Annotated in this window: 66 protein-coding genes, 2 tRNA genes and 1 pseudogene (2 of these 69 cut by a window edge); 16 read left to right on the top strand and 53 right to left on the bottom strand. The window is 54.5% G+C overall.

Annotated elements, in window-relative coordinates; translation table 11 throughout:
• Positions 1-510, top strand: partial view of a carbonic anhydrase gene (locus IPZ49_RS05370; protein WP_022647889.1) — the 3' portion only. The gene continues 126 nt to the left of window position 1, outside the view; only the last 510 of its 636 coding nucleotides appear in the window; its start codon lies off the left edge, out of view; the stop codon is at positions 508-510.
• A gap of 28 nt (positions 511-538) precedes the next feature.
• Here IPZ49_RS05370 and IPZ49_RS05365 read toward each other — a convergent pair whose 3' ends face one another.
• The 4 genes from IPZ49_RS05365 to mdtK form a co-directional block, all read right to left on the bottom strand.
• The gene (locus IPZ49_RS05365; protein ID WP_063137527.1) at positions 539-2,134 is read right to left on the bottom strand and encodes an FAD-NAD(P)-binding protein; all 1,596 of its coding nucleotides are present in this window, start codon (positions 2,132-2,134) and stop codon (positions 539-541) included.
• Positions 2,135-2,256: 122 nt separating this feature from the next.
• A tRNA-Val gene (locus tag IPZ49_RS05360) sits at positions 2,257-2,333 on the bottom strand.
• Positions 2,334-2,337: 4 nt separating this feature from the next.
• A tRNA-Val gene (locus IPZ49_RS05355) sits at positions 2,338-2,414 on the bottom strand.
• A gap of 153 nt (positions 2,415-2,567) precedes the next feature.
• Positions 2,568-3,941 carry an MdtK family multidrug efflux MATE transporter gene (gene mdtK / locus IPZ49_RS05350; protein ID WP_063146046.1) on the bottom strand — a complete coding sequence of 458 codons (1,374 nt, stop codon included), beginning with the start codon at positions 3,939-3,941 and terminating at the stop codon, positions 2,568-2,570.
• A gap of 225 nt (positions 3,942-4,166) precedes the next feature.
• Between mdtK and IPZ49_RS05345 the strand changes: the two genes are divergently transcribed.
• A complete protein-coding gene (locus IPZ49_RS05345; RefSeq protein WP_022647892.1) occupies positions 4,167-4,808 on the top strand; it encodes a riboflavin synthase in 642 nt (213 codons plus the stop codon).
• Positions 4,809-4,838: 30 nt separating this feature from the next.
• On the opposite strand, the gene cfa is transcribed toward IPZ49_RS05345, so the two are convergent.
• A complete protein-coding gene (gene cfa / locus IPZ49_RS05340; protein ID WP_022647893.1) occupies positions 4,839-5,987 on the bottom strand; it encodes a cyclopropane fatty acyl phospholipid synthase in 1,149 nt (382 codons plus the stop codon).
• A gap of 298 nt (positions 5,988-6,285) precedes the next feature.
• Positions 6,286-7,485, bottom strand: a complete 1,200-nt coding sequence (gene punC, locus IPZ49_RS05335) for a purine nucleoside transporter PunC (protein WP_063146045.1) — start codon at positions 7,483-7,485, stop codon at positions 6,286-6,288.
• A gap of 112 nt (positions 7,486-7,597) precedes the next feature.
• Between punC and punR the strand changes: the two genes are divergently transcribed.
• Positions 7,598-8,509 carry a DNA-binding transcriptional activator PunR gene (gene punR, locus IPZ49_RS05330; RefSeq protein WP_022647895.1) on the top strand — a complete coding sequence of 304 codons (912 nt, stop codon included), beginning with the start codon at positions 7,598-7,600 and terminating at the stop codon, positions 8,507-8,509.
• A 17-nt stretch (positions 8,510-8,526) separates the two neighbouring features.
• On the opposite strand, the gene purR is transcribed toward punR, so the two are convergent.
• Positions 8,527-9,552 (bottom strand): HTH-type transcriptional repressor PurR, encoded by a 1,026-nt coding sequence (purR, locus tag IPZ49_RS05325; protein WP_063146044.1) that lies wholly within the window; start codon positions 9,550-9,552, stop codon positions 8,527-8,529.
• 297 nt (positions 9,553-9,849) lie between these two features.
• Between purR and IPZ49_RS05320 the strand changes: the two genes are divergently transcribed.
• Both IPZ49_RS05320 and IPZ49_RS05315 read left to right on the top strand, forming a co-directional pair.
• On the top strand, positions 9,850-9,939 hold the full coding sequence (locus tag IPZ49_RS05320) for a YnhF family membrane protein (protein ID WP_003857632.1): 90 nt from the start codon (positions 9,850-9,852) through the stop codon (positions 9,937-9,939).
• A 160-nt stretch (positions 9,940-10,099) separates the two neighbouring features.
• Entirely contained in the window at positions 10,100-11,266 is a 1,167-nt protein-coding gene (locus IPZ49_RS05315) for an MFS transporter (RefSeq protein ID WP_045622824.1), read from the top strand.
• 37 nt (positions 11,267-11,303) lie between these two features.
• Here the strand turns inward: IPZ49_RS05315 and sodB are convergent, their stop codons facing one another.
• Together sodB and IPZ49_RS05305 are read right to left on the bottom strand one after the other, a co-directional pair.
• Positions 11,304-11,885, bottom strand: a complete 582-nt coding sequence (gene sodB, locus IPZ49_RS05310; protein ID WP_063146043.1) for a superoxide dismutase [Fe] — start codon at positions 11,883-11,885, stop codon at positions 11,304-11,306.
• A gap of 122 nt (positions 11,886-12,007) precedes the next feature.
• Positions 12,008-12,766: a C40 family peptidase gene (locus IPZ49_RS05305; protein WP_023299947.1), complete on the bottom strand. Its 759-nt coding sequence runs from the start codon at positions 12,764-12,766 to the stop codon at positions 12,008-12,010.
• Between the two features lie 338 nt (positions 12,767-13,104).
• Here IPZ49_RS05305 and grxD point away from each other — a divergent pair, with 338 nt between their 5' ends.
• Positions 13,105-13,452: a monothiol glutaredoxin 4 gene (grxD, locus tag IPZ49_RS05300; RefSeq protein WP_003832760.1), complete on the top strand. Its 348-nt coding sequence runs from the start codon at positions 13,105-13,107 to the stop codon at positions 13,450-13,452.
• 77 nt (positions 13,453-13,529) lie between these two features.
• Here grxD and rnt read toward each other — a convergent pair whose 3' ends face one another.
• The 5 genes from rnt to eptA all read right to left on the bottom strand — a co-directional run bounded on the left by rnt (position 13,530) and on the right by eptA (position 18,210).
• A complete protein-coding gene (gene rnt / locus IPZ49_RS05295) occupies positions 13,530-14,189 on the bottom strand; it encodes a ribonuclease T (protein ID WP_003857625.1) in 660 nt (219 codons plus the stop codon).
• Between the two features lie 96 nt (positions 14,190-14,285).
• Positions 14,286-14,693, bottom strand: a complete 408-nt coding sequence (gene gloA, locus IPZ49_RS05290; protein WP_022647898.1) for a lactoylglutathione lyase — start codon at positions 14,691-14,693, stop codon at positions 14,286-14,288.
• A 99-nt stretch (positions 14,694-14,792) separates the two neighbouring features.
• The gene (locus IPZ49_RS05285; protein ID WP_063146042.1) at positions 14,793-15,890 is read right to left on the bottom strand and encodes an alkene reductase; all 1,098 of its coding nucleotides are present in this window, start codon (positions 15,888-15,890) and stop codon (positions 14,793-14,795) included.
• Between the two features lie 53 nt (positions 15,891-15,943).
• Positions 15,944-16,543 carry a TetR/AcrR family transcriptional regulator gene (locus tag IPZ49_RS05280; RefSeq protein ID WP_022647900.1) on the bottom strand — a complete coding sequence of 200 codons (600 nt, stop codon included), beginning with the start codon at positions 16,541-16,543 and terminating at the stop codon, positions 15,944-15,946.
• Positions 16,544-16,584: 41 nt separating this feature from the next.
• Positions 16,585-18,210: a phosphoethanolamine transferase EptA gene (gene eptA / locus IPZ49_RS05275; RefSeq protein ID WP_063146041.1), complete on the bottom strand. Its 1,626-nt coding sequence runs from the start codon at positions 18,208-18,210 to the stop codon at positions 16,585-16,587.
• A gap of 148 nt (positions 18,211-18,358) precedes the next feature.
• Between eptA and IPZ49_RS05270 the strand changes: the two genes are divergently transcribed.
• The 3 genes from IPZ49_RS05270 (at position 18,359) to sodC (ending at position 20,142) form a co-directional block, all read left to right on the top strand.
• On the top strand, positions 18,359-18,598 hold the full coding sequence (locus IPZ49_RS05270) for a DUF1289 domain-containing protein (RefSeq protein ID WP_023299951.1): 240 nt from the start codon (positions 18,359-18,361) through the stop codon (positions 18,596-18,598).
• Positions 18,599-18,646: 48 nt separating this feature from the next.
• The gene (locus IPZ49_RS05265; protein ID WP_063146040.1) at positions 18,647-19,543 is read left to right on the top strand and encodes an aldo/keto reductase family oxidoreductase; all 897 of its coding nucleotides are present in this window, start codon (positions 18,647-18,649) and stop codon (positions 19,541-19,543) included.
• Positions 19,544-19,623: 80 nt separating this feature from the next.
• Positions 19,624-20,142: a superoxide dismutase [Cu-Zn] SodC gene (gene sodC / locus IPZ49_RS05260; protein WP_063146039.1), complete on the top strand. Its 519-nt coding sequence runs from the start codon at positions 19,624-19,626 to the stop codon at positions 20,140-20,142.
• Here the strand turns inward: sodC and IPZ49_RS05255 are convergent.
• The 3 genes from IPZ49_RS05255 to IPZ49_RS05245 are packed head-to-tail and all read right to left on the bottom strand — an operon-like array spanning position 20,121 to position 23,253.
• Positions 20,121-22,154 (bottom strand): FUSC family protein, encoded by a 2,034-nt coding sequence (locus IPZ49_RS05255; protein WP_063146208.1) that lies wholly within the window; start codon positions 22,152-22,154, stop codon positions 20,121-20,123. The two genes, sodC and IPZ49_RS05255, sit on opposite strands and share 22 nt — an antisense overlap.
• Positions 22,154-23,014: an HlyD family secretion protein gene (locus IPZ49_RS05250; RefSeq protein WP_046620168.1), complete on the bottom strand. Its 861-nt coding sequence runs from the start codon at positions 23,012-23,014 to the stop codon at positions 22,154-22,156. The genes IPZ49_RS05255 and IPZ49_RS05250 overlap by 1 nt, the downstream gene beginning before the upstream one ends.
• Positions 23,015-23,016: 2 nt before the next feature.
• Positions 23,017-23,253, bottom strand: coding sequence for a DUF1656 domain-containing protein (locus tag IPZ49_RS05245; RefSeq protein ID WP_022647907.1), 237 nt, complete (start codon positions 23,251-23,253; stop codon positions 23,017-23,019).
• Positions 23,254-23,440: 187 nt separating this feature from the next.
• Here IPZ49_RS05245 and slyA point away from each other — a divergent pair, with 187 nt between their 5' ends.
• Entirely contained in the window at positions 23,441-23,881 is a 441-nt protein-coding gene (slyA, locus tag IPZ49_RS05240; protein ID WP_032623345.1) for a transcriptional regulator SlyA, read from the top strand.
• 38 nt (positions 23,882-23,919) lie between these two features.
• On the opposite strand, the gene IPZ49_RS05235 is transcribed toward slyA, so the two are convergent.
• Both IPZ49_RS05235 and slyB read right to left on the bottom strand, forming a co-directional pair.
• Positions 23,920-25,281, bottom strand: coding sequence for a GGDEF domain-containing protein (locus IPZ49_RS05235; protein ID WP_063929030.1), 1,362 nt, complete (start codon positions 25,279-25,281; stop codon positions 23,920-23,922).
• Positions 25,282-25,477: 196 nt separating this feature from the next.
• Positions 25,478-25,945: an outer membrane lipoprotein SlyB gene (gene slyB / locus IPZ49_RS05230; protein ID WP_022647910.1), complete on the bottom strand. Its 468-nt coding sequence runs from the start codon at positions 25,943-25,945 to the stop codon at positions 25,478-25,480.
• 255 nt (positions 25,946-26,200) lie between these two features.
• On the opposite strand from slyB, the gene anmK reads away from it, so the two are divergent.
• The 5 genes from anmK to pdxY all read left to right on the top strand — a co-directional run bounded on the left by anmK (position 26,201) and on the right by pdxY (position 30,782).
• A complete protein-coding gene (anmK, locus tag IPZ49_RS05225) occupies positions 26,201-27,325 on the top strand; it encodes an anhydro-N-acetylmuramic acid kinase (RefSeq protein WP_063146037.1) in 1,125 nt (374 codons plus the stop codon).
• Positions 27,326-27,411: 86 nt separating this feature from the next.
• Positions 27,412-27,741, top strand: a complete 330-nt coding sequence (gene mliC, locus IPZ49_RS05220; RefSeq protein ID WP_113788023.1) for a C-type lysozyme inhibitor — start codon at positions 27,412-27,414, stop codon at positions 27,739-27,741.
• A 57-nt stretch (positions 27,742-27,798) separates the two neighbouring features.
• Positions 27,799-28,455, top strand: coding sequence for a pyridoxamine 5'-phosphate oxidase (gene pdxH, locus IPZ49_RS05215; RefSeq protein ID WP_003857601.1), 657 nt, complete (start codon positions 27,799-27,801; stop codon positions 28,453-28,455).
• A 125-nt stretch (positions 28,456-28,580) separates the two neighbouring features.
• Positions 28,581-29,855 (top strand): tyrosine--tRNA ligase, encoded by a 1,275-nt coding sequence (gene tyrS, locus IPZ49_RS05210; RefSeq protein WP_063146035.1) that lies wholly within the window; start codon positions 28,581-28,583, stop codon positions 29,853-29,855.
• A gap of 66 nt (positions 29,856-29,921) precedes the next feature.
• On the top strand, positions 29,922-30,782 hold the full coding sequence (gene pdxY, locus IPZ49_RS05205) for a pyridoxal kinase PdxY (RefSeq protein WP_063146034.1): 861 nt from the start codon (positions 29,922-29,924) through the stop codon (positions 30,780-30,782).
• A 60-nt stretch (positions 30,783-30,842) separates the two neighbouring features.
• Here the strand turns inward: pdxY and gstA are convergent, their stop codons facing one another.
• From gstA to blr, 12 genes are all read right to left on the bottom strand, one after another.
• On the bottom strand, positions 30,843-31,448 hold the full coding sequence (gene gstA, locus IPZ49_RS05200; protein ID WP_023299960.1) for a glutathione transferase GstA: 606 nt from the start codon (positions 31,446-31,448) through the stop codon (positions 30,843-30,845).
• A 105-nt stretch (positions 31,449-31,553) separates the two neighbouring features.
• The gene (gene dtpA, locus IPZ49_RS05195; RefSeq protein WP_022647916.1) at positions 31,554-33,062 is read right to left on the bottom strand and encodes a dipeptide/tripeptide permease DtpA; all 1,509 of its coding nucleotides are present in this window, start codon (positions 33,060-33,062) and stop codon (positions 31,554-31,556) included.
• Between the two features lie 608 nt (positions 33,063-33,670).
• A complete protein-coding gene (gene nth, locus IPZ49_RS05190; protein WP_063146033.1) occupies positions 33,671-34,306 on the bottom strand; it encodes an endonuclease III in 636 nt (211 codons plus the stop codon).
• Positions 34,303-34,989, bottom strand: coding sequence for an electron transport complex subunit E (locus IPZ49_RS05185; protein WP_003857592.1), 687 nt, complete (start codon positions 34,987-34,989; stop codon positions 34,303-34,305). Before IPZ49_RS05185 ends, nth begins: the two co-directional genes overlap by 4 nt.
• Before the next feature lie 2 nt (positions 34,990-34,991).
• Positions 34,992-35,612: an electron transport complex subunit RsxG gene (gene rsxG / locus IPZ49_RS05180; RefSeq protein ID WP_038415952.1), complete on the bottom strand. Its 621-nt coding sequence runs from the start codon at positions 35,610-35,612 to the stop codon at positions 34,992-34,994.
• A gap of 10 nt (positions 35,613-35,622) precedes the next feature.
• Positions 35,623-36,675 carry an electron transport complex subunit RsxD gene (gene rsxD, locus IPZ49_RS05175; RefSeq protein ID WP_046620111.1) on the bottom strand — a complete coding sequence of 351 codons (1,053 nt, stop codon included), beginning with the start codon at positions 36,673-36,675 and terminating at the stop codon, positions 35,623-35,625.
• Positions 36,676-38,697 (bottom strand): electron transport complex subunit RsxC, encoded by a 2,022-nt coding sequence (gene rsxC / locus IPZ49_RS05170; RefSeq protein WP_063146032.1) that lies wholly within the window; start codon positions 38,695-38,697, stop codon positions 36,676-36,678.
• Positions 38,690-39,268: an electron transport complex subunit RsxB gene (rsxB, locus tag IPZ49_RS05165; protein WP_015570664.1), complete on the bottom strand. Its 579-nt coding sequence runs from the start codon at positions 39,266-39,268 to the stop codon at positions 38,690-38,692. The genes rsxC and rsxB overlap by 8 nt, the downstream gene beginning before the upstream one ends.
• A complete protein-coding gene (gene rsxA, locus IPZ49_RS05160) occupies positions 39,268-39,849 on the bottom strand; it encodes an electron transport complex subunit RsxA (protein WP_022647920.1) in 582 nt (193 codons plus the stop codon). The genes rsxB and rsxA overlap by 1 nt, the downstream gene beginning before the upstream one ends.
• Before the next feature lie 76 nt (positions 39,850-39,925).
• Positions 39,926-40,366, bottom strand: coding sequence for a DUF2569 domain-containing protein (locus IPZ49_RS05155; protein WP_015570663.1), 441 nt, complete (start codon positions 40,364-40,366; stop codon positions 39,926-39,928).
• 85 nt (positions 40,367-40,451) lie between these two features.
• Positions 40,452-40,667, bottom strand: coding sequence for a transcription modulator YdgT (ydgT, locus tag IPZ49_RS05150; RefSeq protein WP_000217941.1), 216 nt, complete (start codon positions 40,665-40,667; stop codon positions 40,452-40,454).
• A 229-nt stretch (positions 40,668-40,896) separates the two neighbouring features.
• Complete coding sequence (gene blr / locus IPZ49_RS05145; protein ID WP_151884424.1) at positions 40,897-41,022, bottom strand: division septum protein Blr; 126 nt, start codon at positions 41,020-41,022, stop codon at positions 40,897-40,899.
• A 239-nt stretch (positions 41,023-41,261) separates the two neighbouring features.
• Between blr and IPZ49_RS05140 the strand changes: the two genes are divergently transcribed.
• Positions 41,262-42,302: an oxidoreductase gene (locus IPZ49_RS05140; protein WP_032624357.1), complete on the top strand. Its 1,041-nt coding sequence runs from the start codon at positions 41,262-41,264 to the stop codon at positions 42,300-42,302.
• A gap of 56 nt (positions 42,303-42,358) precedes the next feature.
• On the opposite strand, the gene add is transcribed toward IPZ49_RS05140, so the two are convergent.
• The 22 genes and pseudogenes from add to IPZ49_RS05030 form a co-directional block, all read right to left on the bottom strand.
• Positions 42,359-43,357 carry an adenosine deaminase gene (add, locus tag IPZ49_RS05135; protein ID WP_022647922.1) on the bottom strand — a complete coding sequence of 333 codons (999 nt, stop codon included), beginning with the start codon at positions 43,355-43,357 and terminating at the stop codon, positions 42,359-42,361.
• Positions 43,358-43,453: 96 nt separating this feature from the next.
• Complete coding sequence (locus tag IPZ49_RS05130; protein ID WP_063146031.1) at positions 43,454-44,626, bottom strand: MalY/PatB family protein; 1,173 nt, start codon at positions 44,624-44,626, stop codon at positions 43,454-43,456.
• Positions 44,627-44,675: 49 nt separating this feature from the next.
• Positions 44,676-46,082 (bottom strand): annotated as a pseudogene (gene malX, locus IPZ49_RS05125) (maltose/glucose-specific PTS transporter subunit IIBC); the annotation flags it as partial.
• A 44-nt stretch (positions 46,083-46,126) separates the two neighbouring features.
• On the bottom strand, positions 46,127-47,407 hold the full coding sequence (locus tag IPZ49_RS05120) for a site-specific integrase (RefSeq protein WP_022650950.1): 1,281 nt from the start codon (positions 47,405-47,407) through the stop codon (positions 46,127-46,129).
• 32 nt (positions 47,408-47,439) lie between these two features.
• The gene (locus IPZ49_RS05115; RefSeq protein ID WP_022650951.1) at positions 47,440-47,688 is read right to left on the bottom strand and encodes an excisionase family protein; all 249 of its coding nucleotides are present in this window, start codon (positions 47,686-47,688) and stop codon (positions 47,440-47,442) included.
• 103 nt (positions 47,689-47,791) lie between these two features.
• Entirely contained in the window at positions 47,792-47,977 is a 186-nt protein-coding gene (locus IPZ49_RS05110) for a hypothetical protein (protein ID WP_063932803.1), read from the bottom strand.
• Between the two features lie 9 nt (positions 47,978-47,986).
• On the bottom strand, positions 47,987-48,226 hold the full coding sequence (locus IPZ49_RS05105) for a DUF4222 domain-containing protein (RefSeq protein WP_063932802.1): 240 nt from the start codon (positions 48,224-48,226) through the stop codon (positions 47,987-47,989).
• A gap of 195 nt (positions 48,227-48,421) precedes the next feature.
• Positions 48,422-48,643: a TraR/DksA family transcriptional regulator gene (locus IPZ49_RS05100; RefSeq protein WP_063932801.1), complete on the bottom strand. Its 222-nt coding sequence runs from the start codon at positions 48,641-48,643 to the stop codon at positions 48,422-48,424.
• Between the two features lies 1 nt (position 48,644).
• Entirely contained in the window at positions 48,645-49,055 is a 411-nt protein-coding gene (locus IPZ49_RS05095; protein ID WP_063932800.1) for a hypothetical protein, read from the bottom strand.
• A gap of 91 nt (positions 49,056-49,146) precedes the next feature.
• On the bottom strand, positions 49,147-49,338 hold the full coding sequence (locus IPZ49_RS05090) for a DUF1382 family protein (protein WP_063932799.1): 192 nt from the start codon (positions 49,336-49,338) through the stop codon (positions 49,147-49,149).
• A complete protein-coding gene (locus tag IPZ49_RS05085; RefSeq protein WP_063932798.1) occupies positions 49,335-50,201 on the bottom strand; it encodes an MmcB family DNA repair protein in 867 nt (288 codons plus the stop codon). The genes IPZ49_RS05090 and IPZ49_RS05085 overlap by 4 nt, the downstream gene beginning before the upstream one ends.
• A complete protein-coding gene (locus tag IPZ49_RS05080; RefSeq protein WP_063932797.1) occupies positions 50,198-50,422 on the bottom strand; it encodes a hypothetical protein in 225 nt (74 codons plus the stop codon). The genes IPZ49_RS05085 and IPZ49_RS05080 overlap by 4 nt, the downstream gene beginning before the upstream one ends.
• On the bottom strand, positions 50,422-51,087 hold the full coding sequence (locus IPZ49_RS05075; protein ID WP_063146025.1) for an MT-A70 family methyltransferase: 666 nt from the start codon (positions 51,085-51,087) through the stop codon (positions 50,422-50,424). The genes IPZ49_RS05080 and IPZ49_RS05075 overlap by 1 nt, the downstream gene beginning before the upstream one ends.
• On the bottom strand, positions 51,084-51,236 hold the full coding sequence (locus tag IPZ49_RS05070; protein ID WP_000148437.1) for a DUF1317 family protein: 153 nt from the start codon (positions 51,234-51,236) through the stop codon (positions 51,084-51,086). Before IPZ49_RS05070 ends, IPZ49_RS05075 begins: the two co-directional genes overlap by 4 nt.
• Complete coding sequence (locus tag IPZ49_RS05065; RefSeq protein ID WP_048339497.1) at positions 51,236-51,457, bottom strand: hypothetical protein; 222 nt, start codon at positions 51,455-51,457, stop codon at positions 51,236-51,238. Before IPZ49_RS05065 ends, IPZ49_RS05070 begins: the two co-directional genes overlap by 1 nt.
• Positions 51,458-51,482: 25 nt before the next feature.
• Entirely contained in the window at positions 51,483-51,926 is a 444-nt protein-coding gene (gene ssb, locus IPZ49_RS05060; protein ID WP_063146024.1) for a single-stranded DNA-binding protein, read from the bottom strand.
• Complete coding sequence (locus IPZ49_RS05055; protein ID WP_045281528.1) at positions 51,927-52,553, bottom strand: ERF family protein; 627 nt, start codon at positions 52,551-52,553, stop codon at positions 51,927-51,929. It lies immediately after the preceding gene.
• Entirely contained in the window at positions 52,550-52,708 is a 159-nt protein-coding gene (locus IPZ49_RS05050; protein ID WP_159426872.1) for a hypothetical protein, read from the bottom strand. Before IPZ49_RS05050 ends, IPZ49_RS05055 begins: the two co-directional genes overlap by 4 nt.
• Positions 52,705-52,902: a hypothetical protein gene (locus tag IPZ49_RS05045; protein WP_001303341.1), complete on the bottom strand. Its 198-nt coding sequence runs from the start codon at positions 52,900-52,902 to the stop codon at positions 52,705-52,707. Before IPZ49_RS05045 ends, IPZ49_RS05050 begins: the two co-directional genes overlap by 4 nt.
• A gap of 8 nt (positions 52,903-52,910) precedes the next feature.
• Positions 52,911-53,882 (bottom strand): hypothetical protein, encoded by a 972-nt coding sequence (locus IPZ49_RS05040; RefSeq protein WP_063146023.1) that lies wholly within the window; start codon positions 53,880-53,882, stop codon positions 52,911-52,913.
• Between the two features lie 70 nt (positions 53,883-53,952).
• The gene (locus tag IPZ49_RS05035) at positions 53,953-54,162 is read right to left on the bottom strand and encodes a cell division protein FtsZ (RefSeq protein ID WP_000607101.1); all 210 of its coding nucleotides are present in this window, start codon (positions 54,160-54,162) and stop codon (positions 53,953-53,955) included.
• Positions 54,159-54,233: the 3' end of a hypothetical protein gene (locus IPZ49_RS05030; protein WP_023330205.1), read on the bottom strand. Its footprint extends 84 nt past the window's final position; only the last 75 of its 159 coding nucleotides appear in the window; its start codon lies off the right edge, out of view; its stop codon occupies positions 54,159-54,161. The genes IPZ49_RS05035 and IPZ49_RS05030 overlap by 4 nt, the downstream gene beginning before the upstream one ends.

The following is a 54,233-nucleotide window of genomic DNA, read 5'->3' as shown; positions in this document are numbered from 1 at the left end:
CGTCTGGTTCCGGAACTGGTCACGCAGCAGGAGCCAGGACAGCTCTTTGTCATTCGAAACGCGGGCAACATTGTGCCACCGTTCGGGCCGGAGCCTGGCGGTGTCTCTGCAACCATCGAATACGCGGTAGTGGCCCTTGGCGTGACCGATATTGTTATTTGCGGCCACTCCAACTGCGGCGCGATGAAGGCGATTGCTGACAACGCCGATCTGGAGCCGATGCCAGCCGTTTCCCACTGGCTGCGCTATTCTGATGCGGCAAAAGCGGTGGTTGAGAAGAAAACCTGGGATCAGCCAATCGATAAAGTGAATGCGATGGTGCAGGAGAACGTCTTTGCTCAGCTGAGCAACATCAAGACCCATCCGTCGGTGGCGGTAGGCCTGCGCAACAACGCCATTCGCCTGCACGGCTGGGTGTATGATATTGAAAGCGGCAAAATCCTTGCCCTGGACAAGAACACTAAATCCTTCGTGTCGTTGTCGGAAAACCCGGAAGTCTTCTTCGAGTAATCCGACACCGCAGGGCAGGGAAGCCCTGTTAAAACTCCATGAAAGGTAATTTTCGTCGCACGCCCGACGCAGGATTCCCCGCCGCTTTCGCCATCGCTTTACCAATTTCAGCGCACTCAGACAAACCCTGAACAAACGGATGATCGTGCATCAGCCAGGGGATCGCCCCAAAAGCGATACGTCCGCGCAGAGACGCAGGTGACAGCAACGTGTAGTCTTCCCCCACGTCCGGTATCTCATCCCCCGTTTCCTCAAGCTGTTTGCGCAGCGTCGGGAAGGGAATATCCTTATTTTTGAGCGGTTTCTGCCCGCGGGCATCGATAAAGACGTCGAAGCGATAACGCTTTTCTTTCGTGGTGATGACGGTCTGATCGCTGCCGATATCCAGGGCGTAATCATCACCGAGTGCGACTACGCTAATGATCCCTGCCTCGCGCAGTGCCAGTAACCGGCGGATAGACTGCGGTGGAATGGCGGCATAGTTATCAATAAACACACGCTCCAGCCCGGATTTAAACCGTTCTCTGTCACGTTCATTGAGTGAAGGGACAATGGCCTGAACTACTTCATGCAGACGAAGCACGGTATAGCGCCAGGCAACGGTGCGTTTCTCGCACTTATTGCGCTCCACTTCTTTCAGATTCGCTTCGGCCCAGGTGAAAGGACCATGCTTTTTACGATCCTCAAACCAGACATCACGAAGCGTGTCAGCATTCAGCGTGCCGATCGCTATCGCCTGGCACCAGCGCGGATCGGCCAGCTCAAGCTCTTTCACCATCAGCGCAAAGATGCGGTCAAGCAGCCCGTCAGGGCCTTTGGCAATTTCGCTTTCTGCCACAGACTCCGTTAACACCGACAGCGGTTCATAAGGGATAGGGCAGTAAAAGTCGGCCTCCGGAAGAACGCCCGAGCGGGACATCAGCGTGATGTTTAGCCCCTCACTACCTTTATTGACAACGAACTGCTCCCCGCTAAACCGACCATGCTGCATTACTACCGCCATAGCAGCGTCCAGTCCGCTGAGGGAGGTACCCATAATCCCCACCTCACAGGCTCGGATATCCGCGTCCATCAGCCCCGACCATGGGCTTGGGAAATAGTCGCGGGTGGATTCATCTTCATCAGGCCAGACGTGACCGGTGGCGACCACTGCAAGATCAAACCGCCTTGAGAAAGGGGCATCGTTCACTGACAGGGCCACGCCGTCTGCATCAGCCTTAATATCAGTGACTTCTGCGTTGGGGTGAACCTCGATATGAAACCCAGCCTTTTTCGCCTCGGCAACGACGGCGAGAAAACGGTCGTGGAAATATTCACCCAGCAGAATACGGGGCAAAAACTGCCGGTCGTGCAGTTTGTCTTTGTCGACGTTATAGCGGGCAAGATGGGCTTCACTCTGCTGTTTGAGCCAGTCGAGGTAGGTGATAAAAATGGGCGGGATTTCGATACTGGCGATATTCGCCAGCATCAGCCGGGAGTTATCCTCGTCGCTGTAGGGCATCCCAACGCCGGGTTGGTCTGCTTTTTCGAACACGGTGATCGACAGCGGTGCTGCGTTGTTAAGAAGTGAGTAAAAGGTGTAAATCCCTGTTGGGCCTGAGCCGATAATGGCAATTTTTTTCATCGAAAGCGTTCCTGCGTTTCTGAACCATAGAATAAGCGTAGCAGGAGAAAGGTTAAGTCATTCAATGAAGGGAAAAATTAAGACGTTCAGAAGAGGATTTTTGCACCATTTCAGGACTGAAATGGTGCGTCCGAGTGGACTCGAACCACCGACCCCCACCATGTCAAGGTGGTGCTCTAACCAACTGAGCTACGGACGCAGAATGGTGCGTTCAATTGGACTCGAACCAACGACCCCCACCATGTCAAGGTGGTGCTCTAACCAACTGAGCTATGAACGCATTGTGTTGTCGGTGACAACGGGGACGAATATTAGCGGCACAGCCCCAAGGTGGCAAGAGGGAAAATGCATTTTTCTCTCTGATTTCACGCGATTGCTTCATTACCGCGCAAAGTGAAGAGAAAGTAGCCGCCAGCCGGCGGCTACAGGGTCATTAACGTGCAGCGCGCTGCAAAATAACCGTAGAGGGCTGACGTTGCAGGAAGCGCATGCGCAGCATCATCATAATGGCTGCAGACGTTAAGCCGATGATAAAGCCCATCCAGAATCCGGCTGGCCCCATGCGATCCACCACCAGATCCGTGAGCGCCAGAATATACCCACTCGGCAGGCCCAGAACCCAGTAAGCGATAAAGGTGATAAAGAAGATGGAACGCGTATCTTTATACCCACGCAGCACGCCGCTGCCAATTACCTGGATGGAGTCAGAGATCTGGTAAATGGCCGCAAGCAGCATCAAATGCGAGGCCAGGGTCACTACTTCCGGGTTGTCGTTATAGAGCAGGGCAATTTGCTCACGCAACAGCACGGTAAAGAGCGCGGTACAGACTGCCATGCAGACGCCGACGCCCAGCCCGGTGCGGGCTGCCGTTTGCGCATCCAGCGTCGAGCCTTGCCCCAGACGGAACCCCACGCGAATCGTCACCGCAGCAGCAAGGGACATCGGCAGGACGAACATCAAAGAGCTGAAGTTCAGGGCGATCTGGTGGCCTGCCACGTCAATAATCCCTAACGGCGAGACCAGCAGGGCGACAACGGCAAACAGCGTCACTTCAAAGAACAGCGCCAGCGCAATGGGCAGACCCAGCTGTGTCAGGCGGGTCAACATCGACCAGTCCGGCGTGCTAAAGGTGGTGTCGTTGCGAATGTCGCGCATGGATCGCGCATGCTTAATATAGGTGAGCATGCTTCCGAACATCACCCAGTACACCGCTGCCGTCGCCACGCCACAGCCCACGCCGCCGAGTTCCGGCATGCCAAAATGACCGTAGATGAAGATGTAGTTCACGGGAATGTTCACCAGCAAGCCGATAAAGCCCATCACCATGCCCGGCTTGGTTTTTGCCAGCCCTTCACACTGGTTACGAGCCACCTGGAAGAAGAGATAACCGGGCGCGCCCCAGAGCAGGGCGCGCAGATAACCGACTGCTTTATCTGCCAGCGCCGGGTCGATATTATGCATGGCGCGAATAATATACCCGGCGTTCCACAGGACGATCATAATCAGGACGGAGACACCCCCGGCCAGCCAGAAGCCCTGGCGCACCTGATGGGCTACGCGGTCGCGTCGACCGGAGCCGTTAAGCTGCGCGATAACGGGCGTCAGCGCCAGCAGCAGGCCGTGACCAAACAGAATGGCCGGGAGCCAGATTGAGGTTCCGATCGCCACGGCGGCCATATCGGTGGCGCTGTAACCACCGGCCATTACCGTATCCACAAATCCCATTGCGGTTTGGGCTACCTGCGCGACGATCACCGGTATGGCCAGTGCCAATAACTGACGCGCTTCGATCATATACTTCTGCACGTGAACACCTTTGTATTGTAGTTATTTGAGAGACTAAAAAGGCCGCCGTTACTGGCAGCAAGAAGAAAAAACAGAGGGATGCCAGCTATTGTAGCGGGGTTTAACTAATTATCTAGTGAAAAAATCGCCAGAAATTGCGCATCACTGGCAACCTGTTTTTTCAACTGTTATTGTGGTGGGATTATACGGTGTCATCGCCGTTCGGAATGAACAGGAGCTGTAAGCATGTTTACTGGTATTGTGCAGGGCACTGCCAAAGTGGTGTCCATTGATGAAAAACCGAATTTCCGCACTCACGTAGTTGAGCTGCCTGAATATATGCTCGACGGCATTGAAACCGGGGCGTCGATAGCGCATAACGGCTGCTGCCTGACGGTGACCGAAATTAACGGTAACCAGATAAGCTTTGATTTAATGAAAGAGACGCTGCGGATCACTAACCTGGGTGAGCTGGTGGTGGGGGATACCGTCAACGTTGAACGTGCGGCGAAATTCAGCGATGAGATTGGCGGGCATCTGATGTCCGGCCATATTATGACCACTGCAGAAGTGGCGAAAATCGTGACCTCGGAAAATAACCGTCAAATCTGGTTTAAGGTGCAGGATCCGTCATTAATGAAATACATCCTTTATAAAGGATTTATTGGCATCGATGGGATTAGTCTGACCGTCGGTGAAGTGACGCCAACGCGTTTTTGCGTGCATTTAATTCCTGAAACGCTGCAACGTACTACGCTTGGCGCAAAAAAACTGGGGCAGCGCGTAAATATCGAAATTGATCCGCAGACCCAGGCGGTCGTGGATACCGTTGAGCGCGTGCTGGCGGCGAAAGAGGCGGCGATAATAAAGGCCGTGGAAGAAGAATAAAAAATAACCCCGGTTACCCGGGGTTATTTTTCAGCGGGCCACGCGCAGGCCGTGCTCAATCCCACGACTAAACACCACTTGCCACAGCTGTATATCCCGCGCGCGGAACGCACCCGCGCAGGCATTAAGATAATAGCTGAACATCCGTTTGAATCGTTCCGAATAGTTGTCGGCGATTTCAGGCCATGCAGCCTGGAAACGTTCATGCCAGGCCATCAGCGTGGTGTCGTAATCTGCGCCGAAGTTATGCCAGTCTTCCACAATAAAATGCGGTTCGCTGGCGTTCGCAATCTGGCGAACAGAGGGCAAACAACCATTCGGGAAGATATATTTGTTGATCCAGGGATCCACATTGTTATCGGTGCGTTTAGAGCCGATGGTGTGTAGCAGGAAAATTCCGTCAGGCTTCAGGTTATGGTCGGCGACGTCGAAATAAGTCTTGTAGTTCTTTGGCCCCACGTGCTCGAACATACCCACGGAAACAATCCGATCGAACTGCTCATTCAGGTCGCGGTAATCCTGAAGCCGAATATCGACATCCAGACCCAGACAGCGTTCCTGTGCCATCTTCTGCTGTTCAGCTGAAATCGTGACGCCGACTACGCTGACACCGTAATGTTTCGCCATAAACCAGGCAAGGCCGCCCCAACCACAGCCGATGTCCAGCACGCGCATGCCGGGCTGCAACTGCAACTTATCGCAAATCAGCTGTAGCTTATCCTGCTGCGCCTCTTCCAGGGTTGTCGCTTTTTTCCAGTATCCGCAGGAGTACTGCATTAACGGGTCGAGCATACGGCTGAAAAGATCGTTGCCCAGGTCATAATGCTCTTTACCGACGATCCACGCGCGCTTTTTACTTTGCAGATTGAACAGGCGGGCGGAGGCGATACGTAACGTATCTTTGAAATGACGAGGGAGCTGATTTTCAAGACCGGCGCGTAAAACGCTGGAGAAGAACATATCCAGCCGCTCACACTCCCACCAGCCGTCCATATAGCTTTCACCCAGCCCTAACGATCCCTCCTGTAACACGCGTTTGAAAAAATCGGGATGTTTAATCTGGGGGTCGGAAGGGGATGAGCCATTAATCGTAATGCCCGCACGTCCCAACAGTTCACTGACGATCCGGGACCAGTTATCGTCCGGAACGCTGACTTCTTCTATACACGATGAACTCATAGCTTCTCCATCACCTTGCTGTGATCAGAACCTTAAAACAGCGTAGACGCTTTTTTGGTTTGTGAGAAATCTCACGGTAAATGCCCGCGAGGCTAATATCCGACGTAGAACAGAGGAAGGGAGATAACCCTTGCCGAAATGCCTTCCATGGTAAAACGGGAGCGCTCCGGCTCCCGTTAACACTTAATATTTATCGTATTTAATCGAACCAAATTCAGTATAGGCCGCAAAATTTGGTGATTCAACAGAAAATTGTTAGCAACCTAATCACTGGTTTTTAACATAGTTTCCCGCGTAATCAGGCGTGCGACGTTTCTGTCTGCGCGTTTTCACTCTGCTCGCGATGGGCGGAGGACTGCATGCGATAACCCAATCCTGCCAGCACAACGGTGACCAGCATCACGCTGGTGGTGGTGAGCAGCGGGGTTGCAATCAATGCAGAGACCACGAGACTTGCCAGGAAGCACAGGCCAAGTTGCAGGGTATTTTGCAGCGCGGCAGCGCGGCCTGTCGCCTGAGGGAATGGACGCAGCGCCTGGGCTACAACAATAGGGTAAATGGCCCCGTTAGCGATCGCCATGACGCAGAACGGAATCAAAATTTCTGCAAGCCCGGCGCCGGGAATAAAGCCGACAGCCCAGGTCGCAATCACGCTTAGCGCATACAGCACCAGCAGCCAGGGCAGCATCTGCTGGCCTTCCCATTTTTGCAGCGCGGCGCGACAGCCATAGCCACCCACCAGGAAGGCGATGGTCTGTGGTACATAGCTCAGGCCGATAGCCGCCGGGCTGTAGCCCATGTCATGCAGAATGAACGGTGAACCGGTAAGCCAGGCAAAGAAGCTGGCAGAGCAGGCGGCATAAATCAGCACGTTACCGCGATAGGCTTTCGACAGCAGTAAAGAGGTAAAGGTGATGGGCTTCGCGTCCGGATGCGTCTCTTTTTTATGCGCAGGTTTAAGCCCGAACGCGGGCAGCATCAGGACCAGCGTGATCGCAAATAGCGTGGCGAAAATGGCCTGCCAGTCGAAATGCGCCAGGATCCAGCTGCCCAGCAGCGGAGCGAGCGCCGGAGACAGGCCGACCAGCGGCATGATGGTGGCGAAAATGCGGTTAGTGCGTGATGCGGGGTAGTAATCGGTCACCAGCGCCTGCCAGGTCACCGCTGCGGCGCAGACACCGACCGCTTGAATAAAGCGCAGCGCCAGCAGCCAGGCGGCATCGCGGACCCACAGCATGCCCAGACAGCCTACGGCAAAAATCGCCAGCCCCAACAACAGGACGGGCTTACGGCCAAAACGATCCGAGAGCGGCCCCCACAGCAATTGCGCAAAAGCAAAGCCGGCGAGGAACAAACTTAAACTGGCGCTGATGGCGGCGGCAGGGGTTTGCAAATCTTCCTGCATCGCGGCGAACGCGGGCAGATACATATCGGTCGCCAAAAAGCCCAGCACGCTTAAGCCGCCGAGCCAGACTAAAAATCCTTTCCTGGGTTGCACTGTTTTTCTCCTGAGGAGGCAGGTGTACGTTGGCGCAGAGTGTAGGGAGTGCAAAGCAGCTTGTGAAACGCTAATATTTGGTGGGTGCATTCAAAAAATTTGCAGGCTAAAGATGTGGTCAGATTATTCCCTTGAAGTGGTTGATGCCGTGGCGCGTAACGGCAGCTTTACCGGTGCCGCCCAGGAGTTGCACCGCGTTCCCTCGGCTATCAGCTATACGGTGCGCCAGCTGGAGGCGTGGCTGGCGGTCCCGCTGTTCGAGCGGCGTCATCGCGACGTGGAGCTCACGCCTGCCGGCGCGTGGTTTTTGAAGGAAGGCCGGTCTGTTATCAAAAAAATGCAGATCACCCGTGAGCAGTGCCAGCAGATCGCCAACGGCTGGCGCGGACATCTCGCTATCGCGGTGGATAACATCGTTAAGCCGGAGCGGACCCGGCAGATGATCGTCGATTTCTATCGTCATTTTTCCGACGTCGAACTGCGTGTGTCGCAGGAAGTGTTCAACGGCGTATGGGATGCGCTGGCGGACGGCAGGGCGGAGATGGCGATTGGTGCAACCCAGGCGATCCCGGTTGGCGGGCGCTACGCGTTTCGCGACATGGGCATGCTGAGCTGGACCTGCGTGGTCGCGCGCGATCACCCGCTGGCGGCGCTGGACGGGCCGCTGAGTGATGACACCTTACGCAACTGGCCCTCGCTGGTGCTGGAAGATACCTCCCGCTCGCTGCCCAAGCGCATTACCTGGCTGCTGGATAATCAGCGCCGCGTGGTTGCGCCGGACTGGGAGTCGTCAGCCACCTGTCTGAGCGCGGGGCTGTGCGTTGGCATGGTGCCGGTGCATTTTGCGCGCCCGCGCATCGACGCGGGAGAGTGGGTGGCTCTGACGCTGGAAAATCCTTTCCCGGATGCTGCATGCTGTCTGACGTGGCAGCAAAACGACGTCTCGCCCGCCATGGCCTGGCTGCTGGATTATCTGGGAGACAGCGAAACGCTGAACCGGGAGTGGTTGCGGGGACCAGCGTAGCTGGCCCCATAAAGAGATTAACGTCGGTAGTCGCGGAACGGACCGTCGGCAACGGAACGGCGTTCAATCAGGCGCGGGTGGACTTCAATGGACTGGGACTGTTCTCGCTTGTTGACGATCCTGTCCATCAGCATATTGAAGGCCGTTTCACCCAGCGAATCTTTCGGCTGGTGAATGGTGGTCAGCGCCGGGGTAAAGAAACGGGCGTTGCGAACGTTATCATAGCCGATCACCGAGATGTCCTGCGGAACGCGCAGGCCGAGTTCATCCGCCGCGCAGAGCGCGCCCATCGCCATGATGTCGCCGCCGCAGAACACCGCGGTAGGGCGATGCGGCTGGGAGACGATCTGCTGCATGGCGCGATAGCCCGACTCCGGCTCGAAGTCGCCCTGAACAATCCAGTTTTCCGGCACGGTGATCAGCGCCTCTTCCATCGCTTTCATGAAACCGGCCAGACGGCCAGCTCCGGTGTTACGCTCCAGCGGACCCGGGATCACGCCAATTTCAAGATGACCGCGTTCTACCAGATAACGCCCCGCCATGTAGCCGCCTTCAAAGGCGTTATCAATAACGGAGTCGGTGAAGTCTGCCCGCGCTTCGCCCCAGTCCATGACCACCATCGGAATGTGGCGATACTCTTCCAGCATGGAAAGGACCGACTCAGGGTATTCAGAACACATGACCAGCAGGCCGTCGACGCGCTTTTGCGCCATCATTGACAGGTAAGCACGCTGTTTTTCAATGTTGTTCCACGCGTTGCCCAGAATCAGGGTATAGCCTTTCTGGAAGCAGTTTTTTTCAACAGCTTCGATGATTTCAGCAAAGTAGGCCGCTTCACTGCTGGTGGCCAGCAGGCCAATCGATTTGGTGTGATTAACCTTCAGGCTGCGGGCGACGGCACTTGGCGAGTAGTGCAGCTCTTTGATTGCCGCCCAGACGGCATTACGCGTCTCTTCAGCGACGAAACGCGTTTTGTTAATAACATGTGATACGGTTGTGGTGGAAACGTTTGCGCGTTTTGCTACGTCTTTAATTGTTGCCATTAAATGTCACTCCAGACCATATCCTAAGCTCCTGAAAAAAATGAAGGTAAACGTTTGCCTTCTCTCACCCTTATTACGCAAACATGAGTTGCGACACGCCGGGAAAACGACACAGGACGTCAGGAGGGGGTCAGTGGCCGGTACGCTAATAAATTTAGCGTGGAATTTTGTCCTATCTTGATGAAAAGGGGAAGAGGTAAAGTGGATATCCGTTTAAATCCTGGAAGATTTTTGACCTGAACTGTGTAAAAATGAGCAAGCTCACTTTTCGTAGGGTGAATAAAAGGAGAAAAATTGATGAGTACCGATCTGAAGTTTTCGCTGTTTACCACCATTGTTGTTCTTGCCCTGATTGTTGCGGGTGGTTTAACCGCTGCGCTGCACTGATTTAGGTGGAGGGAGAGTCTTCTCCCTCCCTTGCCGCTATTGTTACCTCTCCGGCAAAAATCTTTTGCCAAAATGTTAACTTCTCATTTTTTGTGATTGATGTCATGCTTTTGCCTTCTTAGTCTGTGCCGGGTAACGGCACGGTATCCGGAGTCTTTTCATAAAAATCAATTTCCCCCTGCTGGCCCTGGCGATTGGCGCCTTTGGGATTGGCACCACTGAATTCTCCCCGATGGGGTTATTGCCTGTTATCGCCCGGGGTGTGGACGTCTCTATCCCTGCGGCCGGTATGTTGATTAGCGCCTATGCGATCGGCGTGATGGTGGGCGCACCGCTGATGACGCTGCTGCTTTCGCACCGCGCGCGACGCAATGCGCTGATTTTCCTGATGGCAATTTTTACTCTCGGAAATGTGCTTTCCGCGATTTCGCCGGATTACACCACGCTGATGCTTTCCCGTATTCTGACCAGCCTGAACCACGGCGCTTTCTTCGGGCTGGGCTCGGTTGTTGCCGCAAGCGTAGTGCCAAAACATAAGCAGGCCAGCGCGGTAGCCACTATGTTTATGGGCCTCACCATCGCTAATATCGGCGGCGTTCCCGCTGCCACCTGGCTCGGAGAAGCCATCGGCTGGCGTATGTCTTTCCTCGCAACCGCCGGACTGGGCGTGGTCGCGATGGTCGCGCTGTTCTTCTCGCTGCCCAAAGGGAGTGCGGGAGAACGTCCGGAAGTACGTAAAGAGCTGGCGGTGCTGATGCGTCCTCAGGTGTTGTCCGCGCTGCTCACCACGGTGCTGGGGGCAGGGGCGATGTTTACGCTCTACACCTATATCTCCCCGGTGCTGCACGACATAACCCACGCAACGCCACTCTTTGTTACCGCGATGCTGGTGCTGATTGGTGTCGGGTTCTCGATTGGCAACTATCTCGGCGGGAAATTTGCAGATCGCTCCGTCAGCGGGACGCTGAAAGGTTTTTTAACGCTGCTGATTGTCATCATGGTGGCGATCCCGTGGCTGGCGCGTAACGAAGTGGGCGCCGCGGTTGCCATGGTGGTGTGGGGCGCCGCAACCTTTGCCGTGGTGCCGCCGTTGCAGATGCGCGTGATGCGTGTTGCGCATGAGGCGCCGGGGCTCTCATCATCCGTGAATATCGGTGCGTTTAACCTGGGAAATGCGCTGGGAGCCGCAGCGGGTGGGGCGGTGATTTCGGGTGGTTTGGGTTACAGCTTTGTGCCGGTGATGGGGGCGATCATTGCCGCACTCGGCTTGCTGCTGGTGTTGATGTCCGGGCGTAAACAGCCAGAAGCGGTGTGTACGGCGGAATAAATAAAAACGCAGAAGGGTTGCCCCTTCTGCGTGTCCCTTATGCGGCGAAGTTCTTCGCAACAAATTCCCAGTTAACCAGTGCCCAGAAATGTTCCAGGTAGTTCGGGCGCGCATTACGGTAATCAATGTAATAGGCGTGTTCCCATACGTCCACGGTCATCAGCGGCGTTGCGCTGGTGGTCAGAGGGGTACCCGCATTAGAAGTGGAAACGATAGCCAGTTTGCCATCAGCCTCTTTTACCAGCCAGGTCCAGCCGGAGCCAAAGTTTTTAACGGCTGCGTCAGTAAATTTCGCTTTGAAATCCGCGAAACTGCCGAACGCGGCGTTAATCGCTGCGGCCAGCTCACCGGTAGGTTCTCCGCCTGCATTTGGAGCCAGGCAGTGCCAGTAGAAGGTGTGGTTCCACACCTGAGCGGCGTTGTTGAATACGCCACCGTCTGAACTGCGCACAATCTCTTCCAGCGTTTTGCCTTCAAAATCGGTGCCCTTGATCAGGTTATTCAGGTTGGTGACATAGGTCTGGTGATGCTTGCCGTAATGGTACTCCAGGGTTTCCTCAGAAATGTGCGGAGCCAGGGCGTCTTTTGCATACGGTAGTGCAGGTAATTCGAACGACATTGCTACTCTCCTTATAGTTTTATACGTTGCCAATAACCCTACAGACAACAAGGACAGAATAGCAAATTGAAAGGGTATGCAAAAGAGGAACTTACCCCGCCACGGAGGCGGCAGGGCAGGGTCTAGCGAATGGTTTTTGGCGTCATCACTCGGCGCGCACCCACATAGTGGCGCACCCAGTAATCTTCACTGAGGGAGGTGATCTGAATGTCCTGACCGCTGCGCGGTGACTGGATAAATTTACCGTTACCCACATACACCCCAACGTGATCGGCCGTACCGCGTCCCTGGGTGCGGAAGAACACCAGGTCGCCATTTTGCAGTTCGCCACGGTTTACAGGCGCGGCGTCGCGCAGATGGTACATCTCATTGGCGGTGCGTGGAATGCGAAACTTCACCAGATCTTTATAGGCATAATAAACCAGCCCACTACAGTCAAAACCGGTGCGCGGAGAGGTGCCACCCCAGCGATATGGTTTACCTATTTGCCCCATCAGTTTATTCATCGCCGTTTTTTGCGCTTTCTGCATACGCGCTTTATGCACGTCAGCCAGCTTCGTCACTTTGGCGCATTTCGTTTTATGGCCTTTGCGCACGGTGCATTTATCATTCACCAGGCTGGCGGTCGTACGGGTGGTTTTGTGCGTGCCGGAACGGAGAGTTTTGGTTTTACTGGAGGCGGTTTTTTTGGTGTGAGCGGTGGTTTTCTTCTTTACTGTTTTGCTGGTGGTTTTTTTCTTACGTTCTGTGGTTTTTGCCAGATGCGTTTTTTGTACAGCAGAATGCCGTGCCTGTTCGGAGGCGTTCGCCGCTGGCGTAAATGAGAGTGTGGTAAACAGTAAAGCACAGAGCGTCATCGAGATTTTAGTTATCCGCGCCACTGGGCAGTCCCCTGATAAGTGCGAGCCAAAATACATACCCGCATGAGATTTACAAAACCAGTCGATTCTAATCCATAAAATCGGAATAAGTTAATAGCATTTTTCATTCAAAAATTGTGTTTCGTTAGCAAGTGCAAAAAAATTCACCATTCTGTCGCACTCTTGTTCGCTCCTTAAGCAAAACCGCACGGCGCGTAGCCTTAAACGTCATTATCAATGCAACTTTACGCGATAGCGGATAAAATAATGAGACGTGACAAAAATGTTATTTTCCGATGTCGGCCTGACCCGCTACAATGTCAGACTGATGCCGTAACAGAAGTTAAAGGAAGCAAGACATGAGCACCACTATTGAAAAAATTCAGCGCCAGATCGCTGAAAACCCGATTCTCCTGTACATGAAAGGTTCTCCGAAGCTGCCAAGCTGCGGCTTCTCCGCGCAAGCGGTTCAGGCGCTGTCCGCCTGTGGTGAGCGTTTTGCTTACGTTGATATCCTGCAAAACCCGGACATCCGCGCTGAGCTGCCAAAATACGCAAACTGGCCGACCTTCCCACAGCTGTGGGTTGACGGTGAACTGGTTGGCGGCTGTGATATTCTGATTGAAATGTATCAGCGCGGCGAACTGCAACAGCTGATCAAAGAGACTGCGGCGAAGTATAAAACCGAAGAGCCGGACGCAGAATAAGTTTTCTGCGAATATAAAAAAGCGACCACATTATGTTGGTCGCTTTTTTTGTCCTGTGGGGCTGTTGATTACCCAGTCTACGATTGAAGATCGGCCTCGTCGCCCATCGGCAGCGGCCAGCCACCCAGACGTTTCCAGCGGTTGACGATCTCACAGAACAGCTCCGCCGTACGCTCGGTATCGTATAACGCGGAATGCGCCTGAGTGCCGTCAAACGCAATACCCGCCGTGATGCAGGCTTTAGAGAGCACGGTTTGCCCCAGCGCCAGGCCGCTCAGCGCGGCGGTGTCGAAGGTCACAAACGGATGGAATGGATTACGCTTTAGCGAGGCGCGCTCGGCGGCAGCCATGGTGAAGCTGTGATCGAACGTAGCGTTGTGGGCCACCATGATGGCGCGGCTACAGTCATTCTCTTTCATGCCTTTGCGCACCATTTTGAAAATGGCGTGCAGCGCCTCATATTCGCTTACCGCCCCGCGCAGCGGGTTTGTCGGATCGATACCGTTAAAGGCCAGCGCCTCTGGCTGTAAGTTTGCCCCTTCAAAGGGTTCAACGTGGAAATGCAGCGTGGTGTCCGGTACAAGCCAGCCCTGTTCATCCATCTTCAGCGTGATGGCGGCAATTTCAAGCAGCGCATCGGTTTTAGCGTTAAATCCGGCTGTTTCTACATCAATGACAACGGGATAAAAACCACGAAAACGGTCGCACAGACCGGTAAATTGAGCGTTATCGGACATCAGGGTCTCTTACAAGGGGGAAAAAGCAGTGCGCATTATGGCAAATTTTGAGAGGGGATGCAGCAAAACAACGGGCGCATAGTGCGCCCTGCGGGATCAATTGCCCAGACCGCGACCAGCGTCTTTAGCTTCGATCAGTTCGATTTTATACCCGTCCGGATCTTCAACAAACGCAATCACGGTGGTGCCGCCTTTAACCGGACCGGCTTCACGGGTGACGTTACCGCCATTGCTGCGGATACGTTCGCAGGCTTCAGCCGCGTTATCCACTTCCAGCGCGATGTGGCCGTAAGCCGTACCCAGCTCGTAGCTGTCCACGCCCCAGTTGTAGGTCAGCTCGATGACCGCTTCTTCAGATTCCGGGCCGTAACCGACAAACGCCAGAGAGTATTTATATTCCGGATTTTCGCTGGTGCGCAGCAGCTTCATGCCCAGAACGTTAGTGTAGAAATCGATGGAACGTTGCAGGTCGCCAACGCGCAGCATGGTGTGAAGTAGGCGCATAATTTCCTCATTAACCAGTGGAATGGATTATCTTTTTGAACAGAAACGATGTTTTAGTATAGCGGCGAAAGGTCGCCGCTATCAATGTACAAAGCGGGATTACAGTGAAGGGTAGTCGGTATAACCTTCCGCGCCGCCGCCATAGAAGCTTTCAGGGCGCTGCGGGTTCAGTTCGGCTTTCTTCTGCAAACGGGCAACCAGATCCGGGTTAGCAATGTAATCACGGCCAAAGGCCACGGCGTCGATCAGACCTTTACCGATCAGATCCTCGGCTTTCTCTGCCGTATAAGCGCCCGCCCCGATAATCACGCCGTGGAAGCGCTCGCGAACTTTCTGGCGGAAGGCTTCGCTGTAGGGCTTGCCGCCTGCCCAGTCCGGCTCGGACATGTGCAGATACGCGATACCGCGTTTAGCCAGCTCTTCAATCAGATACAGCGCATCCGCTTCTTCGTTCGGACCGTTGTCGACGTTCTGGAAGGTACCAATTGGGGAAACTCGAATACCAATGCGATCTGCGCTCCACTCATTACACACGGCATCTACCACTTCAAGCACCAGACGCGCGCGGTTTTCAACGCTGCCGCCGTACTGGTCGGTACGCTGATTGGAAGACGGTGACAGGAACTGGTGCAGCAGGTAGCCGTGCGCAGAGTGCAGCTCAACCAGGTCGAAGCCCGCTTCACGGGCGTTGGCGACGGCCTGACGGAAATCATTCACGATACCCGGGATCTCGTCCAGCTCAAGCGCGCGTGGCGTGGTGGTGTCGACGCGAATAGCATTACCGTTTTCATCGCGCAGGGAAGTGCGGGTATTCGCATTCATGGCAGAGGCAGAAACGGGCGCCTGACCGCCAGGCTGGATGCTACTGTGCGAGATACGACCGGTGTGCCACAGCTGAACCGCAATACGGCCATCTTCAGCATGAACGCCTGCGGTGATTTTTTTCCACGCGGCGATCTGTTCCGGGCTGTGCAGACCCGGCGCACCGGCGTAGCCTTTAGCCTGGGCAGAAATCTGCGTGGCTTCGGAAATAATCAGGCCCGAGCTGGCGCGCTGACGGTAATACTCACCCATCAATGGCGTTGGGATATCTCCCGGCTCGATGCTGCGCAGACGGGTAAGTGGGGCCATAAACACGCGGTTTGGGGCAGTAACGGCACCCACTTTCAGTGGGGTAAATAGCTTTTCAGCGGACATAATGGCTCCTGAGTAGACCAGTCGACTAGTAAAAGGGTAAATAAAAACGCCGGCTACACGCCAGGCGCGGTAATACAGTTTTTCACATGCGCCAGCGCGCTTTCGAGCGGCACGGCGCTGCGAGACATTTTTGCCTGCAGGTTGGCGCCTAACCAGAGGGAATAGAGCACCTGTGCCTGCGTGAGCGGATCGCCGGAGAAGGAGAGCGTTGTTTCATCGCGGCCTTTTTCCAGCGCCTGAGCCAGCAGAGCGATTACGCCGCTGGCCCCTTTATCCATGGCGGTGCGCATATCTTCGGAGAGATCGCACACTTCGGCAGACAGTTTTACCGTCAGGCAGCCGCTGATGATGCCCTGCTGACAGAACTGCGTCAGCGTTTCCTGATAGTAGTTCAGAACACGATCCCGGTAGTCACCTTCGCCGCTGGCGAAGTGGGCTGCCAGGCGCTGATGGTAGCTGGCGTAGTGCCGCTCCAGCATGGCTACGCCAAACGCCTCTTTGGATCGAAAATAGTGATAAAACGATCCCTTAGGCACTTCAGCGGTTTTTAATAACTCACTCAGCCCCATACCGGTAAACCCGCGATGCATGCAAAGGCGCTCGCCGGTAGCCAGCAAATGTTCTCGTGTATCGTGTTCTGTATGTCTGCTCATGCTCTTACTCTAATAGACCGTTCGGTCTAATGCAAGCCCGCTTAGCGACGACATTGCGACAAAATATCCAGCTGCGGCTGATAAACCACTGATTTCACGTCCATCATGCCCAGAACCGTGGCAAACAAATTGTCCTGTGAAACTGCCTCTTTTGCAGCATGGTTACGCAGGCAATCCGTGTTTACGCCGAAGTTTTTCGCATAGTCCGGGGAGAGCCAGAACATAAACGGAATATGCGTTTGCTGCTCCGGGGCCAGCATATACGGCGTACCGTGCAGGTAAATTCCGCTTTCGCCCAGCGATTCGCCGTGATCGGAGAGGTAAATGAGCGCTGTGTTCATACTGGCCTTCCGGGCTTTTAGCGCGTCGATGGTTCGGCTGAGCACGCTATCGGTATACAGAATCGAGTTGTCATAGGTATTGATCAGCGACTGATGATCGCAATCCTGAATTTCATTGGTATCGCAGGTTGGGGTGAATTTCCGGAAGCGGTCCGGGTAACGGTTGTAATAAGCCGGACCGTGGCTGCCCATCAGGTGTATCACCAGTACGGTATCCTGCTTTATTCCGTCCAGCACGTTGTCCAGGCGGTACAGGTTGACGTCGTCGATACAGGATTTGTCCTTACAGAACTGATCCAGTTTCCACTGGGTCATATCCGTGTGCGGCACGCGGTCGCAGGCACCTTTACACCCGCCGTCATTGTCGCGCCATAGCAGGTTGAACCCGGCGTGGTTAAGCACATCGAGCAGTCCTTCCTGATGATAGGCGAGGTCCGCGTCATATTTTTTTCGCGTCATGCCGGAGAACATGCAGGGGACGGAAACGGCGGTTTCCGTGCCACAGGAGGAGGCCTGTGGGAAGTTGATGACATCCCGCTTTTTCAGCTCGGGGTTGGTTTCACGCGGGTAACCATTTAACGAGTAATTTGCGGCGCGGGAGGCTTCGCCCACCACCAGAACCAGCACGGTTTTCTTACGTTGGCCGGAAATCAGCGCCCCTTTATGGGCATCTTCGCCAATGCGGACCAGCGTCTGGTCGCCGGCAAACCAGCGCATTTTGCTGTACTTCACAACGGCGCTCACGTAGTTCGCCGGAGTGACCATTTTGACGATGCTTTTGTTATTGCGGAACAGCGAAGCATAATCTTTATAGAACACTGCCGCGACGAGAATGATCACCAGCAGCGCACCCAGTATAGCGGCGAAACGTGTTAGCAGGGCATACCACCATTTTCCGGTTCGAATGCGCGTCAGGGCTAAGATGACGGAAGGGACCAGACCCGCGACGGCCAGCCACAGGATCAGCTGCGGCGTTACCAGGGCTGTCGCTTCCTGGGAGTTAGTCTCAAACACGTTCACAATCATGTTTTGATCGATAACCGCGCCATAGGTGTACATAAACCAGGTCGCGGCGGCGCATCCTATGGTCAGGGCAATCATGAGCGGCTTGCGAATAAAGGGAATATTCAGCAGGCTAAAAACAATGACCCAGCCGCAGAACAGAACCAGCGGCACACTGGCGGCAAAAAGCACGTCGTGCAGACGGGCAGGTGCGATAATTGACCAGCTGCGCTGGATAAACAGCGCATTGAACACGGTGAAGAAAAGCGCACAGGCGAGGGTAAATTTCGTATCGTTACAGTGTAACTTTTTAGTGAGCCACATGATGACCAGACCATTCGTTATATCAATGCGGCGAGTATAAGAAGGGAAGATTAGCGAAACCTTAATGCCCTGTTTGTGACGGAAACTCCTTGCATGCAGGCCATTTAGGGTCTTCACTGTAGGGAATAATGACGTTCTGGAGGTAGGTGTGGCAGAGCAACTGGAATTTTTCCCTGTCCAGAGCCCGTGCCGGGGTATTTGCCAGGTTGATGAACGAGGATACTGCCGTGGCTGCATGCGCACACGCGATGAACGTTTTAACTGGCAAAATTTCAGCGACGCGCAAAAGCAGGAGGTCTTACGGCTCTGCCGACAACGTCTGCTGCGCAAAATTCGTGCAAACAAAGCGGTTGAAACCGAAGAACCTCAGCAACCTTCACTGTTTTAGCAGGGTAATTGCGTATACTGGTGACATGACTTCCTTGAGGAAAATGTTATGGTTCAGCGTATTACCCTTGCCCCGCAGGGCCCGGAATTCTCCCGATTCGTTATGGGCTACTGGCGCCTTAAGGACTGGAATATGTCTCCGGTCCAGCTGGCGGACTTTATAGAAGAGCATCTCGATCTCGGGATCACCACCGTCGATCACGCTGATATTTATGGCGGCTATCAGTGCGAGGCCGCTTTTGGCGAAGCGCTGAAGCGTGCGCCAGCGCTGCGTGAACGTATGGAGATTGTGACCAAATGCGGTATTGCCACCACAGCAAAACCGGAGCATGCACTTGGGCATTACATCACTGACAGCGCGCATATCGTTAAAAGCGCCGAGCAGTCACTGGTCAACCTGGCCACCGATCGTATCGACCTGCTGCTTATCCACCGTCCCGATCCATTGATGGAAGCGGATGAGGTTGCGGAAGCGTTCCTGACACTACACCAGAGCGGCAAAGTGCGTCATTTTGGCGTGTCTAACTTCACCCCGGCACAGTTTGCGCTATTGCAGTCTCGCCTGCCGTTTACGCTGGCGACGAATCAGGTGGAGATTTCGCCTGTTCACCAGCCGCTGCTGCTGGACGGAACGCTCGATCAGCTGCAACAGTTACGCATTCGTCCGATGGCCTGGTCTTGTCTCGGCGGCGGTCGCCTGTTTAACGATGAGGCCTTCCAGCCGCTGCGTAACGAGCTTGAAACCGTGGCCCGCGAACTGAATGCGGAAAGCATCGAGCAGGTGGTTTACGCCTGGATCCTGCGCCTGCCGTCTAAACCGCTGCCAATTATCGGCTCCGGCAAAATTGAGCGCGTACGCGCTGCGCTGGTGGCTGAAGAGCTGGATATGTCGCGTCAGCAGTGGTTCCGCATCCGCAAGGCGGCGCTGGGCTACGACGTACCCTGAGTGCGTGGAGTCTGACTTTCCGGTGAAATCTGCGCCGCTGGTATAGACTTAAGGTGCAAAAAATAACCCGTGGAGGTCTTATGAAGCGTTTTGCTCTGGCAATGGTCACGCTGGTTGTTTGCGCAGGTGCGCATGCAGCCAGCGAGGACGTTGAAATGAATCTCGTCACTTCTCAGGGGGTAGGCCAGTCCATCGGGACGGTGAAAATCACCGAAACCGATAAAGGGCTGGAATTTGCTCCCGATCTCAAGGCTCTTCCACCCGGCGAACATGGTTTTCACGTTCATGCCAAAGGCAGCTGTCAACCCGCAATGAAAGAGGGGAAACCTTCAGCCGCTGAGGCCGCTGGGGGGCATCTGGATCCGCACAACTCTGGTAAGCATGAAGGCCCGGAAGGTATGGGGCACCTCGGCGATCTGCCGGTGCTGGTGGTGAATAACGACGGTAAAGCCACCGATCCGGTTGTTGCGCCCCGGCTGAAAAAGATTGACGAGGTCAAAGGCAAGGCGCTGATGGTCCATGTGGGCGGCGATAACATGTCCGATCAACCTAAACCGCTTGGCGGCGGCGGGGCGCGCTATGCCTGCGGCGTGATCTGATCGCCAATTGTTCCGGGTGGCGGCGCCTGTTCAAGCTGTGACAGGGAGCAGTGCAGCCGCCAGATAATGGACGCCAGATCGCGGGCCGCAGGCTGATGGTGGTGCGCCAGAGCGTCGCAAATACGCTGAAGCTCGGCGAGCGTGACGCTCAGGGGGCGTTGCTGAACTCCGCGCTCGCTCATGACATCGCGGAGCATGGAAATACAATTATCGCGGACCTGCGAAAGCGGGTCGGAACGCGTCTCCCAGGCACGCAGCTGCCACACCACGTGCGAACAGTTCAGCAGCACCACGCCCCAGCGCAGTAGCCAGCGACGGGAGAGGGAATCCTGGCTGTTGTTCAGCTGGCTGACATGATGGTAAACCAGCGATTCATACTCGCTTTCACGCAGATGCGGCCTGCGGCTCAGTTGATCGACAAAACCCCTGCGCAGCTCACGAATATGCCTGCGGCTTTTACGCGCATCCGAGCCCGGGCGTAGCACGGCGAAAGCCAGCCACGCCAGCCCCACGCCGAGGATCTTCGCCAGGTTATCGTTGAGAAAATCAGCGTAATCGTAAACCGGAGGATTCGTTACAGAGATAAATGAGCCCATAAAAACAATCAACTGCCCCCACAGACCGGCCAGTTTTGGCATTTGCAGTTTGAGCAACTGCATGGTGGTTAATAGCGGGAAGAGAAACAGCAGAAATTGCCAGAGGTCGGTTATCTGCACCATCAAACCAAATTTCACCACGAAGCTGAACAGCGACAGCAGTACCAGCGTACGCAGCAGAAGCGTCAGGGAATTAAACGGGGAAGCTGCGACGGAATAGAGCACGCAGCTGATTGCCGCAAGCGTCAGGGCTGCACTGCCCGCATCCCATTGGGTGGTGATGGCCCATGCGCCCACGGCCGTCAACGCGCAAAACGTACGAAAACCGCTCCACAGCGCCTCCATTGCGTCGGTATGGCGTGCCAGAGCTGGGCTACCGGGAACGGAAAATTCGGTGACGGGCGTGGCATTTTCGACGGCTTTTAACCAGCGGCTGCTGCGCAGATACAGGCGGCAGAAATAGTTCAGACGCTGCCAGAAGGCGCGGTGCCGGTAATCATATTCATCCGTTGGGGTGAGCGGCGCGATAATACGGGCCACGGTATAGATATCGGCATCCGGACGCGCAAGGGCGGCGAGCAGCGCCTCGATAACTTCCCGGGTATGGGCTGGCGGCGCAGGCCAGTTCAGCAACATCCGGCGAAGGCTCGAGATCGCACTCGTCATCCGCAATTGCTGGTGTAGTAAATAGTTCAGGAGCGTGTTCTGGCGACGAAAACGGTAGTGGCTCCAGAAAGCCTGGATGCGCAGCAGATTCATGGTCAGGATCTGGCCGATGACCTTTTCGTGTGCTAGACGGATGTTATCGCTGCTATCAGGCTGCCAGAGCAGGCTGGCATGTTCCAGCAAACGCGCGTGCATCGTTTTAAGGGCGGTGATAAGCGTAGTGCCATCCGAGGTGCTGGGCAGGATCATCATCATGACGCCGCCGCACAGAATGCCGACCATCACTTCACATACGCGTGCCTGGGCGATGTCCCATAGCTCGGTGGTATCCAGCACGTTGACGACCGGAAAGGCGATAATGGCTGCGGTGTAACCTGCCAGTTGAAACGCGTACGCAACGTTGTTGGTAAAATGGGCGCAGGCCCAGGTGCACAGCCCCAGCCATGCCGACATGCTTAACAGAAAGAGCCAGGGATCGTTCAGGGTATGGCCGGCAAGAAGCAGTGCAGCGGTCGCACCCAGCAGGCTACCCGCCACGCGCCCGAGGCTTTTACTGATAACGCCCCCGACGGTAGGGAAGCTGACGACCGCCGCAGAGGTCATCGCCCAGTAAGGCTCATCCAGATTCAGATAATAGGCAACCGTAAGCGCAAGGCACATGGCGATGCCGTTACGCAGCGCGTAACGCCACTGCGGCCGTGTCGCTTTTATCCACGGCGTATTGCGCCAGGAGAAAGCTCCCAGGTTCATCATCGCGATCCGATGGCGACGGTGCAGGTTGTGCCAGAGACCAGAGTAATGTCTTTCGGCAGTTGCTCTAACTCGACGCGAACAGGCACCCGCTGAGCCAGACGCACCCACGGTACGTTGGGTTTGATGTCAGGCACCAGACCAGAATCGGTTTCCACGCTCTGATCGTAAATTGCCCGACCTATGCTACTAACGTGACCCTGTAACGTTTCTGCACCGCTGTAAAGCGTGATCCGGGCAGGCGCACCCTCGCGGATATGCCGCAGCTTGGTCTCTTCAAAATAACCTACAACATAGAAAGAGTGGCTATCTACCAGGGCAAAGACCGGCTGGCCTGTGGTGGCGTAATCCCCCACACGGGTCGACAGGCTCGTGATCCATCCATCCACCGGAGCTTTGACAACGGTCTGGGTCAGTTGCCACTCGGCCTGTTTCAGCGTTGCCTCTGCAACCTTCAGGCTGGCCTGCATGGCTTTTACATTGATATTGGCGGTATCGAGATCTTCCGCAGAGATGTAATTCCTCGACAGATGTCGGCGACGTTCGGCTTCGTTATTGGCTTTTGCCAGATCTGATTGAGCTTTTGCGAGCTGCGCCTGGGCATTGAGCACCGCAATGTGGAAAGGGGTCTCATCGATGCGGAATAACACATCGCCCGCATGAACGAACTGGTTGTCCTTCACCAGCAGCGCGCTGATACTGCCGGACACCTGTGGCGTGATGCTGACCTGTTCTGCGCGGATCTTGCCGTCACGCGTCCAGGGCGACTGCATGTAATAATTCCAGAGCCACCAGCCGGCCATAAGCGCCAGCGCTAAAACGAAAAGAGTGGAAAAATATTTTAACGTTTTCAATGCTATTCTCACCACACGGTTAACACGGCAAGGCCAAGACAGACGGAAAGGGTAAACAGGGAGAGATCCATTAACATCGGGTGCCAGATTTCACCGGAATACATCCAGTCGCGCAGCAGACGATGCGCAATGAGCCAGATCACAAAACCGACCATCACGGCTTTAAACAGTGGCGGAAAGTAGACCGATGCGCCGACAATCAGATCCTGGAGGGGCAACCCTGCGGAGAGGGAAAAGAACGTCACAAGCAGTGATCCTTTGCAGTGGGGTGAGGGCCACAATGGCATATTTCAATGCGATGGCGCATTACCGTTCAGTGTAAATCATCCTTTCAGGAATGATGAATACCGTGATTGCATTTGTTTTGGCAATACAAATACTGCAAACTATTCTAAAATCACTATAATCACTTAGCAAGCTAATTATAAGGAGATGAAATTGGAATCGCCATTAGGTTCTGATCTGGCAAGGTTGGTACGCATCTGGCGTGCTCTGATTGACCATCGCCTGAAACCTCTGGAACTCACGCAGACGCACTGGGTTACGCTGCATAACATTCATCAGCTCCCGCCCGACCAGTCACAGATCCAACTGGCAAAAGCGATTGGCATTGAGCAGCCGTCACTGGTGCGCACTCTTGACCAACTGGAAGAGAAGGGACTTATCTCCCGACAAACCTGCGCCAGCGACCGTCGCGCCAAGCGGATCAAATTGACGGAAAAAGCGGCCCCGATTATTACTGAGATGGAAGCTGTCATCAGTAAAACGCGTGGGGAGATCCTTGAAGGTATTTCCCCCGCTGAGCTGGAGATGCTGATAGGACTCATCGCCCGTCTTGAGCAGAACATCCACGATCTGCAGTCTCGCGACTGACCGAACGTAAAGGCCTTGCGAAATCAAGGCCTTTCTTATTATCTGAACACCACCACCCGGTTGCGCCCCGTCTCTTTTGCCTCATACATGGCTTTATCCGCGCTCTCCACGCAGGTTTCCGCACTGGTTTCCGGCGAGGTTGCGGTGAATACGCCCATGCTGATGGTAATGGGTTCCGGCAGATGACCGCCGCTGCTGGCTTTATCAAACCCGCTCAGCTTGAGGCGAATGCGCTCGGCCACCTGCCGCGCGGCGTCTGAAGGGGTATTTGTCAGCATCAACACAAACTCTTCACCACCGATTCGGGCCGCGATATCCTGGGGGCGCACGGAATCCGTCAGCAGATTAGAGACGAACTGTAATACCTTATCGCCCTGCAAATGCCCGTAACAGTCGTTGATACGCTTGAAACGGTCAAGGTCGCTTACTACCACCGATACCGGGTGTGCCTCCGTTACAGTGCTGAGGGCGTAGTTTAATGAATCATAAAAATAGCTGCGATTATAAAGACGGGTAAGCGGGTCGCGGATTGAATTTTGATACGACTGCTGGTATTTGACGTGCGAGTCACGATACAAATTAAAGACGTCGGAAAGCAAAATGAAAATAATCATTAATGTCGCGACAGTTTCGAATAACCGGGCGCGGTACCATGAAACATCTTCTACGTATCCGCCTAACAACAGCATTAACAGCGTGACGACATAACAGACGCATAAAAAATTGCCGCCCGCCCAGAACAAATTTCTTATCCGGGTCACGACCATCAGGGTGATTAATGTGACAACCCAAAGAATGACCAAAATGATGTTGATGGTCTGGCTCCAGAGAATCATGAACTGCCGGGTTTCATTATCCACAAGATCCAGGGTTAACGTCGTGGAATGGCTGGAATAGAACCACGCCAGCCAAAGCATGCAGCCCGTAAAGAGAGCCGATCCGACAACAATACCGATGTGGGTGCTTCGTGAAAGGGGGGAAACGCGAAGCGTATAAAGTAAGGCTGAGGCCATCATGAGCACCGCCATTAAGAGGTGTCGGAACATATAAAAGATCATCGCGTCATTATAGTTCGCCTCGTTGAACTGATAGAGATCCAGCCAACCTGGAAAACTGGATAGCGTACCCACCATCAGCAGTGCTGAACCGGCAAAGGCTGACGCAATCGGAACGAGATATAGCCGTTTTTTATCACACCAGTATTTCATTGCCATAAAACAGGCGATAAACAGATGGAATACCAGAAGAAAAATAGTGAGCGTAGGGAAAAATAGCGGAGAGAATGAAGGAACCCATTCAACAAGTTTTATAAAACAACCTTGTAACACGGCAATGATAAAAATGCACCCAAGTGCAAAGGCCACAAAGCGGTTCATTACAAATCGACAGTTCGCAAGCATAGAATGTTAAAAAATTAAAAAGAGGAAAAAGAGAATCAGACGAGTCTAAAGGAGGGAAATAAAAAATACTTTGCGCAGGAACAATATCAGAGGGAATTAATTATACGCCGTGTGAATGTATTTTTATAAATACATTTTTTAAAATGATAGTTTTTGTAAATGGATGCGGCCCGAAAGGACCGCATCCGTCGGGATATTAACGCGGGGAGACGGTGACCTGGCTACCGTTGCTTGCCAGTACAACACGCTGGCCTGCAGAGAAGCGAGTATTACCCTGTTTCTGCACAACCATAATGGTGCTGCCATCGTCTTTACGGATTTCCAGCTCAACGCCCTGAGTTTTGTTCATCGCACCCTGAACGCCCTGACCCGCTACGCCGCCTGCAACTGCGCCTGCTGCGGTAGCCAGAGAGCGACCGGTGCCGCCACCAATGGTGTTACCCAGGAAACCACCCAGCACAGCACCACCGATTGCGCCCACGACGTTCGTGTCATCACCACCCTGAATCTGAACAGGACGGGCATTAACGATAGTACCGTAGGTCACGTTCTGTACCTGTTTAGCTTCAGAAGCACTATATACGTCGCCGGAGAGTGAATTGTCGTTCACACAACCCGCCAGTGTTAAACCAATCAGCGAAACGCCCAGTACACGTAAAATCATTTGACTCTCCTGTTCACCAAAAAACGCCCGGTTGGGGCATCCGTTATGGCTAAATTATATGGCATTCCTGACCACAGTTCATATCTTTGCATGCCGAATAGATAAATTTTACCTGAACAGGGCTTAACGGGACATAAACAAAAATCGTCTGTGCTACAGGTCTGAGATTGTTAAAAAATATTATCACCGGATAGCAAAGCAGCGTTATTTATGATGGAGTGGTTGCACTTAGCCCATGTAACGTAAGGAAAGCGCATGAAATCGGGTCGCTATATCGGTGTGATGTCTGGTACCAGTCTTGACGGTGTGGATGTCGTTCTGGCCGCCATTGATGAAAACATGGTGGCGCAGCAGGCAAGCCTGACCTGGCCTATTCCGGTCTCGTTAAAAGAAGAGATCCTGAGCATCTGCCAGGGGCAACAGCTGACGCTTTCCCAACTGGGCCAACTGGATGTGCGTCTGGGGGCGCTGTTTGCTGATGCGGTATTGGCCCTGATGCAGCAAGAAAGACTTCATCCGCAGGATGTCGTGGCAATAGGTTGCCATGGGCAGACCGTCTGGCATGAACCTGTCGGCGAGGCGCCGCACACGATGCAAATTGGCGATAATAACCAGATTGTGGCAAAAACCGGCGTGACGGTGGTGGGGGATTTCCGTCGTCGCGATATGGCCCTCGGCGGGCAGGGGGCGCCGCTGGTTCCGGCATTTCATCAGGCGCTGCTGGCGCACCCGGTGGAGCGCAGAATGGTTCTGAACATTGGCGGGATTGCCAACCTGTCAATGCTCATTCCCGGGCAGCCCGTGCGTGGATACGATACCGGGCCCGGTAATATGCTGATGGATGCCTGGATCTGGCGTCAGAACGGTAAACCCTACGACAAAGACGCGCAGTGGGCCAGCCAGGGGAAAGTGATCCTTCCCTTGCTGCAAGCCCTGTTAAGCGATCCATTCTTTGCCCTGCCCGCGCCGAAAAGCACGGGGCGAGAGTATTTCAACTACGGCTGGCTTGAACGTCAGCTGGCACGCTTCCCCGGCCTTGCGCCTCAGGATGTGCAGGCTACGCTGACTGAGCTTACCGCCGTGTCGATTTCTGAACAAGTGTTGCTCAGCGGCGGGTGCGAGCGTCTGCTGGTATGCGGAGGCGGAAGCCGCAACCCGCTCCTGATGGCACGCCTCGCCGCCCTGCTGCCGGGCACCGAAGTCACGACCACTGACGAAGCCGGGATCAGCGGAGACGACATGGAAGCGCTGGCCTTCGCCTGGCTTGCCTGGCGTACGGTTGCCGGTCTGCCTGGGAATTTACCCTCCGTAACCGGTGCGCGAGAGGCGAGCGTCCTCGGTGCTATTTTCCCGGCAAATCCGCGCCATAATCAGAGTTAACTGAAATTCAGCGGGAGGCATAACCCGTAAAATAGGAAAATCAGGAGGGCGGTTAGGCCCTCCAGGACCAGGATAGTCTTCGGAATCTGCCCATGAAAAAAATTCTTCTCATTGCTGTACCTTTTCTTATGACCGGATGCAGCGTCTATAACCAGTTCGTTGAGCGTATGCAAACCGATACGCTGGAATATCGTTGTGATGAAAAACCGCTGACGGTGAAGCTGAACAACACTCGCCAGGAAGCCAGCTTTGTTTATGACAATAAGTTGTTGACGCTGAAGCAGGGGATGTCCGCCTCCGGGGCGCGTTACACGGATGGGATCTACGTCTTCTGGTCAAAAGGTGACAGCGCCACCGTCTATAAGCGAGACCGCATTGTGCTGAACAATTGTCAGTTGGAAAATCCGAAGCGTTGAGATTTTTGAAGGGGGCGCGCACAATAGCGCCACCCAACCTCACTTTCAGCTAACGCCATGTCAGATAACGACGAACTACAGCAAATTGCGCATCTGCGCCGTGAATACACCAAAGGCGGTCTGCGCCGCCAGGATCTTCCCGCCGAACCGCTGGTGCTTTTTGAACGCTGGCTGAAACAGGCCTGCGAAGCGAAACTGGCCGACCCGACGGCGATGGTCGTTGCCACGGTTGATGAAAACGGTCAGCCGTATCAACGCATCGTTCTTCTTAAGCATTATGACGAGAAAGGGCTGGTGTTCTACACCAACCTTGGTAGTCGTAAAGCGCATCACCTGGAAAATAATCCGCGTATTAGCCTGCTCTTCCCGTGGCATATGCTTGAGCGCCAGGTGATGGTTACCGGCAAGGCAGAGCGCCTTTCTACGCTCGAAGTGGTGAAATATTTCCACAGCCGACCGCGCGACAGTCAGATTGGCGCCTGGGTTTCTAAACAGTCCAGCCGAATCTCGGCCCGCGGCGTACTTGAAAGTAAATTCCTCGAACTCAAACAGAAGTTTCAGCAGGGTGAAGTGCCGCTGCCGAGTTTCTGGGGCGGGTTCCGCATCCCCATTGAGCAGATGGAATTCTGGCAGGGCGGTGAGCACCGCCTGCACGACCGCTTTTTATACCAGCGCGACAACGGTGGCTGGAAAATAGACCGACTGGCACCGTAATCCCCAAAATTTGTTGATTTAAGCGCTAGCGCACACCGCGCTGGCGCTTTATTCTATGGTCCTTTCGCATCAGGCGAAAAGTCGTGTACCGGCAAAGGTGCAGTCGTTTATACATGGAGAATTTGATGGCAAGCAGTAACTTGATTAAACAATTGCAAGAGCGGGGCCTGGTAGCCCAGGTGACGGACGAGGAAGCGTTAGCAGAGCGACTGGCGCAAGGCCCGATCGCGCTCTATTGCGGCTTCGATCCCACCGCTGACAGCTTGCATTTGGGGCATCTTGTTCCATTGTTATGCCTGAAACGCTTCCAGATGGCGGGTCATAAGCCTGTTGCCCTGGTTGGCGGTGCGACTGGTCTGATTGGCGACCCAAGTTTCAAAGCCGCTGAGCGTAAGCTGAATACCGAAGACACCGTGCAGGAGTGGGTGGATAAGATCCGTAAACAGGTTGCACCGTTCCTGGATTTCAACTGTGGTGACAACGCTGCGATTGCGGCGAACAACTACGACTGGTTTGGTGGCATGAACGTGCTGACGTTCCTGCGTGACATCGGCAAACACTTCTCTGTTAACCAGATGATTAACAAAGAAGCGGTCAAGCAGCGTCTTAACCGTGACGATCAGGGTATCTCTTTCACCGAGTTCTCCTACAACCTGTTGCAGGGGTATGACTTCGCCTGCCTGAACAAGCTGCACGGCGTGTCGCTGCAAATTGGCGGTTCTGATCAGTGGGGTAACATCACCTCCGGTATCGATCTGACCCGTCGCCTTCACCAGAATCAGGTGTTTGGTCTGACCGTGCCGCTGATCACCAAAGCAGACGGTACCAAGTTTGGTAAAACCGAAGGCGGCGCAGTATGGCTGGATCCGAAGAAAACCAGCCCGTACAAATTCTACCAGTTCTGGATCAACACGGCGGATGCCGATGTTTATCGCTTCCTGAAATTCTTCACCTTTATGGATATCGAAGAAATCAATGCGCTTGAAGAAGAAGACAAGAACAGCGGTAAAGCACCGCGCGCCCAGTATGTGCTGGCCGACGAAGTGACTAAACTGGTTCACGGTGAAGAAGGTCTGGCAGCGGCGAAACGCATTACGGCGAGCCTGTTCAACGGGACCCTGAGCGATTTAAGCGAAGCGGACTTCCAACAGCTGGCGCAGGATGGCGTGCCGATGGTAGAGATGGAAAAAGGCGCCGATCTGATGCAGGCGCTGGTGGACTCCGAGCTCCAGCCGTCTCGCGGTCAGGCGCGTAAAACCATCGCCTCTAACGCGATCACCATTAATGGCGAAAAACAGGCCGATCCGGAATACACCTTTACCGAGAACGACCGTCTCTATGGTCGCTACACGCTGCTGCGTCGCGGTAAGAAAAATTACTGTCTGGTCTGCTGGAAGTAATTAAAAGTACGCAGGGGCGTGGGAAACCACGCCCCTTTTGTTTTGACAGGGTTTGGTAAGTACAACATGAAGAACATCCTCGCCATTCAGTCCCACGTTGTTTTTGGACATGCTGGCAACAGCGCTGCGGAATTCCCGATGCGCCGCCTCGGGGCCAACGTCTGGCCCCTCAATACCGTCCAGTACTCGAATCACACCCAGTACGGTAAATGGACCGGCTGCGTGATGCCGCCGTCGCACCTGACGGAGATCGTTCAGGGGATTGCGGATGTCGACCAGCTTAAACGCTGCGATGCCGTACTGAGCGGTTATCTGGGTTCGGCGGAGCAGGGGGAACATATCCTCGGCATTGTGCGCCAGGTGAAAGCGGCAAACCCCGCGGCGAAATATTTCTGCGATCCGGTGATGGGACATCCGGAAAAAGGCTGCATCGTCGCGCCGGGCGTTGCGGAGTTTCATGTCCGTCATGCATTGCCCGCCAGCGATATTATTGCGCCAAATCTGATTGAACTTGAGATCCTGTGCGAGCATCCGGTCAACAGTGTAGAAGAGGCTGTACGCGCCTCTCGCGAGCTCCTCGCCCAGGGGCCAGAGATTGTGCTGGTTAAGCACCTGGCACGCGCAGGGTTGAGCCAGGACCGTTTTGAAATGCTGTTGGTGACGAAGGATGAAGCCTGGCACATCAGTCGACCGCTGGTGGATTTCGGTACTCGTCAGCCGGTAGGAGTGGGCGATGTGACCAGCGGCCTGCTGCTGGTGAAGTTGCTCCAGGGGACGGCTCTGCGGGATGCGCTTGAGCATGTGACCGCAGCCGTTTATGAAATCATGATTGCGACGAAGACGATGCAGGAATATGAGCTCCAGGTGGTCGCGGCGCAGGATCGCATCGCGAAGCCCGAGCATTATTTCAGCGCAACCCAATTGTAAGAGCAGGGATAGTGTAGGCCGGGTAAGCGCAGCGCCACCCGGCAATACAGCGCGCTCGGATTAATTCAACCCTTCTGCCTTCAGCGCCGCTGCAACCGCAGGGCGTGCCGCTACGCGTTCCATATACGACGCAATATGATCTAATCCTTCCAGGTTCAGCTTCACCGCGCGCGCCCAGCGCAGAACGGTAAACAGATACGCATCAGCAATGGTGAAACGCGCACCGCAGATCCACTGATCGTCTTTCAGTGATTCATTAATGTACTGCATCTTTTTCTCAAGCAACGCACGTACGGTCGGTTTGTACTCTTCCGGAGTATCCGGGCGGAACAGCGGCGTAAAGCCTTTGTGCAGCTCGGTCGCGATGTAGTTAAGCCACTCAAGGGTTTTATAGCGAGAGATACTGCCTGTTGGTGCCAGCAGCTGACGATCAGGCACGTTGTCGGCCAGGTACTGCATAATCGCCACGCCTTCGGTCAGCAGCGTACCGTCATCCAGCAGCAGGGCCGGAACCTGCCCTTTTGGGTTAATCGCAAAAAAGTCATCCCCGTTTTCCAGGCGCTTTTTCATCAGGTCAACGCCGTCCAGCGTGAAATCCTTACCGCTCTCGCGAAGGGTGATATGCGAAGCAAGAGAGCAGGCGCCCGGTTTATAGAACAGTTTCATCGGTAACTCCTTTTTGCTGAGGTTCCCGCTATGTTAGTGCGCGTTCAGATAAAAAAAAAGCCGCTAATCAATTAGCGGCTTCTGTTCAGTCGTTTCCCGATGACATTACGCGTTCGCGGTGTTGATCGCTTTAGCGGATTTGTCGTCGTCCTGCGTCATACGATTGAGTTTTGGTGCGGTGAGCAGCATCAGCACGGCAATTACGGCTGTCGCGATACCAATTTGCATGAACACGGTGCCGTAGACGTTCAGGGAGACCAGCGGGTCGGTAACGTTGTCCGGAACCGCCATCAGGTTCGCAATCTTACCTGCAATGATGGCTGCGCCAGCGGTCGTCAGGAACCAGCTACCCATGATGAAGCCCATCAGACGCTGAGGGACCAGCTGTGCAACCATCGCCAGGCCCAGACCGGAGATCATCAGTTCACCGATGGATTGCAGCGCATAGCTCAGGATCAGCCAGTTAACAGACACGATACCCGCGTCGGTCGCGAATTTCGTCCCCAGCGGCAGCACCAGGAATGCGCCAGAGCACAGCACCATACCGATAGCGAACTTGTGCGGCATCGGCAGACGGTCGCCCATCTTGTTATAGATAGCGGCCAGAATCGGGCTACCAATCATGATCCAGAACGGGTTCAGTGCCTGGTACTGCTCCGGCTCGAACGCGATACCCAGGATGGAGTGCTCAACGTTGCGGATTGCGAAGAAGTTCAGGGACGTTGGCATCTGGCTGTACAGGACGAAGAAGATAATCGCTTCCAGCATCAGGATGAACGCCACAATCATCTTACGACGTGCCGCACCCTGCATCGCGAAGGCTTCTTTAGCGAAGATAATCACGATACCCAGCGCAACCACGGCCAGTACGGCACGTGCAATACCCTGGTTGTGCAGCAGCCAGGTCGCGACAGCGGCCAGGATCACAATGCCGACGATGGTTGCCAGCAGTTTGCCCATATGCACGGGTTCGAAGTCTGGTTTAGAACCATAATCTTTAACCCAGCTGCGACAGAACAGGAAGTTCACAACAGTGATCAGCATACCCACGAAGCTCAGCGCAAACGCTACGCTCCAGCCGAATTTCGCGGCCAGCCATGGAGTTGCCAGCATAGAGAAGAATGAACCGATGTTGATGGACATGTAGTACATGGTAAATGCACCGTCCAGACGCGGATCATCTTTGTTGTAGCAGGTAGAAAGCAGGGAGGACGGGTTAGCCTTAAAGAGGCCGTTACCTACCGCGATGGTAGCCATGCCCATGTATACCACGCCCGCATCGTGCCCGGACCATGCAACCAGGCCATAGCCAATCGCCAGAACCACGGCGCCCAGCATAATGACACGTTTCGTACCGAGAACTTTATCGCCTAACCAGCCGCCGATGGCGACCAGGCCATAGACCAGAGCGCTGAAGGACGAGAACAGCGTGATGGAATCGGCTTCGGACATACCCAGTTGCTTAACCAGGTAAACGGCCATAATCCCTTGCAGGCCGTAGTAGCCAAAACGCTCCCATAATTCGATAGAGAAAATGAGATAGAACGCTTTAGGCTGTTTGAAAGCGTTAAGACTTACGCTCTCATCTGTTGGTTTATTGTTTGCAGTAGACACATATACCTCTTTTTTTACATCCCATATTAACGGGGGTGTTCATAGCGTGATGACCGTAGTCCATCCGCTTTATAGTTATATTGGGAGGGGAAACGGCGGGTAATGTTCACTATCCAGCCCCATCTGGCAATACGTTTGTAATAATCTGTTACATATAACTGTGGCGGTATAATCATCGGTTCACGCAAATGTTATGCAGCGTTAAATTTCATCCGTTGAGAATTTGTGGTTTTTTTCACTGTAAATGACCCTGATGAATGGCTGTATGGCGATATGTTCTGCTATTTTGGGTGAAAGGTAGTGATATAGCCCATATTCTGAAAAATGACTGGTCTTATATGCGGTGAGTAAACGATGAGATCTTGTCTGGCAAAGGCGTGGAGAGGGTTTTAACAACAAAAATCCAACATTAAGTTATCAGAGTGATCGCGATCACAGATGTATAGAAATTTTTGGTGATGAAAAAACTATTAACCTGTTTGAGTGTTAAATATCCGCAGAATCGACAACGCTTTATGGACAATGAGAGGGAAAATTACGGCCAAGGGAGAAGATATCAGAGCCCTTATTTAATCTAAGGGCTTGAACAGTAACAAGTGTATGTACCTTCAGGGATAGACTTTTTCTTTGTATTCACAGAGATCTTCGATAATGCAGGAGCCGCAGCGTGGCTTACGTGCAATACAGGTATAGCGCCCGTGAAGGATTAGCCAGTGATGGCAATCCACCTTAAATTCCGCAGGGACCACTTTTAATAGCTTTTCTTCCACCTCTTCCACGTTTTTACCCGGCGCGAACCGGGTGCGATTAGAAACGCGGAAGATGTGAGTGTCCACGGCGATCGTCGGCCAGCCAAACGCCGTGTTGAGCACGACATTTGCCGTTTTACGCCCGACGCCTGGCAAAGCTTCCAGCGCTGCGCGATCTTCCGGGACTTCACCGCCGTGCTGCTCAAGCAGGATCCGGCAGGTCTTAATGACGTTTTCGGCCTTACTGTTAAACAGGCCGATGGTCTTGATATAGGATTTTACCCCTTCAACCCCCATCTCCAGCATGGCCTGCGGCGTGTTGGCTACAGGGTAGAGCAGGGCCGTGGCTTTGTTGACGCTCACGTCAGTGGCCTGCGCAGAGAGCAGCACCGCGATCAACAGTTCAAACGGCGAGTTAAAATTCAGCTCTGTCGTTGGATGAGGATTCTCATCGCGCAGGCGCGTCAGGATCGCAATGCGTTTCTCTTTATTCATACTGCTTTCTCGGGGATCCCTTCCTGTACGCTGCGTTCAGCGGCGCGGCGTTTACGTTTTTCATCAATCAGGTATTTTAACGCCAGCATCATTCCAAGGCCAATGAATGCGCCTGGCGGTAGCATGGCCAGCAGGAATGGGGTGTCCGTATGGAACACCTCGATACGCAGCGATTTCGCCCAGCCGCCAAGCAGCGCGTCCGCACCGTCGAAGAGCGTACCGTTGCCCAGAATTTCACGCAGAGAGCCGAGGACGAACATGGCGGCAGTCGCGCCCATGCCGATGGAAAACCCATCCAGCGCGGAAATTGCCGGGTTGTTTTTCACCGCGAAGGCTTCAGCGCGTCCCACGACAATACAGTTAGTCACGATAAGCGGAATGAAGATCCCGAGCGACTGGTACAGGCCAAATGCGTAGGCGTTAATTAGCATTTGCACGACGCTGACCACCGATGCAATGATCATGACATAAATCGGAATACGGATTTCCGATGGCGTCCAGCGGCGCAAAACAGAAATGGAGAAGTTGGTCAGGGTCAGCACCAGCGTGGTCGCCAGCCCCAGCCCGAGCGCGTTGGTGGCGGTAGACGTCACCGCCAGCAGCGGGCACAATCCCAACAGCTGTACCAATGCCGAGTTGTTCTTCCAGAGTCCCTGGACGATAACCTCTTTAACCTGGCTCATGGTCACTCCTCACAGGCGGAAAGATGATTGATCTGCGCGGGCAGCGTTTCGGCATACAGACCGGCGCGTTTGACGGCGTTGACGACCGCGCGGGGCGTAATCGTGGCGCCCGTGAACTGGTCAAACTCACCGCCATCTTTTTTCACCGCGAAAGCAGGATCGTCCTCGCCATGAATCATCTTACCGGCAAAGTGTAAAATCCAGTCGCTCAGGCGTGTTTCAATTTTGTCGCCAAGGCCCGGCGTTTCGTGATGTTCCGTCACGCGCGTACCCAGCACGGTGCCGGAAAAATCGCTGCCTACCAGCAGCTGAATTGCGCCAGAGTAACCGTCCGGCGCGGTGGCTTCCATGATGGCACCCACCGGGTTCTCGCCCTTACGGGCAATATAAACGCGGTGTGTTCCTTTACCGAGCTGCGGGGCCTGCACGACAAAGCAGCTTTTTTGCAGGTTATTATCATAGAAGTCTGATGGGATCACCTGATCGAACAACGCCTTTTGCTGCTTCATTGCCTGCTCTTCAATGGTGCTTTTCGTCAGTTCATTTACCAGCGCGGTCAGCCCGGTGAGGGCGGCGGCGAAGATCGCCAGCGTGACGCCGTGTTTTTGCATAGTCTTTAGCATGGCGTAACCCTTAGCGATGACCGTACACGCGTGGACGCGTGTAGTAGTCGATGAGCGGAACGGTGATGTTAGCCAGCAGTACGGCAAATGCCACGCCGTCCGGATAGCCCCCAAAGCTGCGAATAAGCCAGACCAGCAAGCCCGCGAGCGCGCCGAAAATCAGACGACCTCGGTTGGTGGTAGAGGCGGTGACCGGATCGGTCAGAATAAAGAATGCCCCGAGCATGGTCGCGCCGGAGAGCAGATGGAGCTGCGGGCTGGCCAGTGACTCAGGTGAGATGACCCAGCCGAGCGTTGAACAGACGGCCAGCGTCACCAGGAAGCTCACCGGAATATGCCAGCGGATCGCTTTTTGTTGCAGCAGGAAGGCACCGCCCAACAGGTAGGCCAGATTGACCCACTGCCAGCCCGCACCCGCCAGTACGCCGCTGTAAATAGACGATTTCATCACCTGCTCGACGCTGTGGCCGGCACGCAGGGAGGTTTTGAAGGTATCGAGCGGGGTGGCCTGGCTGATGCCATCCACGCCCATGCGAAGCGCGTTCATATCCGAGCCCATCGCGGTGTGGCCAGTAAAGATAACGTTCAGGGCATCCATAAAGCCGGGCACCGTGGCGGCGATCTCATGCGGCGGCAGCCAGCTGGTCATCTGTACCGGGAAGGAGATCAGTAGCACCACGTAACCAATCATTGCCGGGTTAAACGGGTTATGGCCCAGCCCACCGTACAGCTGCTTGGCGATGATCACCGCAAATACCGTACCCAATACTACCATCCACCACGGGGCGAACGGGGGAATGCTGATGGCAAGCAACAGGCCGGTCAACAGGGCGGAGTTATCGCTCAGGATGCGAGTCACCTCCATTTTGCGCAGCTTCAGGATCGCTGCTTCCGCTGCGACGGCACTGGCGCAACCCAGAACTAACTGGAAAAGCGTACCCCAGCCGAAAAACCAACACTGTACGGCAATACCTGGCAACGCGGCCAGGCACACCAGCATCATAATACGCGATGTCTGGCGCTGGTTATGGGTGTAAGGGGAACTTGCAATTCTGAAAACCATTTAATCCTCGTTAACGGCTTGCTGCGCGGCTTTCTTTGCCTGAACACGCGCAATCGCGGCGGCGACTGCGGCTTTGCGTGGATCGTCGTTGGCGGCCGCAGGCCGTTCGTCCTGCTGTGCCGCTTTTCGTGCTTTGGCACGGGCGATGGCCGCTTCAACGGCGGCTTTACGTGGGTCGACAGGCGCTTCACTCTCTTCGGCAGGCTGAAGCTGTGCCGCTTTACGTGCTTTGGCGCGGGCGATAGCGGCTTCAACGGCCGCCTTGTGCGGATCGGTCGCTTCCTGTTCAACCACCACTGTCTGTTGACCGGCTTTACGGGCTTTTGCCCTGGCGATAGCCGCTTCCACCGCCGCTTTACGCGGGTCTGTGTCGGCTTCCGGTTTGGCGTTTTGCGCCTTCTCCGCCTGACGTGCGCGCGCTTCGGCTTTACGCGCTTCGCGGGCGGCAATCGCTTCGCTATTGTCCGGCTTTTGGCCAGACACGATCGCTACCGGCTGAGCGGCAGTCGCGTTCTTCTCCCGCACACGGGCGAGGGCAGCGTTAATCGCATCCTGATCTTTCGCCGCAGGCTGCACGGCAGCCTGCTTATGGCGTTCCTGACGGGCTTGTTTCTCGCGCTCCAGTCGCGCCTGGCGCGCTTCAAAGCGAGCCTTCGCTTCAGCGGCACGTTTTTCTTCCATGGAGATAGCGTAGATTTCGGCTTTCTCCTGACGGAAGTACTGCACCAGCGGAATATTGCTTGGGCAGACCCAGGCACAGGCACCGCATTCAATACAGTCAGCCAGGTTATGCGCCTGGGCTTTATCGTGCAGCTGGCCTTTGCTGTACCAGTACAACTGCTGCGGCAGCAAGTCTGCCGGACACGCATCCGCGCAGGCGCTACAGCGTATACAACCTTTCTCTTCCTGCGTTTCGCCCATCTCCGTTGGGGAAGGGGCGAGCAGGCAGTTGGTAATCTTCACCACTGGCACATCCAGCCACGGCAGGGTAAAGCCCATCAGCGGGCCGCCCATAATGACCATCTGCTCGCTCCCCGGGCAGAAGCCAGCCTGTTCCAGCAGATGATGCACCGGCGTACCCAGACGCGCCCAGACGTTGCCGGGACGGGAGACGGACTCGCCGGTCAGCGTGACGACGCGTTCGGTCAATGGCTCTCCGTCAATCACCGCACGTTTCACCGCGTAGGCAGTACCCACGTTTTGCATCAGCACGCCGATATCGGACGAACGGCCCCCGTGGGGGACCTGTTTTCCGGTCAGGATCTGCGTCAGCTGCTTCGCCCCGCCGGACGGGTATTTGGTTGGAATCACGCGCAGGGCGATATCATGGCTGTCCGCCAGTACCGCACGCAGCATCGAAATGGCCTGCGGTTTATTGTCCTCAATACCGATCAGCACTTCGCGGGGTTGCAGGATATGCGCAAGAATGCGAATACCTTCCACCACCTGCGCGGCACAGTCCTGCATCAGACGATCATCGGCGGTGATGTACGGTTCGCACTCGGCGGCGTTAATAATCAGCGTTTCGATTTTATCGCCGCCGCCGTGAAGCTTGGCGCCGGTCGGGAAGCCAGCGCCTCCAAGACCTGCTACGCCAAACTGATGAATGCGTTCAATCAGCGCTTCACGGCTGCGGGAACGGTAGTCGCTCCAGCCGTCACGATCGATCCAGAGATCTTCCCCGTCGGCTTCAATGATGACGCTCAGCTCAGACAACGCCGAGGGATGGGCAACGGTATGGGGGGCAACAGCCACCACCTTGCCCGAAGTCGGGGCATGTATCGGCAACATACGTCCACGACCAAAGGTCAGCGGCTGGCCGCGAAGGACGGTATCGCCTTCTTTCACGCACAGCTCGCCTTCCGCGCCGATGTGCTGTTTCAATGGCATCACGTAGCGGGTCGCCAGCGGAATTTGACGCAGCGGCGTGCCGTTTGACTGGGTTTTCATTTCCGGGGGATGGATACCGCCGTCGAAGTCCCAGATCTTCTCTTTTCTGAAAGCAGAAAATAACTTAAGCATGTTGTTCCACAGGAATATTGCGAACCGGAATGGTCTGAAGATCCCATTTCCAGCTTTCGGTCGTCGTTTCAACCGGGCGGAGTTCTATACACTGCGTCGGGCAGGGGGCCACGCAGAGGTTACAGCCGGTGCACAGGTCCGCCACAACGGTGTGCATGGCGCGGGTTGCGCCTACAATGGCGTCGACAGGGCACGCCTGAATACATTTGGTGCAGCCGATGCAGTTGGCTTCGTCGATAACAGCAAGGGCACGAACGGGCTCCTGCGCCTGTTCATCGCCGTCGACAGGCTGCGGATCGACGTTCAGCAGGGCAGCTATTTTAAGCATGACCGCTTCGCCACCCGGCGCGCAGCGGTTGATCTTTTCTCCCTGCACGCCCACCGCCTCAGCGTAAGGACGGCAGCCAGGGTAGCCGCACTGCCCACACTGGCTCTGCGGCAAAAGCTCATCAATTTTTTCAACCACCGGATCGTCCTCCACCGCAAACCGGCGGGAGGCATAACCCAGAATGATGCCAAAGACGAGTCCCAGTACGCTGATGGACGCGATGGCAATCCAGATAGCACTCATTACAACTTCACCAGACCACTAAAGCCCATAAAGGCCAGAGACATTAAACCTGCGGTCACCAGAGCGATGGCGTTTCCGCGAAACGGCGCGGGAATATCCGCCGCTGCCAGTCGCTCGCGAATCGACGCGAACAGGACCATAACAAAAGAGAAACCGACCGCCGCGGAAAAACCGTACAGCGCCGACTGCATGAAATTATGCCCAAGGTTGATGTTGAGCAGCGCCACGCCCAGCACAGCACAGTTGGTGGTGATGAGGGGCAGAAAAATACCCAACAGGCGATACAGGGCAGGGCTGGTTTTACGCACTACCATTTCGGTAAATTGCACCACCACCGCAATGACCAGAATAAAGGACAAGGTGCGCAGGTAGAGCATGTCCAGCGGGATCAGGATCCAGGTATCAATCAGCCATGCGCAAATGGAGGCCATCGTCATCACGAAGGTGGTGGCCAGCCCCATGCCCATTGCCGTCTCCAGCTTTTTGGAGACCCCCATAAACGGGCACAGGCCAAGGAACTTCACCAGTACGAAGTTATTAACCAGCACAGTTCCGACAAAGAGCAGTAAGTAATCGGTCATTATTTAGCCTGAAATAAAAGAGCCGCCTATTATCGGATAAACGACAACAGGCCACAACAGGTTAACTGTAAGGTTATTACGGGTTAACGAAGGTCTTCTTAACGCGCGTCGACCGCTTGAAATAGGGCACCAGAAGCGCCGTTGCAAGCAACGGAAAGAGTAGCTGGCGAACCGCCAGTGCGTCAGAAACTGGCGAAAAAGCGAACGCTTTGACAGCAAGCAGCACGGAGACCAGCAGCCAGATAATGTAATGTTTCGGCACGCTTTTGCGGCGTTTGAAGAAGGCGATGGTCAGCCAAAGCGTGTAGTACCACATCGCGATTGCGAAAACGAATGACACAAACCACGTCGCAATATTGAGCGCGCTCTGAGACATCAGTGTCTGGATAGCATGAGGAGTAACCAGTGCAGTGGTGTAAAGCAACAGCGCCAGCGAAGCGCTTAATAAAGCCACCAGCAGCCATGCCAGCGGGGCGATTAACCAGCCCCCAATTCTCTCTCCAGGCAATGCGGTCATACGCTCTCCCATAGTCTGCGCGAAATGTTATACAGAAATTTGCAGGGCGGAGAGTATATAACATTTCACGCCGAAGGCTACTTTCTTATACAACGTAACGCCAGACAGATTTAGGTACTTCCCCCACGTTGAACAGACGACCGCCAGAGACGAGTTCGGCGCGACGATGGTCAGCCGCGCGGTACATATTGATGATGTCCTGATTATCCGACAGCGTGTAGTTCAGATGGTCAAACAGTTTTTCCAGGCTTTCGAGGGAATTGATCTTGCGAAATTTTAATAAATAGTCCTGAACTGTCATATTAATAAGTTTCCATATAAAAGGGTAATACCCATAAAGGTAATGCGTTCGAATAATAAACGGATTAATAAAGACGTAAACTGTCCACTCGGGTAACGCGACGAAATTAGGAGTTTTCTTTGCGAAGATTCAGGCATCAGCAGATGCCTGGAAGAGAAGGGTAACCCCGTTCATTACGGCTGGCAATACGTTCCATGACGTAATGTGTCACGCTTTATGACGATGCGGCTTACTTTTGTTGAGCAACAGTAACAGGCTCCGGCGGCTGGTAGTTATCGATATGGCTGGCAATGCCGAGCAACACGACTGAAACGCCAAGGACAATCCATCCCGCTAATTCAATGATTCGATTAATTATTGATGACATATTTTGTGTTTGTAATTTATCCATAAATACAGATTACAAATGTTACAGCGGCCTTTTCGACAGAGCAAGCGCTTTGGGAACGATTCCCGGGCCCCATATACACACTTTAATGCGAGGTAACAAAAAAAGCTGTCGCGAGATGCTATTTTAACTCACAGGGCACATTATTAATCTGTGCGTTAAGCACAAGGCCAGTGATAAATAAGCGCACAGCGAGGGGGCATACGATGAGTGAAAACATCCGCGTCGGTCTTATTGGCTACGGGTACGCAAGCAAAACCTTTCATGCGCCGCTGGTTGCCGGCACGCCGGGAATGGAACTGGCGGCTATCACAAGCAGCGATGAAACCAAAGTCCATGCCGACTGGCCAGCCGTGCCGGTGGTAACGGAGCCTAAGCATCTGTTTAACGATCCTAATATTGACCTTATTGTCATTCCCACCCCTAACGACACCCATTTCCCCCTGGCGAAAGCGGCGCTGGAGGCTGGCAAACATGTCGTTGTCGATAAGCCTTTTACCGTGACGTTGTCACAGGCGCGCGAGCTGGATGCGCTGGCGCGAAGCCTGGGTCGGTTATTGTCGGTCTTTCACAACCGGCGCTGGGATAGTGATTTCCTGACGATCAAAGCGCTGATAAACGAAGGCACGCTCGGCGAAATTGCTTTTTTTGAGTCTCACTTCGATCGTTATCGTCCGCAGGTGCGAGATCGCTGGCGCGAGCAGGCGGGACCGGGCAGCGGCATCTGGTATGACTTAGCGCCGCATCTTCTCGATCAGGCCGTTCATCTGTTTGGTCTGCCCGTAAGCATGACGGTCGATTTAGCGCAGCTCAGGCCGGGGGCGCAGACCACCGACTATTTCCACGCCATTTTGAGTTATCCGCAGCGGCGCATTGTGCTGCACGGGACAATGCTTGCGGCGGCGGAATCGGCCCGCTATATCCTTCACGGGGCGCGCGGCAGCTATGTGAAGTTCGGCCTGGATCCGCAGGAAGAGCGCCTCAAAAATGGCGAACGCTTACCGCAGGAGGACTGGGGCTACGACATGCGGGACGGGGTGGTGACGCGTGCGGAGGGTGAGGTATTGGTCGAAGAGACGGTGTTGACCCAGCCGGGGAACTATCCGGCGTATTACGCCGCAATTCGTGACGCGCTGAACGGTTCAGGTGAAAATCCGGTTCCGGCGAGCCAGGCAATCCAGATTATGGAGCTCATCGAGCTGGGGATCGAATCCGCCAAACATCGCGCAACGCTCTGTCTGGCATAAGTGCCAAACGCTTTCGTAGGCCGGGTAAGCGCAGCGCCACCCGGCAGTAAAGAGGACTACTGAGCAACTTTATCGCGCAGCGCCTGTTTCTCTTCAGGCGTCAGGAAGGCGATCTCCAGCCCGTTGATTTGCGCCTGACGGATCTGCTCGCGGCTCAGCCCGGCCTGCGGCGCGGCGATGTTGTATTCGTGAATAATATCCACGCCCTGAACCGCCGGATCGTCCGTGTTCAGTGAAGCCAGCACCCCGTGTTCAAGGAAGGTTTTCAGTGGGTGTTGCGCCAGCGACGCCACTGTACTGGTCTGAATATTGGAGGTCAGGCAGGATTCGATTCCAATACGTTGTTCGGCGAGGAAATCCATCAGCGCGCGATCTTCAATGGCTTTCACACCGTGACCAATACGTTCCGCACCCAGTTCACGAATGGCCTGCCAGATGCTTTCCGGCCCCGCGGCTTCGCCAGCATGAACGGTAATATGCCATCCTGCATCACGTGCGCGGTTGAAATGAGACAGGAACAGGCTGCCCGGGAAGCCCAACTCATCACCGGCCAGGTCGATGGCGGTGATCTGGTCGCGATGCGCCAGTAACGCTTCCAGCTCCTGAAGACAGGCCGCTTCACCGAAGGTACGGCTCATAATGCCGATCAAACGCGCCTGAACGTCAAAGGTTTTGCAGCCTTCACGCACGCCTTCAATGACCGCTTCAACCACGCCCGCTACGGGGAGACTGTGGGTCATCGCCATATAGCCCGGAGAGAAACGCAGTTCGACATAGTGCAGGCCGTTGCGAGCGGCATCTTCGATGTTTTCAAAGGCGACACGGCGACAGGCATCGAGCGAGGCCAGCATCTTCACGCCCCAGTCAAGCTTGCTCAGAAAACTTACCAGATCCGGCTCGTTCGACGTCACCTGGACATGGGGGATCAGGGTTTCAAGCGTTTCGGCAGGAAGCGTTAAATTGAACTGGCGACCAAGATCGAGAATAGTTTGGGCACGAATGTTCCCGTCGAGGTGGCGGTGAATATCAGTTAAAGGCAGGCGTGTATCAATCATGGTCGCACTCTTTGCTGGTTAAAGTGCGCCATATTATAAAAACAAAACGGGGGAAAAAGCTATTTGCGCAAGGGAATATTCCGTTGCGCAAATTATTTACAGCAGAGTGTTGATACCCGCAATAAGGCGCTGAACGCCCTGTTCGAGCTTACTGCGAGGACAGCCCGCGTTCAGTCGAACATAGCCTTTACCTTCATCCCCATAAGTATATCCCGGCATGATGGCCACTTTTTGCTGTTCAATCAGCACGTTTTGCAGCGTATTGTCATCAATACCGAGTGGGCTGAGATCAATCCAGGCCAGATAGGTGGCCTCTGGCGGTTGCCAGTTGAGTGTCGGAAATGCAGCATTCAGTTCGTCAGCAATGTAGCGCAGGTTTTCTTCGAGATAGGTCCGCAGCGCGTCCAGCCAGGGTTCGCCCTGCCGGTAAGCAGCAATGTGCGCGGTCAGCGCCAGCACGGAAGGGGAAGAGAGTCCGTCCCGCCCTTTTAAGGCATTCAGATAGGCGTTACGGCTGTCGTCATCGGCGATAAGCCCCCAGGCGCCCGTCAGTGCCGGAATATTGAAGCTTTTGGAACCGGAGGTCAGCAGCGCCCATTTACCGCGTGCAACCTCATTCCACGGGGTATGGCGATGCGTGCCCCATACCATGTCCATATGAATTTCGTCGCTGATTACCGCCACATCATGACGGCTGCAAAGCGTTGCAATTGTGGCCAGATCTTCCCGCGTCCAGACTTTGCCGGTCGGATTTTGCGGGCTACACAGCAGCAGAACCGTGTTTTCCGGTTTTGCCAGCGCCGCTTCCAGCGCGGCCATATTGCCGTCCCAGCCACGCGCCGTTTTCTGCATCGGCACGGAAACAACGGTACGCTGGTTGCCTTCAATCGCTTTATAAAAGGCATCGTAAGCCGGGGTATGAACCACCACACCGTCGCCAGGCGCGGACCATATGCGGATCAGCTCCGAGACCATATAAATGACCGACGGCCCATACACTACGGTTTCGGTATCAATCTGACTGTTAAAGCGTTGCCGGAACCAGTGCGCCACGGCAGCCAGAAATTCGTCATTTTTCCAGCGGCTGTAGCCAAACACGCCGTGGTTGATGCGCTGGTGCAGCGCATCGGTAATACAGGGAGCGGTGGCGAAATCCATATCAGAGATGGTGAAGGGCAGCAGGTCGGCAGCCCCAAAACGGTCAGCGACATAATCCCACTGGGTACACCAGGTGCCGTGTCGATCCACGACGGTAGAAAAATCAAACATGACGGTGCTCCGTAAAGTAAAACCCCCTCATGACGAGGGGGGCGAGGCATCAGGCTTCGACGGTTCGCATCAGGGTTGCCAGCTCATCCTTCACTGACTGTACCTGCGGGCCAATGACGACCTGCAAATTGTGTTGATTTAACTGTACCACGCCGATAGCCCGGTTAGCTTTAAGTGCGTTGGTATCCACTTTGGACATGTCCGCCACCGACAAACGCAGGCGGGTGATGCAGTTATCCAGAGAGGTAATGTTATCCGCACCGCCCAGCGCCGCCAGAATAGCCGGCGTGTTATATCCGGATTTCCCAACGGTACCGGCCACTGCCTGTTCAACGCTGGTGGCCGTATCGGTATCGCGGCCAGGCGTTTTCAGGTTAAAGCGGGTGATGGCGAAGCGGAAGATCCCGTAGTAAACCGCGAACCAGATGGCGGCCACAACCGGCACCAGATACCACTTGGTGGACAGGCCGTGCAGGATACCGAATACCACGAAGTCAATCACGTTACCGTCGGTGTTACCGATGGTCACACCGAGCACAGCCATCACGGTAAAGCCCAGGCCTGTCAGTACGGCGTGGATGAGGTACAGTACCGGTGCCACGAACAGGAACAGGAACTCGATAGGTTCTGTCGTACCGCCCACCACGCAGGCAATCACGCCGGAGATCAGCAGGCCTTTAATTTTATGACGATTTTCCGGACGGGCACAGTGGTACATCGCCAGCGCAGCGCCCGGCAGGCCGCCGAGGAAGGCAGGCATTTTACCCTGAGAGAGGAAACGCGTCGCACTTTCAGAGAAGCCGTGCGTGGTCGGGCAGCTCAGCTGGGCCTGGAAGATGGTCAGCGCGCCGCTAACGGAATGACCGCAAACGTCCATAGTGCCGCCTGCTTCAGTAAAACGGATCAGGGCAACCAGGATGTGCTGTAAACCAAATGGCAGCAGCAGACGTTCACCCGTACCGAAAATCATCGGGCCGAAATCACCCGCGCCGTTGATAATGCGGCCAATACCGGTGATCCCCATGGCAAAAACCGGCCAAATCAGAGGGATGATCAGACCAAACAGACCCATCACAACCAGCGTAATGATTGGCACAAAGCGGGTGCCGCCGAAGAAGGCCAGCGCATCGGGCAGGCGGATGTTATGAAAGCGCTCGTGCAGCATCCAGATGATCACTCCCGCGATCACGGCTCCAAGGATCCCGGTATCGATGGACTGAATTCCAATCACGCTCTGAATGTTATTGGCTTTCAGTACCGCCGCGTCGGTCGTGGGCAGGATCCCTTTGGCGGTCAGCCAGAAGTTAACCGCAAGGTTCATGACCGCATAGCCAACGAAGCCCGCAAACGCCGCCACGCCTTTGTTTTCGCGCGCCAGACCCAGAGGAATGGCGATACAGAACATTACCGGCAGGAAGCTAAAGGCAAAAGAGCCGACCTTGCTCATCCAGATGAATCATGATTGAGGTGGTATTAATATGTTAAATCAGATAGTTAAGGTTATGCGGTTTTTCTATGGGGCATCAGTGGGGCATTTTGAGTAAATGATGCGTTCAAAATGCCCACCTGGTCATGGTTATTCTCGGTCATCCATTTACCGTAAACCGTGAATAGCATTTGCGCTGACGAATGGCCCATCTGGTGCGCAACGAAATTTGGGTTCGCTCCGGCGACCAGTGCCCAGCACGCATATGTGTTCCTGGTTTCATAAGACCGTCTTTGTCGGACGCCTGCACGACGCAGGGCAGTGCGCCAGGCTGAATTAATGGATCCTGGGACGTAGCACATCGTCTTCTTACCGTTCATTGAAGTAATGGACGGCGAGAATATAAAGGTGCATTCATCGGTTCTCTTTTTTTTGTATTCCCGTAGGCTGACGCTTACCTTGTGGGATGCCATCATTCTGGTCAGTGGCATTTGCGCCTTGAGTGCATCAATTGCTGGCTGGGTCAGCTGTATTGTTCGAATCCCGGCGTTGGTTTTTGGCAGGGTGAAGTTTCCCTTCAGGGAATAGTTGCGTGACACTGTAACAGTCCAGTTGACAGTATCCACATCCTCCCAGGATAACGCGCTTAGTTCGCCATGCCTGACGCCTGTATTTACCGCAAAGATAACCATATTCTGAAACTGTAGCGTTGGGCAGGCCGCAACCACTCTCTGATACTCATCAGAAGTAAGAGGATCTGGAATGGGTCTTTCTTTTGCGAGAGGGGTAATACCTGCCATCAGATCGGTTTTCAGGTAGCCACTTTTGAAAGCAAAGCTCAGCATCCCGCCTAGGCATGCCATATAGCTATTGACTGTAGGAACGCTTCTTCCCTTTTTGGGTGGATGATTTAGACCATGTCTGGTCTTCTGCCAGCCGTTCAGTAGCTCCTTCCTGGCACTAAGGATATCTTCAGTGTTCAGGCTGCCGATATACCTGTGCTCACCAATTGTTTCGATAGTGGTTGTGAGGTGGCAATCGTAACGCCTCAACGTCCCGAGGCTAAGCTCCATCTCTTTAAGCCCAAGCCATTTCGATTTCAGTTCAAGTAGTGAGATTTGCTTTCTGACAGTGCTGAATTTCTCTGCGTTCGATGAATCAGGGAATTGCGAGGCATAATTGAATGTGCCTGTCTTTATCGCAAAGCAGACTGAAGCCCGAAGTTCGCCTGCCATTTTCCTGTTTTTTGGCGTGTCAGGAACGCCGAGATTTTCCCTGACACGCTTCCCCTGATATATGAACCATATGCGTAACGATTCGCCATGAACCTCTACGCCTGTTGGGTATGCTGCCATAATCATTCCTCGTTTGATGTGCCAAAGGACATTTAAGCAGATATTCTCCGGCGTTTCGCTGGGCTTTGGTGCTCGATCCAGTGGTTTATCTCATCGCGGTTATACATGATTGGGCTGTTTTGCTTAGGTGCCATATCAGGGGCAACATGGCGATAATGCTTTCCCTCCATCCAGGTAGACCGGCGAGCATGCTGAATCATGTGCTTTGACATGCCGGTTGTCGCAGTTAAAAGTTCCTCTGTGACCCATTTATTCGGTACCAACTGAATAATGTCGCTCATGGTTTTCTCCAGGCAAAAAAGAAGCCCGGCGTACCGGGCAAAAGGGATAACGGAGCAGTGCTTTCGCACCCAATAGCCAGCTCATAACTGGCTATCAGTTGCGTCATAACCGGCTGAGGCTTTTTTCAAGCCATTCAGGGTTGGGCACTATCTCGTCACACACCACTGGCTCTTCGAGAGCATCACGAAAAGCCGCTGCAACAATCTTCCCGCCCATAAACTCCATTCCGGCACTGACTGGCGGCTCCTTGCCGTCCTCATATTCGAATACGAACGTCATCTTCCCCATAATCTCTCCTCATGCCGCACGCTGGGCGCGCAGCTTCTTCAGGTGTTCTGCTGTTTCGATTTCTTCGGCGATCCGCTCAGCCTGTGCTTTGGTCAGCGGCTCGAATTCGTGTTGAAAGCGGCCTATGCTGGCGATGCAGGTGCGACCGTTGCGGATGTAGTGGATTACTTCGTGGGTAGCGCGGAGGATTTTGCAGGGCGCGCCGTGGGGATCGGCGTACCAGGTATTAGGCTGGATTATCCTGAACATTGGCTTGCTCCTGACTGCGCTTAAACTCCTCTCGGTAAGCAGCAACTTCTTTAGCTTTTCTTTTCTGCCGTGGTGATGACTTTGCGTGCTCCCAAACAAAAGGCCAGTTGCTACCCCATACCAACCAGCGTCTATTGCTGATTCGATATGTGTTATTAATGTGAGCGCCAATAAGCCGACGGGCTTTTCTGTTATTCATGACAGCCCTCTCTGCTTATTCCTCAGTTCGATGACACCCTGGCACTCCGCGCACGTCTGGCATCCGGGAACGGCAGCGCGGCGCGGCTCGGGAATTGGTTCGTCGCATTCTTCACAATGCTCAGCTGATACGGCATTACGGTCGATGCGGTGAGCGGAAAGGGCTGCGTTACGCTGTAGCTCTTCAATCTCTGCTGCGGTATCGATGATATCGGCCATGTTATGCGTCCCAGTTGATGCCAGCAGAAACAAGCTGTCGGCAATGCCTAATGATTTGAGCGCGGTTGACGATGCCAAGCCGCCATGGAGAGTAGAAGGGGGTTCTATCGATTAGCGCTCCGCCAGAATACTCAGCATCATCCGCTCGACTCATTCCTTCCCAGTCGGTCGTTTGTAGGATGAGGGCATCGTGTAACAGGTAAAAAGCATCCCAGCTTTTTGCCTCACCCCAGTAATCTACCTCGCAGACCTGCCATTCTTGATAATCCATCCCAGCGAAATAGCCTTCATCAAGCGTGAATGCCTCTGGAGGGTACTGCTTAGGCATGAGTGCAATCAGCAGACGCATCGCTTCAGTGCTGAATTTCTTCTCAATGCGAGCCTTACGGTTTGTGAATTTGTAGCGAGCCATATTCAATGCTCCCGGAACTGTCGGTTAATTCGGTTGAAGGTGAACGCCATCAATAAAAAAGGCCGCTTTAGCGACCTGGTGATTAGTGCCCTCATGCTGCACCGCCTTCATTCTTCTCGGCTTCGACTGCCATCTGCTCAAGCCGTCGAGATAGCTCGGCGGCCAGCGCCTGGAATTCTTCTTCGGTCGCCACCGGGATCGGCACAAAGCGAATCCCGATGTGCGCCAGGTGGTTGGCGATTTCGATGCTTTTTCTCAAATCAACGGGCGAGGCTTTGTTCATGCGGCGTTCTCCCCGGGTAATGGTTTCAGACCATCATTCAGCGTGCGCTCAAGGTTGGACAATATTCCTCGCAACCTCTTTATCTCTTCATCCTCGGTCAGTCGGCGCATTGCTTCCCATAGCGTCCTTGTCAGTACATAGATAGGGACATTCGGGTCGAGGCCAAGCGCTTTCGCCAGACCTTGCTGAGCGTCGGTTAACCTTTCCTCCGATTCCTCCCGGCGCTTACGTCGGCGTTGCATCTCCTCCTCACTTTCCTGGCGCAGGTTCTTCAGCCTTTCATCGTTATCCCTAACCTGCTGCTCAAGCCGCTCCTTCGACCGATGCGCTCGACAAACAAGATCGGCGATTTCGCTGCCATGTCGCTTCATAAGTTTTTGTTCGCTTAGGTAGGTGTTGATTACGCGACTTTTTATTTGGGTTCTCTCTGCCTGTCGCGTCATGCCATCCATAAGCAACTTCATCCAGGCGTCGCGAGGTAGGTTATCAATCTGGCGCATTGTCGGCCCCTTGAGGGTATGCCATCCAGTTTCCTTCCGGATCATCAAGCCACAACCATCTGGGATGTCGCTTTTCTTGAGCATGCCTTCAGGAACTGCAAAAACAACGCCACCTGCATAGCTGAAGTATTTGGTGTATTTGCCTGCTGTAACGTCAGCCCGGAAATCACCTACGCTGACTTTAACCTCATAGACGACTGGGCAGAACTTGCTGTAGCTGTGAGCAATAGAGTAGACATCAGGTCGGCACGTTCCGGCGGGCCCAAGCTGCATATCCTCCCAGCAGATGCGCGCTGTGTTCTGGCGCAAATGTTCTGCAAGGTCATGAGCAAGCTCGTTATGACCCCATTTTTTTGTTGTCATTGTTCAGCTCCAAACCGCCCGTTAAGGCGGCCAGTTTTGACGACGAACTCCAGGAGGCTAACTCCCAGAGCTTCAATTTTCTTGTGATGCTTGTTGATGATGGGAGGCACCGTTTCGTTCCAGTTTGGCTTTGGCTTCTTGCGCATGGCATGCTGGATTTCTTCGGTGCAGCGTCGGCAGGCGGCGCGGATGGCGTTGTCTTTTTCTGGCGTCGTGTGCATCAAGCTGCCCTCCATCCGTCTTTGAAGATGGGCTGGATGTTACCTGGAAAAAGCTCAACATCCGGTGATTCAGCCTGATTTCCCCAGTGATGCCAGCCTGGCGCCGCGCTGCGGCTGAATAACTCAATTCGTGGCACATCGCCGTAGAGCAGTTCCAGCCGGTGGCGAGCTTCCCACGGCTTTTCGCTGTGCGCGCCGAGCGGGCTGTAGACCACCTGCTTAATCCCTGCGTGCTTTCGTTCCAGCCCGGCGCCGCGGGTGGCAATCAACAGGTCTTCTGTATTGGCCCGGGTGTGATTGCCGCCGTTCATGCGCGTCTCGGCGTTAAGCAGATCGAGGAAGTCGTAAAAGTCGGTGATTTCACCCTCGGCCATCGCCTTGTTGATGCGCAGTTCGGCGTTCTGGTTCAGCTTCACCCAGGTAAAGCCTTTCATCGTGCGAACGGTAAATCCCCAGGCCTCAGCCAGTTCGATGGCCTCCTGGTTGTGCGTGCCGGTGTACCACATCGCCAGCACCGCGTTTTCGGCGGCAAGTTCCCACACTGGCAGGCGCTTGATGTCGATGAGCTTCATGGTGGAGTAGTGGTCGGCAGCGGCCCCGTTGCTGATGGTATTGCCGTAAGACCATGGTGGATCGACATACAGAAGTGAGTATTTCGTTGTCATGCCGCCTCCTGCCTTTCCCGATATTCCTCAGCGAGCCGCTGCGCCTTTAATGGATTGCGGACCACTTCACCCCATGGCATTAGCCAGCCGTTACCAATGAAGGGAAGGCACAGAGTGCCAACCCTGATGTCGTCGTGAGCGTGAGTCATTAGTCACTCCTTGAAGCACCGCCAAGACCTTTGCGGTTGTCATTCAGATATGGATCACATGGCCTGTAAGTCGATGGTTTTTCCGGTGATGTATCGTTCTCACGCTCCTCACGGATGATCTGGTAAAGCTCTTTGCGATCGGCGCGTTCTTGCGGGCTAAGTTTCCGGTCAGGGATTGGCCGGAGAAGATGTTTTCGATATTCGGGGGTAAATTTGTTCATTGGTTTCTCCTGACCGGGAGATGATTCAAAAGGGTATGTCGTCGTCGAAGTCCATTGGTGGTTCGCTTGGTTGATGTTGTGGTGCCGGTGAGCGTTGTTGCCGTTGGTGTTGTGGATGCGATGATACCTGTTGACGGGGGTTATCATTTCCTGGCGTGCCGCGTGGTGGGAGATCGATATCCCGTACCAGGATTGTCGGTGTCTGCACCTGCGAACCGTCCTGCTTAGTCCACTCCTCAATTACAAACTCGCCAGTAACAGCAACCTTTGCTCCCTTAACAATCGCGCCAGAGAGCTTCTCGGCCATTGCCCCGAACATCTTGCAATTCAGCCATGATGTCTTCTCATTCTCGCCAAACCCAGATTTTGCCGGGAGTGAAAACGAGGCGATGTGTTTCCCGTTTGGCGTGACGCGCAGTACCGCGTCTCTACCGACATTTCCTGACACTGTGATTGTGTTAATAGCCATTTAAGCCGCCTGTTTAAGTTCTTTTAGTCGAATGCCGGTGACGTCTTTGCATTTAGCCTGGTGATCAGCAAAACCATTCAGACGTGACCATGTTGTCGCGTATTGCGCCTGCAATTTTTTGCTGTCGTTTTCAGTACTGGCGTACTGAGTAAATTCAGCGAGAATTTGATCGGCATCTGCCGGTTGCACCTGATGGGTTTCGGCATCCGCGTCGATTGCAGTTTCCTCAGTTGGGATGCAAAACGCCTGAAAAGCCGCGTATTTGTATGCTATCGACATGGCCTTGTTTGTGGCCTTGTCGCCGCTATCCATCGCTTCACCATAGGTGGTGACGGTGTGGATGCTTCCGTCTTCGGTGCTGACGAAATCGAAGTCGCCACGAACCGTGATGTAGAACAGCGCACCGCCATTTTTGCTGGTTCGCTCGACGCTGGTGCGTTCGGTGTATCGGGGTAGGATCAGGAGTTTGTTTTTGACCAACTCCGGGGCCAGCGCGTTGTAAATGTCGTCGATACCACGAAACGCGTAATTGACCTGACTCCCTTGCTTCCTTTCTTTGCTGATACCCTTCTCAGCAAGCGCTGAAGCAACGCCGCTAATGGCGGCGTATACTTTCTTATCTGTCATGTGTAGTTCCCCGCAAATTCATCCCAACTAATGATCGGGTTCTGCCGCTCGGCGGCCAGGTTGACTGGCTCGTTGTCGTTCTCCGGCTTTTCCGGTATCACGTCGTGCATAAGGCGCAGGAGTGACTCTTCATCCCACCGTTCTGCGGCCGTCATGCTGCGCGCTCCTGATGAGTGATGACGTAACCCTGTTCAGCCAGCCACTCGATGACTTCTGCGCCGTCGAGTTGGGGGAGAACGTCACGGGTTTTAACGGTGCCGGCCAGCACAACGCCTTCCATCTCAACTTTGATGGTGTTGTGGGGGCCGACGGACGTGCGCATGTCTACGCACTCGCATGTGATATTCATGATTCACCTCAATAATGGATTTTCGCGCAGGGGATCAGGTCATCTTTCAGTGCGGTGAGCACTTCGATAGCCTGTTCGCGGGTTAAGCTGGTGTGGCTGGTGAGCGCGTTGACGATGTTGGTTCCGACCGTCTTTCGGTGTTTCACATCAGCTTCACGCTTTGCCTGCTCATCGGCGATGCGCTTCTCTTCGGCCAGACGTTTCTCTTCTGCCTGTTTTGCCTTGAGGCGCTCAGCTTCCACTGCCGCGGCTTTTTCGCGTTCCGCCCGGGCTTCCGCCTCCTGCTTCTCGCGAGCTGCACGCTGTTCCGCTTCGACGCGCTGGCGTACAGCCAGCTCTGCACGTGCTTTCTCTTCAGCTTCACGGCGCGCTGCGGCTTCAATCTCCGCTTTGTGCTTCGCTTCTGCATCGCGGCGGGCTTGCTCTGCCGCTTCCTGCTTGATGCGCTCTTCGTGCTCGCGTTGAGCCTGTTCCGCCAGGCGGCGCTGCTCTTCGCGGTCACGGTCGAAATCCTTGTTCATCAGCAGAGCCATTTCGTGGTCTGCTTCGAACTTGGCTGCCAGCTCTTGATCGAACTTGATGTTCATTTCCAGCGCTTCGGCGTGCATCGCGTTCATGGCTTCTTCAGCCTTGATGCGTTCCTGCTCGGCTTCCCATTCGGTTAGTGGGCGCCTTACTTCATCCTTCAGCGCGTCCAGCCGCTCACGCACAATGCGGCGGCTTTCGTCGATCTGCTTCGGCAGGGCTTTAAGCTCAGCAACCAGATCCTTACCGGCGTTGTCGATGTAAGTTTTGGAACGGGCAACCTTATGCGCCATGGATGCGATAGCGTCGCGGCCTTTGCGGGTCGACACATCCGGCACCAGGCTGCGAGCTTCTTTCTCGATCGCCTCAATAATCGGGTCGAGCTGCTCTTTGGTGGTGAATACCGCCATTGCGTTCTGTTTCTCAATGACGACTAAATCCGTTACTTCGCTCATGGTTTCTCCTGAAATTTGGATGTGCAGATCCCGCCCGCAAAAAGCCAGGCCGATCGGTTGAATAGGGTGGTTAGTGCTGGATAGGGTTGCCGTGACCGTCCAGAAGGACGTCAATCACGCAGTCACTGAGGCGGATGATTTCTGCATCAGTGTGGAGATATACCCATTTGCGCTCCTGAATGACTGCTGAGACGCGATAGGTTCGGCCTTCATGCAATGCCATCATGCCTGGCGTGACGCACTGGCGAATGAGCGGAGTGGTTCCGTAGTGATTGATCATACCTTCACCTCTACCTGTTCCAGGAGTCCAGCGATATGCATCTGCCAGCGGTTCAGAACCAGTTTTTCCCG

It is taken from the genome of Enterobacter cloacae complex sp. S2, assembly GCF_015159675.1.
Lineage (GTDB): Bacteria > Pseudomonadota > Gammaproteobacteria > Enterobacterales > Enterobacteriaceae > Enterobacter > Enterobacter intestinihominis.
This window is presented reverse-complemented; position numbering and strand designations above follow the sequence as displayed.

Coding starts and splice junctions, on each gene's coding strand:
- IPZ49_RS05365 (WP_063137527.1), bottom strand. CDS start 2,134: ATGAAAAAAATTGCCATTATCGGCTCAGGCCCAACAGGGATTTACACC.
- IPZ49_RS05345 (WP_022647892.1), top strand. CDS start 4,167: ATGTTTACTGGTATTGTGCAGGGCACTGCCAAAGTGGTGTCCATTGAT.
- cfa (WP_022647893.1), bottom strand. CDS start 5,987: ATGAGTTCATCGTGTATAGAAGAAGTCAGCGTTCCGGACGATAACTGG.
- punR (WP_022647895.1), top strand. CDS start 7,598: ATGTGGTCAGATTATTCCCTTGAAGTGGTTGATGCCGTGGCGCGTAAC.
- purR (WP_063146044.1), bottom strand. CDS start 9,552: ATGGCAACAATTAAAGACGTAGCAAAACGCGCAAACGTTTCCACCACA.
- IPZ49_RS05320 (WP_003857632.1), top strand. CDS start 9,850: ATGAGTACCGATCTGAAGTTTTCGCTGTTTACCACCATTGTTGTTCTT.
- sodB (WP_063146043.1), bottom strand. CDS start 11,885: ATGTCGTTCGAATTACCTGCACTACCGTATGCAAAAGACGCCCTGGCT.
- grxD (WP_003832760.1), top strand. CDS start 13,105: ATGAGCACCACTATTGAAAAAATTCAGCGCCAGATCGCTGAAAACCCG.
- rnt (WP_003857625.1), bottom strand. CDS start 14,189: ATGTCCGATAACGCTCAATTTACCGGTCTGTGCGACCGTTTTCGTGGT.
- gloA (WP_022647898.1), bottom strand. CDS start 14,693: ATGCGCCTACTTCACACCATGCTGCGCGTTGGCGACCTGCAACGTTCC.
- IPZ49_RS05285 (WP_063146042.1), bottom strand. CDS start 15,890: ATGTCCGCTGAAAAGCTATTTACCCCACTGAAAGTGGGTGCCGTTACT.
- IPZ49_RS05280 (WP_022647900.1), bottom strand. CDS start 16,543: ATGAGCAGACATACAGAACACGATACACGAGAACATTTGCTGGCTACC.
- eptA (WP_063146041.1), bottom strand. CDS start 18,210: ATGTGGCTCACTAAAAAGTTACACTGTAACGATACGAAATTTACCCTC.
- IPZ49_RS05265 (WP_063146040.1), top strand. CDS start 18,647: ATGGTTCAGCGTATTACCCTTGCCCCGCAGGGCCCGGAATTCTCCCGA.
- sodC (WP_063146039.1), top strand. CDS start 19,624: ATGAAGCGTTTTGCTCTGGCAATGGTCACGCTGGTTGTTTGCGCAGGT.
- IPZ49_RS05255 (WP_063146208.1), bottom strand. CDS start 22,154: ATGAACCTGGGAGCTTTCTCCTGGCGCAATACGCCGTGGATAAAAGCG.
- slyA (WP_032623345.1), top strand. CDS start 23,441: ATGAAATTGGAATCGCCATTAGGTTCTGATCTGGCAAGGTTGGTACGC.
- IPZ49_RS05235 (WP_063929030.1), bottom strand. CDS start 25,281: ATGCTTGCGAACTGTCGATTTGTAATGAACCGCTTTGTGGCCTTTGCA.
- slyB (WP_022647910.1), bottom strand. CDS start 25,945: ATGATTTTACGTGTACTGGGCGTTTCGCTGATTGGTTTAACACTGGCG.
- anmK (WP_063146037.1), top strand. CDS start 26,201: ATGAAATCGGGTCGCTATATCGGTGTGATGTCTGGTACCAGTCTTGAC.
- pdxH (WP_003857601.1), top strand. CDS start 27,799: ATGTCAGATAACGACGAACTACAGCAAATTGCGCATCTGCGCCGTGAA.
- tyrS (WP_063146035.1), top strand. CDS start 28,581: ATGGCAAGCAGTAACTTGATTAAACAATTGCAAGAGCGGGGCCTGGTA.
- pdxY (WP_063146034.1), top strand. CDS start 29,922: ATGAAGAACATCCTCGCCATTCAGTCCCACGTTGTTTTTGGACATGCT.
- gstA (WP_023299960.1), bottom strand. CDS start 31,448: ATGAAACTGTTCTATAAACCGGGCGCCTGCTCTCTTGCTTCGCATATC.
- nth (WP_063146033.1), bottom strand. CDS start 34,306: ATGAATAAAGAGAAACGCATTGCGATCCTGACGCGCCTGCGCGATGAG.
- IPZ49_RS05185 (WP_003857592.1), bottom strand. CDS start 34,989: ATGAGCCAGGTTAAAGAGGTTATCGTCCAGGGACTCTGGAAGAACAAC.
- rsxG (WP_038415952.1), bottom strand. CDS start 35,612: ATGCTAAAGACTATGCAAAAACACGGCGTCACGCTGGCGATCTTCGCC.
- rsxD (WP_046620111.1), bottom strand. CDS start 36,675: ATGGTTTTCAGAATTGCAAGTTCCCCTTACACCCATAACCAGCGCCAG.
- rsxC (WP_063146032.1), bottom strand. CDS start 38,697: ATGCTTAAGTTATTTTCTGCTTTCAGAAAAGAGAAGATCTGGGACTTC.
- rsxB (WP_015570664.1), bottom strand. CDS start 39,268: ATGAGTGCTATCTGGATTGCCATCGCGTCCATCAGCGTACTGGGACTC.
- rsxA (WP_022647920.1), bottom strand. CDS start 39,849: ATGACCGATTACTTACTGCTCTTTGTCGGAACTGTGCTGGTTAATAAC.
- IPZ49_RS05155 (WP_015570663.1), bottom strand. CDS start 40,366: ATGACCGCATTGCCTGGAGAGAGAATTGGGGGCTGGTTAATCGCCCCG.
- ydgT (WP_000217941.1), bottom strand. CDS start 40,667: ATGACAGTTCAGGACTATTTATTAAAATTTCGCAAGATCAATTCCCTC.
- IPZ49_RS05140 (WP_032624357.1), top strand. CDS start 41,262: ATGAGTGAAAACATCCGCGTCGGTCTTATTGGCTACGGGTACGCAAGC.
- add (WP_022647922.1), bottom strand. CDS start 43,357: ATGATTGATACACGCCTGCCTTTAACTGATATTCACCGCCACCTCGAC.
- IPZ49_RS05130 (WP_063146031.1), bottom strand. CDS start 44,626: ATGTTTGATTTTTCTACCGTCGTGGATCGACACGGCACCTGGTGTACC.
- IPZ49_RS05120 (WP_022650950.1), bottom strand. CDS start 47,407: ATGGCAGCATACCCAACAGGCGTAGAGGTTCATGGCGAATCGTTACGC.
- IPZ49_RS05115 (WP_022650951.1), bottom strand. CDS start 47,688: ATGAGCGACATTATTCAGTTGGTACCGAATAAATGGGTCACAGAGGAA.
- IPZ49_RS05110 (WP_063932803.1), bottom strand. CDS start 47,977: ATGGGGAAGATGACGTTCGTATTCGAATATGAGGACGGCAAGGAGCCG.
- IPZ49_RS05105 (WP_063932802.1), bottom strand. CDS start 48,226: ATGTTCAGGATAATCCAGCCTAATACCTGGTACGCCGATCCCCACGGC.
- IPZ49_RS05100 (WP_063932801.1), bottom strand. CDS start 48,643: ATGGCCGATATCATCGATACCGCAGCAGAGATTGAAGAGCTACAGCGT.
- IPZ49_RS05095 (WP_063932800.1), bottom strand. CDS start 49,055: ATGGCTCGCTACAAATTCACAAACCGTAAGGCTCGCATTGAGAAGAAA.
- IPZ49_RS05090 (WP_063932799.1), bottom strand. CDS start 49,338: ATGAACAAAGCCTCGCCCGTTGATTTGAGAAAAAGCATCGAAATCGCC.
- IPZ49_RS05085 (WP_063932798.1), bottom strand. CDS start 50,201: ATGACAACAAAAAAATGGGGTCATAACGAGCTTGCTCATGACCTTGCA.
- IPZ49_RS05080 (WP_063932797.1), bottom strand. CDS start 50,422: ATGCACACGACGCCAGAAAAAGACAACGCCATCCGCGCCGCCTGCCGA.
- IPZ49_RS05075 (WP_063146025.1), bottom strand. CDS start 51,087: ATGACAACGAAATACTCACTTCTGTATGTCGATCCACCATGGTCTTAC.
- IPZ49_RS05070 (WP_000148437.1), bottom strand. CDS start 51,236: ATGACTCACGCTCACGACGACATCAGGGTTGGCACTCTGTGCCTTCCC.
- IPZ49_RS05065 (WP_048339497.1), bottom strand. CDS start 51,457: ATGAACAAATTTACCCCCGAATATCGAAAACATCTTCTCCGGCCAATC.
- ssb (WP_063146024.1), bottom strand. CDS start 51,926: ATGGCTATTAACACAATCACAGTGTCAGGAAATGTCGGTAGAGACGCG.
- IPZ49_RS05055 (WP_045281528.1), bottom strand. CDS start 52,553: ATGACAGATAAGAAAGTATACGCCGCCATTAGCGGCGTTGCTTCAGCG.
- IPZ49_RS05050 (WP_159426872.1), bottom strand. CDS start 52,708: ATGACGGCCGCAGAACGGTGGGATGAAGAGTCACTCCTGCGCCTTATG.
- IPZ49_RS05045 (WP_001303341.1), bottom strand. CDS start 52,902: ATGAATATCACATGCGAGTGCGTAGACATGCGCACGTCCGTCGGCCCC.
- IPZ49_RS05040 (WP_063146023.1), bottom strand. CDS start 53,882: ATGAGCGAAGTAACGGATTTAGTCGTCATTGAGAAACAGAACGCAATG.
- IPZ49_RS05035 (WP_000607101.1), bottom strand. CDS start 54,162: ATGATCAATCACTACGGAACCACTCCGCTCATTCGCCAGTGCGTCACG.